Here is a 56,218-nt window from a genome sequence, read left to right as displayed (position 1 = left end):
CGCCTGGACCGGGATCGGCGCGACCGCCGGGGACGCGGTCCGCAGCCGCCGGGCCGTCGTCCAGGCCATGCGGGAACGCGCCGAGCGCGCCGAACGCACCCGCGAGGAGGAGGCCCGCCGCCGGGTCGCCGAGGAGCGGCTGCGCATCGCCCGCGACCTGCACGACGTCGTCGCCCACCACATCGCCCTGGTCAACGTGCAGGCGGGCGTGGCCGCGCACGTCATGGACAAGCGCCCGGACCAGGCCAAGGAGGCCCTCGCCCACGTCCGCGAGGCCAGCCGCTCCGCGCTGAACGAACTGCGCGCCACCGTCGGCCTGCTCCGCCAGTCCGGCGATCCCGAGGCGCCCACCGAACCCGCGCCCGGCCTGGACCGCCTCGACGAGCTGGCCGGCACCTTCCGCAGCGCCGGCCTGCGGGTGGAGGTGGCCCGCGCCGACCAGGGCACGACGCTGCCCGCGGCCGTCGGCCTCGCGGCGTACCGGATCATCCAGGAGGCCCTCACCAACGTGCAGAAGCACGCGGGACCGGAGGCCAGCGCCGAGGTCAGCGTGGTCCGGGTGGGCCCGAACGTGGAGATCACGGTCCTGGACGACGGCCGCGCCGACGACCCGCCGGACCCCGTGGCGGGCGGCGGCCACGGCCTGCTCGGCATGCGGGAGCGCGTCACCGCCCTGCGCGGCACCCTCACCACCGGTCCCCGGTACGGCGGCGGCTTCCGCGTCCATGCGATCCTGCCGGTCAAGACCCGCAGCGCCACGGGACAACCGGGGGAGACCGTATGACCATCCGCGTCCTGCTGGCCGACGACCAGGCCCTGCTGCGCAGCGCCTTCCGGGTGCTGGTCGACTCCGAGCCGGACATGGAGGTGGTCGGCGAGGCGTCGGACGGCGCGGAGGCGGTCCGCCTGGCCAAGGAGGAGCGGGCGGACGTGGTGCTGATGGACATCCGCATGCCCGGCACGGACGGACTGGCCGCGACCCGTCTGATCAGCGCCGATCCGTCGCTGGCCGGCGTGAAGGTGGTCATCCTGACCACGTTCGAGGTCGACGACTACGTGGTGCGGTCGCTGCGCGCCGGCGCCTCCGGCTTCCTCGGCAAGGGCAGCGAACCGGAGGAGCTGCTGACCGCGATCCGGGTCGCCGCCGGCGGTGAGGCGCTGCTCTCCCCGGCCGCCACCAAGGGCCTGATCGCCCGCTTCCTCGCCCAGGGCGACGACGCCGACGGCCACGACCCGCTGCGCTCGGCCCGCCTGGGGGCGCTGACGGTACGCGAGCGCGAGGTCCTGGTCCAGGTCGCCGGCGGCCACTCCAACGACGAGATCGCCGAACGCCTGGAGGTCAGCCCGCTGACCGTCAAGACCCACGTCAACCGGGCCATGGCCAAGCTCGGCGCCCGCGACCGGGCGCAACTGGTGGTCATCGCCTACGAGTCGGGACTGGTCCGCCCGCACACGGACTGAGCCCGCCCCCGGACACCACGACGGGCGCCCGCCCCGGCCCGCCGCGTCACCCGCCCCCTCCCCGCCCGGCACCCGCCTGTCCCTATCCTGTGGACTCGAACTGCTCTGCGGACAAGGGGGAACGGAGCGGTGCCAGCACACAAGGACGACCCGAAGTCGGTCGGCGGGTACCGGATCGTCGGCCGGCTCGGCTCCGGCGGCATGGGGGTCGTCTACCGCGGCCGGGCCCGGTCGGGCCGCGAGGTCGCCGTCAAGGTGGTGCACTCCCAGTACGCCGAGGACGGGGTGTTCCGCACCCGGTTCCGGCAGGAGATCGAGGCCGTCCGCAAGGTCAGCGGCGCCTTCACCGCCCCCGTCGTGGACGCCGACCCGGAGGCCGCCCGGCCCTGGATGGCCACCCAGTACGTGCCCGGCCCCTCGCTCGCCGACCACATCCGCGCCCACGGCCCGCTGCGCGGCACCGCACTGCGCCGGCTCGCCCTGGGGCTGCTGGAGGCCCTGCGGGACATCCACCGCGCCGGGGTCGTCCACCGCGACCTCAAGCCCGCCAACGTGCTGATCGCCGAGGACGGCCCCCGGGTCATCGACTTCGGCATCTCCCGGGCCGCGGGCAACCAGACCCTCACCGAGACGGGCCACATGATCGGCACCCCGCCCTTCATGTCGCCGGAGCAGCTCACCGACGCCCGCTCGGCCGGTCCGGCCTCGGACGTGTTCTCCCTGGGCTCGCTGCTGGTGTACGCCGCCACCGGCCGGGGCCCGTTCGACGCCGACAGCCCGTACCTGACGGCGTACCAGGTGCTCACCGCGGAGCCCGACCTGACCGGGCTGCCCGAACCGCTGCGCACCGTCCTGGCCGACTGCCTGGCCAAGGAGGCGGGCGGCCGGCCCGCCCTGGACGACCTCGCGGGGCGGCTCGCCGAGGCCCTGCCGAGGTCCGCGCCCGACGACGAGCCCACCGTCGCGCTGCGCCGCCCGGACCCCGAGCCCACCGCGCCGGAGCCGACCGCCTCCCGGACCGGTGGTGGTCCGCGCGCGACCGGCCCGGGGACCGGCGGCCCCCGGGAGGGCGGCCCCGGGGCGGGGGAGGCGCACGCGGAGCCGCCGGCGCCCGAGCCGCCCCGGCCCCGTCGCCGCGCCCGGCTGGTGGCACTGTCCGCCGGAGCCGCCGTCCTGGCCGTCGCCCTGACGGCGTACCTGCTGTCCCTGCCGGACGACGGCGGGACGGCCCGGCCGGGCACCGGGCGGAGCCCATCGGCCGACTCCCGCTGGGAGCCCCTGCCCGCGGGCTGGCGGCCGTGGCGGACCACGGTGTTCGCCGACGCCGCGAGCGGTGTGCGGACGTCCACCCGGGAGAGCAGCGGCGGGCTCGCCTGCGTGCCGGCCACCGGGGCGCTGTACTGCGCGGGCGGCACCACGCTGCCGGTCCGGTTCGACACCCTGACCGGCAAGCTGCTGTGGCGGTCCGCCGCCGGGGCGTCCCCCACGGCGGGGGTGCGGTACGAGTACCGGGTCCTCGGCGTGGCCGGGCAGGTGCTGCTGGTCCGGCAGAACGCGCTGGCGGCGTACGACAACGACCGCACGTCGGCCGTCGTGGCCCTCGACACGCGCACCGGCGCGCGGCTGTGGTCGAGAGCCCTAGTCACGGGCTCGGAGACGGGCCCGGCCCTCGCGGCGGGGCTGGCGCTGGTGCCGGACGCCGGCGGCCGCACGGTCACCGCCCGGTCGCCGCGGGACGGCGCCCGGATGTGGTCGGCGACCCTGCCCGCCGGGCACTCGTGCGCGTTCCCGGCCTCCGCCGGGGGCCTGTACGCCGTGTGCTCGTCCTACGTCGGCGCCGGCGCGGACACCCGGCTGCTCCGCGTCGACCCGGCCGACGGCACGGTCCGCACGCTGGCCACCCTGGCACCGCGCAGCACCTACCTGGGCGTCCTGGACGGCCGGCACGTCTTCGCCGAGGAGAGCGGGTCGGGGGCGTCCGACCTGGACGAGACGGCGTACGGGCGCGCCGTGCTGGTCGACGGCACCACCGGGCAGCGCCGGGCGGTCCCGCTCGCCGGCACCCCGCGCGGCCCGGTGACCCTGACCGGGGGCCTGCTCTGCTTCACCCTCTCCAACGGCCTGGTCACCGCGCACGCGCCCACGACCGGCGAGCGCCTGTGGCAGAGCCGGACCACGCTGGAACAGGGGGGCACCCCGGTGGCCGACGGCAGGGGCCGGACCCTGTTCGTGGCCAGCGTCAGCGGCCGGGTGGCCGCCCTGGACAGCCGCAGGGGCACGGTGCTGTGGGAGTCGTACCCGCGCGCCGGCGGCGCCGACAGCGGCTTCGGGTCCCAGATCCACCGTGACGGCGGAGCCCTCACGGTCACCACCCCGGACGGCACGGTCTTCGCGCTCGACCCGGCCCACCCGGACCGCACACCGACCTGACCCCGCCCGGACACGCCGACGGCCCGCCCGGGCACCAGGTGCTCGGGCGGACCGTACGGGTGTGTCCGGCGGTGGGGGCTACGGCAGGGCCAGCATCCGCTCCAGGGCGAGCTTGGCGAACGCCTCCGTCTCCCGGTCGACCTGGATGCGGTTGACCAGCTTGCCCTCGGCCAGGGACTCCAGGGTCCAGACCAGGTGGGGCAGGTCGATGCGGTTCATGGTCGAGCAGAAGCACACCGTGCGGTCGAGGAAGACGATCTCCTTGCCCTCGGGAGCGAAACGGTTCGCCAGGCGGCGGACCAGGTTCAGCTCCGTGCCGATGGCCCACTTGGAGCCGGCCGGGGCGGCCTCCAGGGCCTTGATGATGTACTCCGTGGAGCCGACGTAGTCGGCGGCGGCGACGACCTCGTGCCGGCACTCGGGGTGCACCAGGACGTTGACGCCCGGGATGCGCTCGCGCACGTCGTTCACCGAGTCGAGCGAGAAGCGGCCGTGCACCGAGCAGTGGCCGCGCCACAGGATCATCTTCGCCGCGCGCAGCTCCTCCGCGCTCAGGCCGCCGTTGGGCTTGTGCGGGTTGTAGACCACGCAGTCGTCCAGGGACATCCCCATGTCCCGGACGGCGGTGTTGCGGCCGAGGTGCTGGTCCGGCAGGAACAGGACCTTCTCGCCCTGCTGGAACGCCCACTCCAGCGCCCGCTGCGCGTTGGAGGAGGTGCAGATCGTGCCGCCGTGCTTCCCGGTGAACGCCTTGATGTCCGCGGAGGAGTTCATGTACGACACCGGGACGACCTGTTCGGCGACGCCCGCCTCGGTCAGCACGTCCCAGCACTCCGCGACCTGCTCGGCCGTCGCCATGTCGGCCATGGAGCAGCCGGCGGCGAGGTCCGGGAGCACGACCTTCTGGTCGTCGCCGGTGAGGATGTCCGCCGACTCGGCCATGAAGTGCACACCGCAGAAGACGATGTACTCGGCCTCCGGGCGCGCGGCCGCGTCGCGGGCCAGCTTGAAGGAGTCGCCCGTGACGTCGGCGAACTGGATGACCTCGTCGCGCTGGTAGTGGTGGCCGAGCACGAAGACCTTGTCGCCGAGCTTGGCCTTGGCGGCGCGGGCCCGCTCCACCAGGTCGGGGTCGGACGGCGAGGGCAGGTCACCGGGACACTCGACGCCGCGCTCGCTCTTCGGGTCGGCCTCGCGGCCGAGGAGCAGCAGGGCGAGCGGAGTCGGCTGTACGTCGAGCTCCGTGGTCTGGGCGGTGGTCACGACACGCACCCTTTCTACTTTTCGTCGTTCTGACGCTATCTATCATAACCCGCTTCACGTCACTTTGACGATGGTCATAGCGTCGGTGTGACGTGAATCCCGATGAGGCGTTTTCCGCCCGCTGCGCCGTGTGCGAGCATGAAGGAGGTGCCGAAAGTCCTCGCGCCCGGCCCGGAATGAATCCGCGGCCTTGCCGGTTGCACTCGTCGGCAAGCAGTCTCCGTACAACCCGGGAGAGATGTAGATGTCCGTATCGGACGAGACCACCACCGTCACCGACGGCATCATCCTGACCGACGCCGCCGCGGCCAAGGTCAAGGCGCTGCTCGACCAGGAAGGCCGCGACGACCTCGCGCTGCGGGTCGCCGTCCAGCCCGGCGGCTGCTCCGGCCTGCGCTACCAGCTCTTCTTCGACGAGCGCTCGCTCGACGGCGACGTGGAGAAGGACTTCGGCGGCGTGAAGGTCGTCACCGACCGCATGAGCGCTCCCTACCTGGGCGGCGCCACGGTCGACTTCGTGGACACGATCGAGAAGCAGGGCTTCACGATCGACAACCCGAACGCGACCGGCTCCTGCGCCTGCGGCGACTCGTTCAACTAGGCGGAACGCCGTGCCACCGAGCGCGGCACCCGCACCGAACAGGAAGGCGGCGGCCCCTTCCCGGGGCCGCCGCCTTCCTGTGTGTCCCGCCCCCGCCGCTCAGCGGGGCAGCCGCGCGCCGGTCTTCTCCAGCGGCACCGCCCGGCCGTCCGCGCCGACGACCGCCCGCGCGCCCAGCGGCTGCTCCAGCCGCACCGTCCGGTGGTACAGCTTGGCCAGCATGATGCAGACCTTCTCCGGGTGCCGCTGCTCGGTCACGGTCACCGTCACCTTCCCGGCGCCCTCGGCCGCCGACACCGTGTAGTCCGAGCACACCCCGCCGGTGAACGCCACGGTCAGGTCGGTGCCCTCCGCCGTGTAGCCGTCGACGTGCACCGCGTGCGGGGCCCCCGTCGGGCTCGCGGCGCCGCCGGGCGCGGACGGCCGCGGGCTCGGCGGCGCGGTCGGCTCACCGGGCGGCGGCGTGACCGACGCCGACGGGGTCGGCGCCGTCAGGTACCGCGGGTCCACGGCCGGGTGCGTCACCGTGTACGGCTCCCCGGCCCCCTTCGCCCGCACCTCGAACAGCCACGACGGCACCAGCACCTGCCGCCCGCCCGAACTCTGCGGGGCCAGGCCGAACACCGCGTCCTCGACGGTCAGCGTCTCCTTCTGCGGAGCCGCGGTCGACGCCCCGCACGGGCTCTCCAGCCGGTCCTTCAGCGGCACCGGGCTGGCGCAGCCGCCGATGCCCATCCGGTGGTGGCCCGTCGCCCCCGGGGCCGTGTCCGCCCCCGGCGCGGTGTTCATCAGCTCCAGCGTGTCCTCGGCGCTCAGCACCGGGTACGTCGCGCCCTTCACCGGCGCCGACACCTGCCCGTTGCCCTGCACCACCTCGCCCTGCGCGCCGACGACGATCCCGGTCGTCCAGCCGTGGGTCGGCAGACCGCCCACCACCGGATCGGCGTTCACCACCCGCTGCGCGCCCAGGACCTGCCCGGCGTCCACCTTGGCGGCGTCCTGGCCGACGGCCTTGAGCACCGGCGCGGCCGCCTTCTTGGCCACGGCCTCGCTCACCGGGGTCCCGGACGGGGCGATCGGGGCCTTGCCGCAGACCGCCTGGGCCCGCGTGCAGTCGTCGGTGCCCGGCGCGTACCGGATGAACGTCCACAGGCCCGGCGCCTGCCGGTTCACCCGGAGCACCGGCCCCGAGCCGTCCTGGACGGCGCCGACCCGCCAGACGTCGCCGTCCGCGACGGGCGTGCCGTCCATCCCGAGGGCCCGCGCGAGCCGGGCGGCCTCGTCCTGGCCGACCGCGCCCTTCGGCCAGTACACGGCCGCGGCGGAGGGGCCGTCGGGCAGCGGGCCGCCGGCGCGGTAGACCACGCCGTACGGGTTCGGCTCACCGGGCGCGATTCCGTTGCCGGTGCCCGCGGGGGAGCCGTCGGAACCGGAGGGCGCGGCCGAACCCGCCACGTACCCGTCGAGCGCCAGGGGAGGCGGCGTGCCCCCGCCGGACGGCGACCCGGCCCCGCCGTCCCCCCTGCTCGTGTCGGCCACCAGGTACGCACCGCCCCCGCCGGCCAGCAGCACGGCGGCGGCGACGGAGGCGACGACCACCGGGGTGCGGCGGAGGAAGGGGTGGGTCCCGCGGGTCCCGGGGCCGCCCCCGGCGGTCCCCCCGGTCTCCGTGGTCCCGGCGGTCCCGGTGGGCTCGGCGTCGTCGTGGTCGGGTCGCTCGGTGTTCACGCCATCGCTCCTTCGGCTGCGCTGCAGTCCTGCTGTCTCCCGTGACCGGGGACAGCGATGGGACGCAGCGGGGGAGCGCACGGTTCCCCGCCGGGCGCCCTCCCCTCAGTCGCCGTAGTCGGACATGCCCTCCAGCAGCCGGGCCGAGGTCGCCGGGACCTCCACCCCGTGGATGTGCGACGGCGGCACGGGACGGGACGCGAGCCGGTCCGGCGCCGCCCAGTGCGGGGCCATCCGGGCGCAGTCCCCCCGCAGCGACGCGAGGTCGCCTTCGAGGTCGGCCGGAGCGGGCGCGGACACCTTGAGGTTCGTCATAACGGCACCGTAGGCACGCCGAAGCCGGTGAAGAAAGATCTACTATCGGGTAGTTTCGTGCGCTTCTACGACCCCCGCCGACCGGGTAGCGTGAACTGTCAACCCACCTCCCCCCAGGAGAGTCCACGCCGTGCGCATCGCAGTCACCGGCTCCATCGCCACCGACCACCTCATGACGTTCCCCGGCCGCTTCGCCGACCAGCTCGTCGCGGACCAGCTGCACACGGTCTCGCTCTCCTTCCTGGTCGACAACCTGGACGTACGGCGCGGCGGCGTCGGCGCGAACATCGCGTTCGGCATGGGACAGCTCGGCACCGGACCGGTCCTGGTCGGCGCGGCGGGCTTCGACTTCGACGACTACCGCGCCTGGCTCGACCGGCACGGCGTGGACACCGAGTCGGTCCGCATCTCCGACACGCTGCACACGGCCCGCTTCGTGTGCACGACCGACGCCGACCACAACCAGATCGGCTCCTTCTACACGGGCGCGATGAGCGAGGCCCGTCTGATCGAGCTGAAGACCGTCGCCGACCGCGTCGGCGGGCTCGACCTGGTGCTGATCGGCGCCGACGACCCGGAGGCGATGCTCCGCCACACGGAGGAGTGCCGCACCCGGGGCATCCCCTTCGCCGCCGACTTCTCCCAGCAGATCGCCCGGATGGAGGGCGAGGAGATCCGGATACTGCTGGACGGCGCGACGTACCTGTTCTCCAACGAGTACGAGAAGGGCCTCATCGAGTCCAAGACCGGCTGGAGCGACGCCGAGATCCTCTCCCGCGTCGGCCACCGGGTCACCACGCTCGGCTCGCGCGGCGTGCGCATCGAGCGCACCGGCGAGGACCCGGTCGAGGTCGGCTGCCCCGAGGAGGAGCGCAAGGCCGACCCCACCGGCGTGGGCGACGCGTTCCGCGCCGGCTTCCTGTCCGGGCTGTCCTGGGGCGTCTCCCACGAGCGCGCGGCCCAGGTGGGCTGCATGCTCGCCACCCTCGTCATCGAGACCGTGGGCACCCAGGAGTACCGCCTGCTGCGCGGCCACTTCATGGAGCGCTTCACCAAGGCCTACGGCGACGAGGCGGCCGCCGAGGTGGAGACCCACCTGCGCTAGCCGCACGCCGCCGGCGTCCCGGTCAGCTCACCCGGCGCACCACGTACGCCGCACCCCGTTCGGCCGGTTCCTCCCCGACGTACTCCTGGCCCCGCATGGCGCACCACGCCGGGATGTCCAGGCGGGCCGCCTCGTCGTCGGAGAGGACCCGGACCGTGCCGCCCACCGGGACCTCCCCGAACACCTTGGCCAGTTCGATGACGGGGATCGGGCACCGCTTGCCGAGCGCGTCGACGACCAGCGCGTCCCGCGTCGGGACGGCCGCCGGTGCCGCTGCCGGCGCGCCCAGCGCGTCCCGGACGCCGGCCACCAGGCCCGGCAGGACGTCCAGGAAGCGTTCCACGTCCTCCTCGGGCGTCCCCGGCGGCAGGGACACCCGCACGTTGCCCTCGCTCAGCACCCCCATGGCGCGCAGCACATGGCTGGGCGTCAGCGTGCTGCTGGTGCAGGAGGAGCCCGACGACACGGAGAAGCCCTCCCGGTCCAACGCGTGCAGCAGGGCCTCCCCGTCGACGTAGAGGCAGGAGAAGGTCACGATCCCGGGCAGCCGCCGCCCGGGGTCGCCCACCACCTCGACGTCCGGCACGGTCCGCGCCACCCGCGCCCGGATCCGCTCCGTCAGCTCCCGCAGCCGTACCGCCTCGGCCGCCGCCTCGTCCCGCACGGCGCGCAGGGACGCCACGGCCGCCACGATCGCCGGCAGGTTCCCGAAGCCCGGCGCCCGGCCCGACTCGCGCTCGTCCGCAGGTCCTTGCGGGGCGAACCGCACGCCCTTGCGCACCACGAGCAGCCCGACCCCGGGCGGGCCGCCCCACTTGTGCGCGCTCGCCGCCAGCAGCGACCAGTCGCCCGCCACCGGCCCCCACCCCAGCGACTGCGCCGCGTCCACCAGCAACGGCACCCCGGCCGCCCGGCAGGCCTCGGCCACGGCCGCCACGGGCTGTTCGGTGCCCACCTCGTGGTTGGCCGACTGCAGGCACGCCAGCGCGGTGTCCGGCCGCAGGGCCCCCGCGTACGCCGAAGGGTCCACGGCACCGGCCCGGTTCACCGGCACCCGGGTCACCGTCCCGCCGTCCGCCTCGAACGCCTCCGCCGAATGGAGGACGCTGGAGTGTTCGACGGACGACACGATCAGGTGGCGTCCGGTGCGCCGCCGTCCGGCCGACGCGCCCGCGATCCCGGTGTGCACGGCGTGCGTTCCGGACGGGGTGAACACCACTTCGTCGGCCCGGCAGCCGACGGCCTCGGCGGCCGCCTCGCGCGCGGCGTCCAGCAGCATCCGGGCCCGGCGCCCCTCCCGGTACAGCCGGGCGGGATCGGCCCACCCCTCGTCCAGGGAGGCCAACAGCGCCTGACGGGCGACGGGGTGGAGGGGAGCGGCCGAAGCGGCGTCGAAGTAGGCCATGCGGCCACGCTAGACGGACGGCCGCGGAGTGGGTGTCCGGGGGCGCGGGGAACCGCGCGACACGCCGTCACGAGACCCCCACCCGCCAATCCAGCTAACCGACCGAGCGACTAGGCACCCCTCCCCGCGAACCCCCGGAGGGCGTCGGCTAGGGTTTGGTCCGCATAAACATCCAAACCCCTGCCCGACGCAGGGCGGCGACCGACCAGCGAGAAGGCCGCAGCCGTTAAGCGCGGGCGAGACTCTCGGGAAGGCGCTACGTGAGTCCCAACGGCTCCGACCGCTCGCCGCGGCGCCCGATGCGGCGGAAGCTGCTGCAGGCACTGACCGCGGGCCTGGTCCTGGCGACCGCGACCGGTTGCACATACAAGGACTTCCCCCGCCTTGGCATGCCCACCCCGACCACGGAAGAGGCTCCGCGGATCCTCTCCCTGTGGCAGGGCTCCTGGGCCGCCGCGCTCGCCGTCGGCGTGCTGGTGTGGGGCTTGATCATCTGGAGTGCGATCTTCCACCGGCGCAGCCGGACCAAGGTCGAGGTCCCTCCGCAGACCCGGTACAACATGCCCATCGAGGCCCTGTACACCGTGGTCCCGATCATCATCGTCTCGGTGCTGTTCTACTTCACGGCCCGTGACGAGTCGAAGCTCCTCAGCCTCGACAAGAAGCCCGACGTCACGGTCAACGTGGTCGGCTTCCAGTGGAGCTGGTGCTTCAACTACATCGAGAACGTCGACGGTTCGACCGGTGACGCGAAGACCGACGACAACCTGTCCGCCATTCCGGACCGGTACAAGAAGGACTTCCCGGACAACGCGGGCGGCGTCTACACCTGCGGCACCCCCGGTGAGCGGAACCCGCAGACGAACAACCCCGGTCCGACCCTCTGGCTCCCCGAGGGCAAGACGGTCCGCTTCGTCCTCACCTCGCGTGACGTCATCCACTCCTTCTGGGTCGTGCCGTTCCTGATGAAGCAGGACGTCATCCCCGGCCACACCAACGCCTTCCAGGTGACCCCGAACAAGCAGGGCACCTTCCTGGGCAAGTGCGCCGAGCTGTGCGGTGTCGACCACTCGCGGATGCTGTTCAACGTGAAGGTCGTCTCCCCGGAGCGCTACGAGCAGCACCTGAAGGACCTCGCCAAGAAGGGCCAGACCGGATACGTTCCCGCGGGCATCGAGCAGACGAGCCACGAGAAGGAACGGGAGTCGAACATCCTGTGAGCATCCTCAACGAACCCCAGGGTGCCGCCGCAGCAGGGTCCCACTACGAGGACGAGCTGCCGGTCAGGCGCCAGCGCCGCGGCGAAGTCGTCGTCAAGTGGCTGACCACGACCGACCACAAGACGATCGGTACGCTGTACCTCGTCACGTCGTTCGCGTTCTTCCTCATCGGTGGCGTGATGGCGCTCTTCATGCGCGCCGAGCTGGCCCGCCCGGGCCTGCAGATCATGTCGAACGAGCAGTTCAACCAGGCGTTCACGATGCACGGCACGATCATGCTGCTGATGTTCGCGACGCCGCTGTTCGCCGGCTTCACCAACTGGATCATGCCGCTGCAGATCGGCGCGCCCGACGTGGCGTTCCCGCGGCTGAACATGTTCGCCTACTGGCTGTACCTGTTCGGCTCGCTGATCGCGGTGGCCGGCTTCCTCACGCCGAACGGCGCGGCCGACTTCGGCTGGTTCGCCTACGCCCCGCTGTCGGACGCGGTCCGCTCGCCGGGCATCGGCGCCGACATGTGGATCATGGGTCTGGCCTTCTCCGGCTTCGGCACGATCCTCGGCTCGGTCAACTTCATCACCACGATCATCTGCATGCGCGCGCCCGGCATGACGATGTTCCGCATGCCGATCTTCACCTGGAACGTCCTGCTGACCGGTGTCCTGGTCCTGCTGGCCTTCCCGGTGCTGGCGGCCGCGCTGTTCGCCCTGGAGGCGGACCGCAAGTTCGGGGCCCACGTCTTCGACGCGGCCAACGGCGGCGCACTGCTCTGGCAACACCTCTTCTGGTTCTTCGGCCATCCAGAGGTGTACATCATCGCCTTGCCCTTCTTCGGCATCATCTCCGAGGTCATCCCGGTCTTCTCCCGCAAGCCGATGTTCGGCTACATGGGCCTGATCGCCGCGACGATCTCGATCGCCGGCCTCTCCGTGACGGTGTGGGCCCACCACATGTACGTCACGGGCGGCGTGCTGCTGCCGTTCTTCTCCTTCATGACGTTCCTCATCGCGGTCCCGACCGGCGTGAAGTTCTTCAACTGGATCGGCACGATGTGGAAGGGCTCGCTGTCCTTCGAGACGCCGATGCTCTGGGCTACCGGCTTCCTGATCACCTTCACCTTCGGTGGTCTGACCGGTGTCATCCTGGCCTCGCCGCCGATGGACTTCCACGTGTCCGACTCCTACTTCGTGGTGGCGCACTTCCACTACGTCGTCTTCGGCACCGTGGTGTTCGCGATGTTCTCCGGCTTCCACTTCTGGTGGCCGAAGTTCACCGGCAAGATGCTCGACGAGCGTCTCGGCAAGATCACGTTCTGGACGCTGTTCGTCGGCTTCCACGGCACCTTCCTGGTCCAGCACTGGCTGGGCGCCGAGGGCATGCCCCGCCGGTACGCCGACTACCTGGCGGCCGACGGCTTCACCGCCCTGAACACGGTCTCGACGATCAGCTCGTTCGTCCTCGGCCTGTCGATGCTCCCGTTCCTCTACAACGTGTGGAAGACGGCCAAGTACGGCAAGCCGGTCGGCGTCGACGACCCGTGGGGCTACGGCCGCTCGCTGGAGTGGGCGACCTCCTGCCCGCCGCCGCGGCACAACTTCCTCACCCTGCCGCGCATCCGCAGTGAATCCCCGGCGTTCGACCTGCACCACCCGGAGATCGCCGCGCTGGAGCAGCTGGAGAACGTTGGCCACGGCGCCGAGGCGATCGCGGGCAGCAAGGAGGCCGGCAAGTGAAGATCCAGGGCAAGATGTTCATCTGGCTGAGCGTCTTCATCCTCGTCATGGCGTGCGTCTATGGCGTGTGGTCGAAGGAGCCGGCCGGCACCACCGCCCTCTTCCTGGCCTTCGGCCTGTCCATCATGATCGGCTTCTACCTGGGCTTCACCGCCCGGCGGGTCGACACCGGTGCGCAGGACAACAAGGAGGCCGACGTCGCGGACGACGCCGGCGAGCTGGGCTTCTTCAGCCCGCACAGCTGGCAGCCGCTCGCCCTGGGCTTCGGCGGCGCGCTCGCCTTCGCGGGCGTCGCCATCGGCTGGTGGCTGCTCTACTTCTCCGCCCCGCTGATCCTCATCGGCATCTGGGGCTGGGTCTTCGAGTACTACCGCGGTGAGAACCGCACCCAGTAGCACGCGCTGGACACGATCGGGCCCGGACACTCCGCAGGGAGCGTCCGGGCTCGCTCTTTTGCCGCAGCGGACGTGGCCGTTCGCAGCAATCGGTGTCCCCCGCAGGAGTGACCCGCCGCGCCGCGGTGGACGTTCGTTCCTACGTTGGGGCCATGAGCCACTCACCCAGTCCCCGCACCGTCGTCGGCTGCACCCTGCTGGTGATCGCCCTGGGCGCGGGCGCCGGCGCCTGCGGCTCGGACGGCAACCCCCTCGCCGAACGCCCCTACGACGCGACCGACCAGATCTCCTTCAACGGCCCCACGGGCGACGGCAAGAAGGCCGACCCCGACAAGCCCCTGGAGGTCACCGCCGACGACGACGACCGGATCACCGACGTCACGGCCGTCGACGCCTCCGGCCGCTACGTGGCCGGCCGGCTCTCCGCCGACGGCAGCCGCTGGCGCAGCACCGAGCCGCTGGCCGCGAACGCCCGCTACACGCTCCGGGTGAGCACCGAGGACGAGGACGGGGCACCCGGCCGCCGGGTCCTCACCTTCGACACCGGCAAGCCCACCGCCCAGAAGCGGCTGACGGCCACGTTCGGCCCCAAGTCCGGCACCTACGGCGTCGGGCAGCCGATCACGGCCGAGCTGAGCCAGCCGGTCAGGGACCCCGCCCAGCGGACCGTCGTCGAACGGGCCCTGAAGGTCGACTCCACGCCGTACGCCGCCGGCGCCTGGCACTGGGTCGACGACAAGGAACTCCACTTCCGGCCCAAGGACTACTGGCCCGCCCACGCCACCGTGCGCGTGCACAGCAACCTCGACGGCATCAAGGTCGGCGACCGGCTGTGGGGCGGAGCGTCCAAGGAGCTGAAGCTGACGATCGGGGACCGCGTCATCGCCCTCACGGACGCCGCCGCGCACTCGATGAAGGTCTACAAGAACGACGAGGAGATCAACCAGATCCCCGTCACCACCGGCAAGCCCGGCTTCGACACCCGCAACGGCGTCAAGGTGGTGCTCGGCAAGGAGTACTTCGTACGCATGCGCGGCACCAGCATCGGCATCGCCGAGGGCTCCTCCGACTCGTACGACCTGCCGGTCTACTACGCCACCCGGGTCACCTGGAGCGGCGAGTACGTGCACGCCGCCCCCTGGTCCGTGGGCTCCCAGGGCTCCGCCAACGTCAGCCACGGCTGCACCGGGATGAGCACGGCCAACGCCGAGTGGTTCTTCGAGCACGTCCGCGAGGGCGACGTCGTCCAGGTGGTCAACTCCGAGGGCAAGACGATGGAGCCGTTCGGGAACGGCTTCGGCGACTGGAACCTCACCTGGGAGAAGTGGCGGGAGGGCAGCGCGTTGACGCAGAAGGGCACCAAGGCCGCCCCGGACGAGGAGGCCCGTCTGCGGCCCCAGAGCGTGTGAGGGCGCCCCCAGGCGGCGGCGGGGCGGCCCGGGGCGCCCGGGCCCCGGGCCGCCCCCCGGGCGCCTCCACGGGGCCCGCAGCCGCCTTGACGGCACCCCCGGCGGACGAGGCCGCGGGGGGCGCCGGGTCCTCAGGCGTTCTGCAGGTTCTTCCGGCGCAGCAGGGAGGCCAGGGCCGAGGCGAACTCCACCGGGTCCACGGGGTGCGTCACCGCCGCGTCCGCCCGGCTCCAGGTCGCCAGCCAGGCGTCCTGCGGCCGCCCGATGAGCAGCAGCACCGGCGGGCAGTTGAAGATCTCGTCCTTGATCTGGCGGCACATGCCCATGCCGCCCATCGGCACGGCCTCGCCGTCCAGGACGCACACGTCGATCCCGCCCCGGTCCAGCTCCTTGATGACCGCGGCCGGCGTCGCGCACTCCAGGATCTCGACGACGGGCACGTCCGGTGCCGGCCGCCGTCCCGTGGCCAGCCGTACCTGTTCGCGAGTGGTGGAGTCGTCGCTGTAGACCAGCACCGTGGCGGTCGGCTGCATGCTTCCTCCGTGACGTCGGCGTCCTTGGGGCGAGCTCGTTGCCGCGGATGCTACTCCCTTGAACACCACGTCAACACCGGTCCGGCGGGCCGAGACACTCCGAACGGCACCCCCCGGAGTGAGGGCGGGATAAGCGACCGACATAATGTCGGTCGTGGCGACAGCAACGACAGTAGATACCGGGCACGCGCACCCGTCGGTCAACCGGCCGAACCTCACCAGCGTCGGAACCATCATCTGGCTGAGTTCCGAGCTGATGTTCTTCGCGGCCCTCTTCGCGATGTACTTCACCCTGCGATCGGTGACGGGGCCGGAGCACTGGAAGGAAATGGCCTCGAGCCTGAACTTCCCGTTCTCGGCGACGAACACCACGATCCTGGTGCTCTCCTCACTGACCTGCCAGCTCGGCGTGTTCGCGGCCGAGCGGGGCGACGTGAAGAAGCTCCGGGGCTGGTTCAGCCTCACCTTCATCATGGGTGCGATCTTCATCGGTGGTCAGATCTTCGAGTACACGGAGCTGGTGAAGAAGGACGGGCTCTCGCTCTCCTCCGACCCGTACGGCTCGGTGTTCTACCTGACCACCGGCTTCCACGGCCTGCACGTGACGGGCGGTCTCATCGCCTTCCTGCTGGTCCTGGGCCGCACCTACGCGGCCAGGAGGTTCACCCACGAACAGGCGACCGCCGCGATCGTCGTGTCCTACTACTGGCACTTCGTCGACGTCGTCTGGATCGGCCTCTTCGCCACGATCTACATGATCAAGTAGCCGGGCCCGCACCCGCACCATTCCAGAAGCACCGACGCAGAAGATCCTGACACCGGGGTAATCCGTGAAAAAGCTCTCCGCACGACGACGCCATCCGCTGGCGGCGCTCGTCGTCCTACTCCTCGCGCTGGCATGCACTGGGGGGCTGTACGCCGCGTTCGCGCCCGCTGAGAAGGCGCAGGCCGACGACACCGCCCAGTCCCTCGCCATCGACGAGGGCAAGAAGCTCTACACCGTGGGCTGCGCCAGCTGCCACGGAACCGGCGGTCAGGGCGGCTCCGACGGCCCCAGCCTGGTGGGCGTGGGCGCCGCGGCCGTCGACTTCCAGGTCAGCACGGGCCGGATGCCCGCGGCGACCTCCCAGGGCGCCCAGGTGCCGAAGAAGAAGAACATCTACACGCAGGCGCAGATCGACCAGCTCGCCGCGTACATCGCCTCCCTCGGTGCCGGCCCGGCCGTCCCGACGAAGGAGCAGTACGGCCCGGAGGGTGCCGACATCGCCAAGGGCGGTGAGCTCTTCCGGACCAACTGCGCGCAGTGCCACAACTTCACCGGCAAGGGCGGTGCGCTCACCAAGGGCAAGTTCGCCCCGTCGCTGACGGACGTGGAGCCGAAGCACATCTACGAGGCCATGCAGACGGGCCCGCAGAACATGCCTTCGTTCCCCGACACCACCTTGTCGGAGCAGAACAAGAAGGACATCATCGCTTACCTGAACGCGGTCAACGGCGACGAGACCGAGAACCCGGGCGGTCTGGAGCTGGGCGGCCTCGGGCCGGTCAGCGAGGGCCTGTTCGGCTGGATCTTCGGGCTCGGCACGCTGATCGCGGTCGCCGTCTGGGTCGCCGCTCGGACCGCAAAGGCCAAGAAGTCATGAGTAGCCAAGACATTCCAGAAGAGAACCTGCCCGCACAGCAGGGCCACGCGCACGGCGCGGTGGACGTGGCGGACGAGAAGAACCCGTTCGCCGACCCCGGGCTGCCGCCCCACGAGCACCGGATCCAGGACATCGACGAGGAGGCCGCCCGGCGGTCCGAGCGTGCGGTCGCCCTGCTGTTCACGGTGTCGATGCTGGCCACCGTCGGCTTCATCGTCTCGTACGTGACGGTCCCGCACGACCGGTCGATCTACGTCTTCCCGATCGGTCACGTCAGCGCGCTGAACTTCGCGCTGGGCATGACCCTCGGTGTGGCGCTGTTCTGCATCGGCGCGGGCGCGGTCCACTGGGCCCGCACCCTGATGTCCGACGTGGAGATCGCCGACGAGCGCCACCCGATCGAGGCGTCCCCGGAGCTGCGCGCGAAGGTCCACGAGGACTTCCGCCAGGGCGCCAAGGAGTCCGCGATCGGCCGCCGCAAGCTGATCCGCAACACGATGCTGGGCGCGCTGACCCTGGTCCCGCTCTCCGGCCTCATGCTGCTGCGCGACCTCGGCCCGCTGCCCGGCACCTCGCTGCGCCACACCATGTGGTCCAAGGGCAAGCTCCTCGTCAACATGAACACCAACGAGCCGCTGCGTCCCGAGGACGTGGCCGTCGGCTCGCTGACGTTCGCCAAGCCCGAGGGCCTGGAGGAGCACGACGAGGACTTCCAGAAGGAGATCGCCAAGGCGGCCCTGATGATCGTCCGGCTCCAGCCGGAGAACATCAAGGACAAGCGCGAGCTCGAGTGGTCGCACGAGGGCATCGTGGCGTACTCCAAGATCTGCACCCACGTGGGTTGCCCCATCTCGCTGTACGAGCAGCAGACGCACCACGTGCTGTGCCCCTGCCACCAGTCCACCTTCGACCTCTCCGACGGTGCCCGGGTGATCTTCGGCCCCGCCGGTCACGCCCTGCCGCAGCTGCGCATCGGCGTGAACGACGAGGGCTACCTCGAGGCGCTCGGCGACTTCGAAGAGCCCGTCGGTCCTGCCTTCTGGGAGCGCGGATGAGTACTACAGCGAGCAACACCTCCCGCTCGCGCGGGAAGGCACCCGGCGGCGAGCGCGTCGCCGACTGGGCCGACGGACGGCTGGGGATCTACACCCTCGCCAAGTCCAACATGCGCAAGATCTTCCCCGACCACTGGTCGTTCATGCTGGGTGAGGTCTGCCTCTACAGCTTCATCATCATCATCCTGACGGGTGTCTACCTGACGCTGTTCTTCCACCCGTCGATGAACGAGGTGCAGTACCACGGCAGCTACGTCCCGCTCCAGGGGCAGATGATGTCGGAGGCGTTCAACTCCACGCTGCACATCTCCTTCGACGTCCGCGGCGGTCTGCTCATCCGGCAGATCCACCACTGGGCGGCCGTCGTCTTCATCGCCGGCATGTTCGTGCACATGATGCGCGTGTTCTTCACCGGCGCGTTCCGCAAGCCGCGTGAGGTCAACTGGCTGTTCGGCTTCCTGCTGTTCGTCCTGGGCATGTTCACCGGTTTCACCGGCTACTCGCTCCCGGACGACCTGCTCTCCGGCACCGGTGTCCGCTTCATGGAGGGCGCGATCCTGTCCGTGCCGATCGTCGGCACGTACATCTCGTTCTTCCTCTTCGGCGGCGAGTTCCCGGGCGGCGACTTCGTGGCCCGCTTCTACTCGATCCACATCCTGCTGCTGCCGGGCATCATGCTCGGTCTGGTGGTCGGCCACCTGATCCTGGTCTTCTACCACAAGCACACGCAGTTCGCGGGCCCCGGCAAGACCAACAACAACGTGGTCGGCATGCCGCTGCTGCCGGTGTACATGGCGAAGGCGGGCGGCTTCTTCTTCCTGGTCTTCGGCGTCATCGCGTTCGTCGCGGCGATCGCCCAGATCAACCCGATCTGGGCCATCGGCCCCTACCGGCCGGACCAGGTGTCCACCGGCGCCCAGCCCGACTGGTACATGGGCATGGCCGAGGGCCTGATCCGCGCGATGCCGGGCTGGGAGATCAACCTGTGGGGCCACACGCTCGTCCTGGGCGTGTTCATCCCGCTGGTGCTGTTCGGCGTCATCCTGGTCGCGATCGCCGCCTACCCGTTCATCGAGGCCTGGGTCACCGGCGACAAGCGCGAGCACCACATCCTGGACCGCCCGCGCAACGCCCCGACCCGTACGGCGTTCGGTGTCGCCTGGCTGACCGTGTACTTCGTGATGCTGATCGGTGGCGGCAACGACATCTTCGCCACGCACTTCCACCTGTCGATCAACGCGGTCACCTGGTTCGTCCGGATCTCGTACTTCGTCGGCCCGGTCATCGCGTTCATCGTCACCAAGCGGATCTGCCTCGGCCTCCAGCGCCGGGACAAGGACAAGGTGCTGCACGGCCGCGAGACCGGCACCATCAAGCGCCTGCCGCACGGTGAGTTCATCGAGGTGCACGAGCCGCTCAGCCAGGAGCAGCTGCACACGCTGACCGCGCACGACCAGTACAAGCCGCTCCAGCTCGGCCCCGCGGTCGACGAGAACGGTGTCGAGCGCAAGGTCAGGGCCACGCAGAAGGTGCGCGCCAAGCTCAGCGAGGCCTACTTCGGCGAGGAGTCGCAGATCGTCAAGCCCTCCGTCGAGGAGTACAAGGAGATCACGAGCGGCCACGGCCACCACTGATCGCTGCGGCGTCGCCACGCCACGGTCGAAGGGCCCCGTCCGGTGTTCGGACGGGGCCCTTCGCGCTGTCGGGGGCTGGATAGGCTGGCACCGCACTCTTTACCTCGTCCCACAGACACCCAGGAGCGGCTGATGAGCGCTGTGACCCCCGCTGGAGGCGACACCGCGGCGGGCCGCTCCTGGCCCGCCGTGCTGAACGGCCTGCTGGACGGCCGGGACCTGTCCGCGGACGAGACCGCGTGGGCGATGGACCGGATCATGAGCGGCGAGGCGACCGACGCGCAGATCGCCGGCTTCGCGGTGGCGCTGCGCGCCAAGGGCGAGACGGTCGAGGAGATCTCCGGCTGCGTGCGTGCCCTCTACGAGCACGCCAACGTCATCGAGGTGCCGGGGGCGACCGTCGACATCGTCGGCACCGGCGGCGACGGCGCCAAGACGGTGAACATCTCCACCATGTCCTCGATCGTCGTGGCCGGCACCGGCGCGAAGGTCGTCAAGCACGGCAACCGGGCGGCGTCGTCCGCCTCGGGCGCCTCCGACGTGCTGGAGAAGCTCGGCGTCAACCTGGAGCTCAGCCCGAAGCGGGTGGTGGAGGTCGCCGAGGAGGCCGGGATCACCTTCTGCTTCGCGGTGAAGTTCCACCCCGCGCTGCGCCACGTGGCCGCCGCGCGCGGCCAGCTGGGCGTGCGGACCGTGTTCAACTTCCTCGGTCCGCTGGCCAACCCGGCGAAGGTGCGGGCCCAGGCGATCGGGGTGGCGGACCGGCGGATGGCGCCCATCATGGCGGGCGTGTTCGCCGAGCGCGGCAACTCCTCGCTGGTCTTCCGGGGCGACGACGGCCTCGACGAGCTGACCACCACCGCCACCTCCCGGGTGTGGACCGTGCGCGACGGCAAGGTCACCGAGGAGGCCTTCGACCCGCGGGACGTCGGCCTCGACCTGGTCCCGGTGGAGGCGCTGCGCGGCGCGGACGCGGCCTACAACGCCGGGGTCGCCCGCCGCCTCCTGGACGGCGAGCACGGCCCGGTGCGCGACGCCGTGCTGCTGAACTCGGCGGCCGCGCTGGTCGCCCTGCACCCCACGGACGCCCCGCTGACCGAGCAGATCCGCGCCGCGATGGCGAGGGCGGCCGAGTCCGTCGACTCGGGCGCGGCTCGACGCACGCTGGAGCGGTGGGTGCAGGTCAGCAACGCCTGACGCCCGTTTTCCGGCCGCACCCGGCGGTTCACGTGCGCGGTCCCGCGATCCGGACAGGAGTTGCGGGACCGCGATCACGTCGCGTACTTTCCTTCCCAGGTCATGAGTGACAGTCATGAGGCCCCGGCCGACTGTCCGGCAACCCTCCGTCCGTGGCGGGGTGCCCCGGGTGAAGACCAGGCCGCAGGCAGCGAGGTCTGCGGCAAGCGCGGACCCCTCGCGAATTCCAGGGGTCCTGGTCGTCGAGGAGTCTTCCGTGAGCAAGCGAATGCGCTAGGGCCGCAGAGCCCCGTCTCCGCACGCCTTTCCCTCGGCAGTCCTGCTGCCGTCCCTTCCTCTCCTCGTCCCGCGCTGGAGTCCCGTTCGCGTACGCGCGTCCCGGCGGCTCGTGCGGTGACGGGTCACGCCTGCCTGTCCGGGAGTCCGCCATGTCCGTCACCACCACCGCTGCCGCCGACCGCTCCGTCTGTGCCCCGCTGCCCGTCCTGGGCCGGGACGTCGCCGTCCCGCTCGTCACCGGCGGTGAGGTCACCTACGCCGCCCTCGACTACGCGGCCAGCGCCCCCGCCCTCCAGCGGGTCTGGGACGACGTCGCCGCCTACGCGCCGTACTACGGCAGCGTCCACCGCGGCGCCGGCTACCTCTCCCAGCTGTCCACGGACCTCTTCGAGAACGCCCGCCGCACGGTCGCCGCGTTCCTCGACTGCCGCCCCGAGGACCAGCTGGTCTTCACCCGCTCCACCACCGACTCGCTCAACCTGCTCGCCCGCGCCCTGCCCGCCGACTGCCAGGTCTTCGTCTTCGAGACCGAGCACCACGCCTCCCTGCTGCCCTGGCAGGACCACCGGGTCACCTACCTGGACGCCCCGCGCACCCCCCGGCAGGCCGTGGAGACCCTGGAGCGCGCCCTCGCCGACCGCGACCCCCACGGTCCGGCCCTGGTCTGCGTCACCGGCGCCTCCAACGTCACCGGCGAGCTGTGGCCGGTCCGCGAGCTCGCCGCCGCCGCCCACGCCCACGGCGCCCGGATCGTGCTGGACGCCGCCCAGCTCGCCCCGCACCACCCGGTGAGCCTGCGGGACCTCGACGTCGACTGGGTGGCCTTCTCCGGCCACAAGCTGTACGCCCCGTTCGGCTCCGGTGTGCTGGCCGGCCGTGCCGACTGGCTGCGCGCGGCCGAGCCCTACCTCGCGGGCGGCGGCGCCAGCCGCAAGGTCACCCGGCGCGAGGACGGGGGAGTGGACGTGGAGTGGCACGAGAGCGCGGCCCGGCACGAGGCCGGCTCGCCGAACGTGATCGGCGCCTACGCCATCGCCTCCGCCTGCAAGGCCCTCACCGAGGCCGGCTGGGACACGCTGGTCGCCCGCGAGCAGCACCTGGTCGAGACGGTGCGCGCCGGGCTCGCCCGGATCCCCGAGGTCCGCGTGCTGTCCCTGTTCGGCGACGACGCCCCCCGGGTCGGGGTGATCTCGTTCGTGGTCGACGGCTGGAACAGCTCGCACTTCGCCGCCGCCCTCTCCGCCGAGTACGGCATCGGCGTCCGCGACGGCCTGTTCTGCGCCCACCCCCTGGTGCGCACCCTGCTGGGCACCGACCCCCAGACCCAGGGCGAGTGCGGCGCCCCCGAGGCGGCCCCGGGCGAGAAGTCGCTGAACGCGATCCGGGTCAGCTTCGGCGCCGGCACGCCCGACGAGCACGTGGAGCGCTTCATCGGTGCGGTGCGCGAGCTGGTCAGCGACGGCGCGAAGTGGCGCTACCGGACCGAGGACGGCCGCTGCGTGCCGGCCGTGGGCTGACCGGCGGCCGCCAGGAGTCCGGCGTCGGCGGTCCGGCGTCAGGAGTCCGGCGTCGGCGATCCGGCCTCAGGAGTCCGCGTCAGGAGTCCAGGCCGATCGCGAAGGCCGCCTCCAGGTCGTGCTGGGAGTAGGTGCGGAACGCCACGTGCGTGTCCGTGCCCTCCACCCCGGGGATCTTGCTGATGCGGCCCGGGATCACCTCGGCCAGGTCTTCGTGCCGGCGCACCCGCACCATGGCGATCAGGTCGTAGGTCCCGGTGACGGAGAAGACCTCGCTCACGCTCTCGAGCGCGGCGATCTGCTCGGCGATCTCCGGGATCCGGTCCACGCTGGTCTTGATCAGAACGATCGCGGTGATCACGGCTGGTTCTCTCCCTCGGGGGCCGGAGGCGGGGCGGCCTTCACTTTAGTCGCAGGGCCGTACCGGGCCCACGCGTAGGCGAAGCCCAGCCCGAAGCCCACCACGTGCGCCAGGTAGGCCACCCCCGGCCCCTGCGGGGAGCGGCTCGCGGCGAGCCACTGCAGCGCCGCCCAGAAGGGCAGGACGACCCAGGCCGGGAACCGCAGGGGCAGGAAGAACAGGAACGGCAGGAGACTGGTCACCCGTGCCCGGGGGAAGAGGAACAGGAAGGCCCCCAGCACCGCCGAGATCGCCCCGGACGCTCCCACGAGCGGCTGTGCGGAGGAGGCGTTGGCGGCCGCGTAGCCCAGCAGCGCGAGGCAGCCGCAGCCGACGTAGAAGAGGGTGAACTGCACCCGGCCCATGCGGTCCTCGGTCAGCGCTCCGAAGACGTAGAGGAAGAGCATGTTGCCCAGCAGGTGCACCCAGCTCCCGTGCACGAACAGGGCCGTGGCGGGGGTCAGCACCGCCCGCGGGACCCCCGCGAACAGCTCGGCCGGGACCACGCCCCAGCGAAGGAAGTAGGCCCGCTGCGCGGCGAGCAGCTCCCCGCCGGTGCCGTACGCCGGGTTCAGCCCGCCGGCCGGTCCCAGCACGAACAGCACACAGCACAGCGCGATCAGTCCGTACGTCACCGGCGCCGACGGCCGGAGCACCGCCCGGCCCGCCGCGCCCACCAGGGCTCTGAAGTCGCCGACCATGAACACAGAGCATGACGTAACCGGACCGATCGGGACGGACCGCCTCGCCGCCGTGGACGGACGGGCGGCGAGTACCCGCCAGGCCGTAGGGTTACGAGCCACACGGCCGGGGCGTGCGAGCACCACCCCGGGCGGTGCGCCGGAAGAACGCCATGAACGCCACGAGCACCACACGAGAAGGAAGCGGACGGTCACGATGACGGTTCCCCTGCCGACCACCACGACGCGGTGGCGCTGCACCCTCTGCGGCAACCTCACGCGCTTCGACGTGACCCGTTCGTCGAAGGTCGTGGAGTACGTCCACCTCGACCTGGCCGGCGAGCCGAGCGTCGAGGAGCGCGAGGTGCTCAGTGAGACCATCGAGTCGGTGCGCTGCCGCTGGTGCAACGCGGTGGACCAGGTGGAACTCGTGGACAGGCCGGGCGCCGACTCCTGACCGGGAGCGGCCCCGCACAGGCGATCCCGGCAGCGGGATCCCGAGGACAGGCAGTGGGGTGTGACGGATGGTGGAGACCGCAGGCGGGGGGCCGGGCGACGGCGCCGCCGAGGTGCTCGACCGTCCGCTGCCCGACGGTGTGCGCCGCCGGGTCGTCCAGATCGTCTCGGACGGCTTCGGCGGCCTGACGCTCGGCGAACTGCCCGCGCAGTTGCGCCAGTACGCGCGGTTCGCGCCCAACCGGCGGGCCAAGTTCGCCGGCAACGCGATGGCGGCCGCGCTGGAGACCGACCCGCTGTTCCGCCAGCGGATCGGGGAGAAGCTCAGGGAGGCGCAGCCGGAGCTGTGCGGCGCCCTCGACTCGGGCTCGCCGCCCCCGGCCGCGGACCCGCTCGACGTGGCGGCCGCGGCCTACGTGCTGCGCCCCGCGGGCTGGGTGAAGCTGGTGACCGCGGCCGGCGAGGAGGCCCTGCGCGCCGACGCCGAGCGCGCCGACGAGGAGAGCCGGGCCGAGCTGGAGCGGCTGCGCACCGAGCTGGACCGGTCCCGCGAGCAGACCCGCACGGAGACCGAGCGGCTGCGCACCGAGCTGGAGACGGCCCGCAAGGAGGCCGAGGCGCTCCACCGCAAGCTGCGGGCCGCCCTCAGCGACGTCAAGCGGGGCGAGGCCGCGCTGCGCAAGGCGCAGGCCGAGATGGAGACGGTGCGCTCCGAGGGGCAGGCGCAGGTGTCCGCCGCCGAGAGCGAGACCCGGCGCCTGAAGGCGCGGCTCGCCGAGACCGAGGCCGCCCTGGAGGCCGGCCGCAAGGCGGCCCGCGAGGGGCGCAGCGTCGAGGACATGCGGGTGCGGCTGCTGCTGGACACCGTGCTGGACGCCGCCCAGGGGCTGCGCCGTGAACTGGCCCTGCCGCCGGTGTCGGTGCGCCCGGCGGAGACCGTGGACGCGGTCGAGCCGGGCCGGATGAGCCCCAAGGACATCGCCGCACGGGCGTTGTCCGAGCACGATCCGGCCATTCTCGACCAGCTGCTGGCGCTGCCGCAGGCGCACCTGGTCGTCGACGGCTACAACGTCACCAAGACCGGCTATCCGCAGATGCCGCTGGAGAAGCAGCGGCTGCGGCTGCTCGGGCAGCTCTCGCAGCTCGCCGCGCAGACCGGCGCCGAGGTGACGTGCGTCTTCGACGGCGCCGAACTCGCCGCGCCCGTGCTGCTGGCCCCGCCGCGGGGGGTGCGGGTGCTGTTCTCCAAGCCCGGGGTCACCGCCGACGAGCTGATCCGGCAGCTGGTGCGGGCCGAACCGCCGGGCCGGCCGGTCATCGTCGCGTCCACCGACCGGGAGGTCGCCGACGGCGTCGCCCGGGTCGGTGCCCGACCGGTCGCTTCTGCGGTACTCCTGAAGCGGTTGTCCTGAAGGGCAAGTTCCGCGTTCAATGCCCGAATTGACGGCCGCCTTGTGCAACGTAGCGTCAACCGACTCTCACGGGTCGTGAGTTGCTCGCAAATACTGTGTTGCGTGAGAGGTTTTTTTCTCTCCAGGATTTGAACTGATCACGATGAGGTCACTAGGGTCTGGGCTCGAACCTCCGAACAGGTGATCCCTCACAGCAAGGAGTTCGCCTCCCGTGGCGTCCCATCGTCGACCCAAGCAGACCAGTCGCGCACGCGTGACCGTGCTGACCACCGCTGCTGCCGCCGCCGTCGTCCTGAGCTCCCAGGCCGCCAATGCCGCGCCGAGCGAGAAGCCCTCCAAGGACGAGGTCAAGACCAAGGTCGACAAGCTGTACGAGGAGGCCGAGCAGGCCACCGAGAAGTACAACGGCGCCAAGGAGAAGCAGGAGAAGCTCCAGAAGGAGATCTCCACCATCCAGGACAACGTCGCCCGCGGCCAGGAGGAGCTCAACGAGCTGCGCGACTCCATAGGCATGGCGGCGGCCGCCCAGTACCGCACCGGCAGCATCGACTCCTCGCTCCAGCTGTTCCTGTCGTCCGACCCGGACGACTACCTGGACAAGGCGTCCACCGCCGACCAGCTCAGCGCCCAGCAGGTCGAGGCGCTGAAGAAGATCCAGGAGAAGCAGCGCGAGCTGGCGCAGGAGCGCTCCGAGGCGTCCGGCAAGCTCACGGACCTCGCCTCCACCCGCACCGAACTGGGCAAGAAGAAGAAGGAAGTCCAGGGCAAGCTCGCCGAGGCGCAGAAGCTGCTCAACAGCCTGACCGCCGCGGAGAAGGCCCAACTGGCCGCCGCCGACGCCCGCGCCAGCCGCTCCTCGACCGCGCGCGTCGACCTCAGCGGTGCCACCGCCGGCTCCAGCCGCGCCATGGCCGCCTTCCAGGCCGCCCAGAGCAAGATCGGCTCGCCGTACGTCTACGGCGCCACCGGCCCGTCCTCCTTCGACTGCTCGGGCCTGACCTCCTGGGCCTACGCCCAGGCCGGTGTCGGCATCCCGCGCACCTCGCAGGCCCAGGCCAACGCCGGCACGCGCATCTACAGCCAGAGCGACCTCCAGGTCGGTGACCTGGTCATCTTCTACGGCGACATGCACCACGTCGGCTTCTACGCGGGCAACGGCCAGGTGCTGCACGCCCCGCGCACCGGCACCGTGGTGCGCTACGAGTCGATCAACAACATGCCGTTCCAGTTCGGCGTGCGGATCTGATCCCTGCCCCGGCACGGGTCCCCGGCCGCGTCCAAGATCAGGACACGGCACCGCCCGAACGGGCGAATCGCGTCCGCCCGAAGTGACCCCCCGCCCCGCCACTGACCTGCGTCGGTGGCGGGGCGTCACGTTCTGCGCCGAACCGGGTCGTTGGTCCACCCCTGGTCGCGGGGCTACTGTCTGCCGCGTTTCCCCGTCCGCCAGTGGAAGGAGCGCGGCTTCCCGTGGGGTCCCACCGTCGCCCAGCACCGTCCGGGTTCGACCGCGGAGCCGCTACCGCGCTCTGCGCCATGTCGGCCGCCGCCGCGGCCCTCGGAGTCGTACCGGCCACGGCCGCGCCGCACGACACCCGAGCCGAGGTCGACCGCCTCTACACGGAGGCCGAGAAGGCCACCGAGGCCTACAACAAGGCCGACGAACGCGCCGGCACCCTGCGCCGGCAGGTGACCGACGCGCAGGACCGCATCGCGCGGCAGCAGCTGCGCATCAACACGATGCGCGACCGGCTCGGTTCGCTCGCCGGCGCCCAGTACCGGGCCGGCGGCCTCGACCCGTCCCTCGCCCTGCTGTTCTCCGACGACCCGGACGACTACCTGGACAAGGCGGCCGCCCTGGACCGGATCACCGCCCACCAGGCGGGCGAGCTGCGGGAGCTGCAGGACGCGATGCGCGACCTCGCCCAGGAACGCGCCGAGGCCACGCGGCGCCTCGGCGAGCTGGAGCGCAGCCGCCGGGCGGTCGCCACCCACAAGCGGACCGTGGAGCGCAAGCTCGCCCGGGCCCGCCGGCTCCTGGACAGCCTGCCGTCGGCCGAGCGCGCGGCCTACGACCGGGCCTCCCGCTCGGCGCGCGACGGGATGGCCTTCCCCGGCGGCGAGGTGCCCGTCTCCGGCCGCGCGGCCGCCGCGGTGGCCGCCGCCCGCTCCGCCCTCGGCCGGCCCTACGTCTGGGGCGCCAACGGGCCCTCCGGCTTCGACTGCTCGGGCCTGATGCAGTGGTCGTACGCGCAGGCCGGCGTGGCCCTGCCGCGCACCTCCCAGGCCCAGGCGCACGCCGGGCGCCGCGTCCCGCTGTCCCAGGCCCGCCCGGGCGACCTCGTCACCTACCGCTCCGACGCCAGCCACGTCGGCATGTACGTCGGCAACGGACGCGTCATCCACGCGCCCTACCCCGGCGCCCCGGTGCGCTACGACCCGGTCGGCATGATGCCGATCTCGTCGGTGACCCGCCCCTAGGGGACTCCCCAGCCGTGAGCGGCCGGTCCCCGTCCGGGGTCCGCCGCGGGCGCCGCGCCGTACGATCGTGTGGATGGCTGGTCGACGGCGGGTGCGCGGGTCCCACGTGGTCGTGCTGTGCCTGCTCCTCGTCGCCCTCGTGGGCTGCGGCGGCCGGCCGGCCACCGACACCGTGCGGGCCGACGTGCAGCGGCTGCTGGACCGGCGGGCGGCCGCCCTCCTCGCCCACGACGCGACCGCCTACGCCGGCACCGGCGCGGCGGGAGACTACGCGCGGGTGCGCGCCGTGCCGCTGCAGGATCTCTCGTACCGGGTGGCCGCCGTGCGCGGCGACGGTGCCGCCCGCACCGCCGACGTCCGGCTCAGCTACCGCGTCCGGGGCTACGACCGGGCGCCCGTCACCGCGGGGCGCACGGTGCACCTGGCCCGGGGCGCCGACGGCGGCTGGGCGGTGACGGCGGAGACGCCCGCGCCCGGGGCCGGCGCCCAGCTGTGGGACCAGGGGACCGTGGACGTCGTGCGCGGGGAGCGCAGCCTGGTCATGGGTGTCGGGCAGTCCGGGGAGCGGCTGCGCACCTTCGCGGACCTGGCCGACCGGGCCGTGCCCGCCGTGGCGGCGGCCTGGGGCACCGGGTGGACGCTGCACGTGGTGGTGCTGGTGCCCAAGTCCCTGGCGGGCATGGCCGCGCTGCTCGGCTCGCCCGCCTCCTCCTACCGGGGCATCGCCGCGGTCACCACCGGGGAGACCGGCGGCCCGCCCCGGGCGCCCGCGGACCGGATCGTGGTCAACCCCGACGCCTACGGGATGCTCGGCGCGGTCGGCCGGCAGGTCGTCCTCACGCACGAGACCACCCACGTCGCCACCCGCACCCACACCAACGCAGCCACCCCGTTGTGGCTGTCCGAGGGGTACGCGGACTACGTCGGTTACCGCGACACCGGCCGCACCCCGACCGAGGTCGCGCCGGAGCTGGTGGGCGCCGTGGCCGGCGGTGACGCCCCGGCGGCGCTGCCCACCGACGCCGACTTCGGCTTCTCCGGGGACGCCGTGCGGCTGGCCGAGGCGTACGAGGGCGGCTGGCTGGCCTGCCGGATGATCGCCGGGCGCTGGGGCGAGGAGCGGCTCGACGCCTTCTACCGGGCCGTCGGGGCGCACGGGAAGCGGGCGGGCGCGGTCGAGGGCGCGCTGCGGAGCGTGCTGGGGACGAGCCTCGCCGACTTCACCGCCGACTGGCGCCAGTACGTGCACGACCAGCTGGCCGCCCCGGCCGGCTGACCGGGCCCTCGCGCGGTCAGCGTTCCAGCTCGGCGACCGCCTCCGGGGGAGCGCCGGCCCGGCTGCGGGTCACCCTGCTCGGCACCGCCCTGCAACTGGCGCCGGCCCCCCTCCTGGCGGGCCTCGGACTGCCGGGGATCTGCCTGGCGCTGGCGCTCGCGATGGCCGCGCAGTGCGCGGCGGTGGCCTGGCTGCTGCGCCGCGAGCGGTGTCAGGAGGACGCGGACGTCTCCCTGGTCCGGGCGGCCTGACCGGGCAGGGGCGCCGACGCCCCCTCCGGCACGGTCGAACGCCACAGCCGTACGGCGGCGACGACCGCGGCCGCCACCAGCAGGCCGTTGCGGGCGAACAGCAGGGCCATGCCGAGCGGGTCGCTCGCCACGACGTGCGCGAACCACACCGGGAACTCCAGCACCGTCACCGCGGACGCGGCCGCCACCAGCAGCGCCGCCGGGAGCATCCGGCTCGCCCGGAAGCACAGGCACACCGCCGCGAGCCCGACCAGCCACACCAGGTACTGGGGGCTGATCACCCGGCTGGTGACGGTGAACAGCAGCACCGCGGTGAAGGCCGCGTCGGCGAGCGTGGCCGGCCCCCACCGGCGGGCCCGCAGCCGCCACAGCAGCAGCCAGCCGAAGGCCAGCGCCGTCAGCACCTGGGCCGCGGTGCTCACCTCGTGCACGTACGGCCCGAGGAATTCCATCGAGCCGTAGTGCAGCAGCACCTGCCCGTCCCAGCCGGTGTGCCGGGCCACGTGCAGGACCAGCCCGCCCAGCGACTCCACCTCGGTGCCCCGGTCGCGCTGGGACGTCAGGAAGGCGAACGAGCCGGGCGCCGCCAGCGCGAACACCCCCGTGAGGACCGCCGCGCAGACCGCCGCGGCACCCCACGTCCGCCGTCGCACGGCCCCGGCCAGCAGCAGCGCCGGCCACACCTTCAGCAGCGCCCCGAAGCCGATGAGGACGCCGGCCACGCGCGGGTGCCGCACCCCGGCCACCAGCGCGGCCACCGCCACGGCGGTCACCATCACGTCGTAGCGCGCGTACACGGTCGGGCCGAGCAGCGGCAGGCCCGCCGCCCACAGCCAGGCGCCGCGCGGGCCCCGGTCCGGTCCGGTGCCCGCGCGCAGCAGCAGGACCAGCACCACGAGGTCGGCGAGGAACGCCAGCACGAAGAACGCCGACGCGTAGTCCAGGAAGGGCAGCAGGCCCGGGGCGAGGATCGCCACGGCCGCGCCCGGCGGGTACTGCCAGGTGACGTCGGTCCCCGGGAAGGTCCCGGTGCGCAGGACGTCGTACCAGCCCTGGTAGATCACGGACACGTCGCCCGTGACGTCCGGGCCGGGGAAGGCCCACACCTTGAACACGCACAGCAGCAGGAGCAGCCGGGTCACGCCCCACACGGCGAGGAGCCCGGCCGGTGCGTGCGGTCCGGCCGGTCCGGCGGGCGGGTGCCCGGCCCGCCGCGCGTCCGTGATGTCCACCTGTGCCCCTGTTCATCCGCTTGCGTGGTGAGGGCCCATGGTCTCCCGGCGGACTGTGCGGGAGCCATGAAGCGCGGCCGTGGCGGACCGCGCACCGCCGCCCGGGGACCCGCGGCGGCCGGACGGCGTTGGATACAGTCGGCGGCGATGCACAAGACGCTGATCGTGACCAACGACTTCCCGCCCCGGCCGGGCGGTATCCAGGCCTTCCTGCACAACATGGCGCTGCGCCTGGACCCCGAGCGCCTCGTCGTCTACGCCTCCACCTGGAAGCGGGGCCGGGAGGGCGCGGAGGCGACGGCCGCGTTCGACGCGGAGCAGCCCTTCACCGTCGTACGCGATCGTACGACGATGCTCCTGCCCACGCCCGGCGCGACCAGGACGGCCGCCGGGCTGCTGCGCGAGCACGGCTGCACGTCCGTGTGGTTCGGGGCCGCAGCACCGCTCGGCCTGATGGCCCCGGCCCTGCGCCGAGCGGGCGCCGAGCGGCTGGTGGCCACCACGCACGGCCACGAGGCCGGCTGGGCCCAGCTGCCCGCCGCCCGTCAGCTGCTGCGCCGGATCGGCGAGGGCACGGACACGATCACCTACCTCGGCGAGTACACCCGCTCCCGGATCGCCACCGCGCTCACGCCCGCGGCGGCGGCGCGGATGGTGCAGCTGCCGCCCGGCGTCGACGAGAAGACCTTCCACCCCGGCTCCGGCGGCGAGGAGGTGCGCGCCCGCCTCGGCCTGACCGACCGTCCGGTGGTCGTGTGCGTGTCCCGGCTGGTGCGGCGCAAGGGCCAGGACACGCTGATCCGAGCGATGCCCCGCGTCCTGGCGGCCGAGCCGGACGCGGTGCTGCTGATCGTCGGCGGCGGCCCGTACGAGAAGGACCTGCGGCGCCTCGCGGCCGACACGGGCGTGGCCGCCTCCGTCCGCTTCACCGGGGCGGTCCCCTGGGCGGAGCTGCCCGCCCACTACGGCGCCGGTGACGTCTTCGCCATGCCCTGCCGCACCCGGCGCGGCGGCCTCGACGTGGAGGGCCTCGGCATCGTCTACCTGGAGGCGTCCGCGACGGGCCTGCCGGTCGTCGCCGGCGACTCGGGGGGCGCCCCGGACGCGGTGCTCGACGGCGAGACGGGCTGGGTGGTGCGGGGCGGCTCGGCCGAGGAGACCGCCGAGCGCGTCGTCACCCTGCTGGGCGACGCCGAGCTGCGCCGCCGGATGGGCGAGCGGGGCCGCCGCTGGGTGGAGGAGAAGTGGCGCTGGGACCTCCTGGCCGAGAGGCTGAGAGAGCTCCTCTGAGCCGGTCCGGCCACAACGGGCCCCGGCGCGCCCCTACTTGGCGTAGATCGCCTCGATCTCGTCCGCGTAGTCCTTGGCCACCACGTTCCGCTTGAGCTTCAGCGACGGGGTGAGGTGGCCCGAGTCCTCGGTGAACTGGGCGGACAGGATGCGGAACTTGCGCACCGACTCCGCCTTCGACACGGCCGCGTTGCCGTCGTCGACCGCCGCCTGGACCGCGGCCTGCAGGTCCGGGTCGTCCTTCAGAGACGCCGCGGTGGCACCCGCCGGCTTGCCGTGCTCGGCGGCCCAACGGCCCAGGAACTCCTCGTCGATGGTGACCAGCGCGCCCACGAACGGCCGCCCGTCGCCCACCACCATGCACTCCGCGACCAGCGCGTGCGCGCGGATGCGGTCCTCGATGACGGCCGGGGCGACGTTCTTGCCGCCCGCCGTGACGATGATCTCCTTCTTGCGGCCGGTGATCCGCAGGTAGCCGTCCTCGTCCAGGGTGCCGATGTCCCCGGTGTGGAACCAGCCGTCGGCCAGCGCGTCCGCGGTGGCGGCCGGGTTGTTCCAGTACTCCTTGAACAGGTGCTCGCCGTGCAGCAGCACCTCCCCGTCGTCCGCGATCCGCACGACCGAGCCCGGCAGCGGCTGGCCGACCGTGCCGATCTTCTGGCGGTCCCAGGGGTTGAACGCGGTGGCCGCGCAGGACTCGGTCAGGCCGTAGCCCTCCAGCACCGTGAAGCCGATGCCGCGGAAGAAGTGGCCGAGGCGCTCGCCCAGCGGGGCCCCGCCCGAGATGGCGTACTCGCCCCGCCCGCCGAGCACCGCGCGCAGCTTGCCGTAGACCAGCTTGTCGAAGACCTTGTGCTTGATCCGCAGGCCCATCGACGGGCCCGACGGGGTGTCCAGCGCCTTGCTGTACGCGATCGCGGTGTCGGCGGCCCTGTCGAAGATCGCGCCCTTGCCGTCGGCCTGCGCCTTGGCGCGCGCCGAGTTGTAGACCTTCTCGAAGACCCGCGGCACGCCCAGGATCAGCGTCGGCCGGAAGGCCGCCAGCTCGTCGGTGAGGTTCTTGATGTCGGGGACGCAGCCCAGCTTGATCGGCGCCATCATCGGCGCGACCTGCACCAGGCGCCCGAAGACGTGCGCGAGCGGCAGGAAGAGCAGCACCGAGCACTCGCCGGTGCGGAACAGCGGGCGCAGCCGCTCCACGACGTTGCCGCACTCGGCGAAGAAGGCGCGGTGGGTGAGCACACAGCCCTTCGGGCGGCCGGTGGTGCCCGAGGTGTAGACGATGGTCGCCGGGTCGTCGGCGCGCGCGACCGAACCGCGCTCCTCGACCGTGGCGTCGCTGATGTCCTTGCCGGCCCGGCCCAGCTCCTCGATGCCGCCGGCCTCGATCTGCCAGACGTGCTTGAGGGTGGGCAGGGTGTCGCGCACCGACTCCACGGCGGCCGCGTGGCCGGCGCTCTCCACGACGCACGCGGTGGCGCCCGAGTCGGAGAGGATCCACTGCACCTGCTCCGGTGAGCTGGTCTCGTACACCGGCACGGTGACCGCGCCCGCGCTCCAGATGGCGAAGTCCAGCAGCGTCCACTCGTACCGGGTCCGGGACATCAGGGCCACCCGGTCGCCGGGCTGCACGCCGGACGCGATGAGGCCCTTGGCGGCGTCCTGCACCTCGGTGAGGAACGCCGACGCCGTCACGTCCTGCCAGGCACCGCCGGCCTTGCGGGCGATCACGGCGACGTCAGGGTGCTGCGCGGCGTTTCTGCGGACGATGTCGGTCAGATTGCCGTCCGCAGGGACCTCGTACAAAGCCGGAAGGCTGAACTCGCGCAAGACTGCTGCTCCTCATAGGGCGCCGGCGCCACGACGTTGTGTGATGCGACGGTGCGGTCCACGGCTCGGGCGGTGCTCGCGCATTCAGATGTTGAAATGCTGAGCACGACTGGACTGCCCGGACGTTACCCGCCGGTATGGCTTCTTCGACAGGGGGTCCCGGCGAGATGTTCGCTGCGTCACACGGATGGGGGTTGCTCCGCGTACGGTAGTCCACCCACCAACTGACCCACCAGTAACCGCAGGTCCGGCCCACTCTGTTCACCCGTGCCGCACACGCCCTACGCTTGATCGCCATGGCATCCACACCGGCCCGCACCCGCACGCGCGTCCACGTGGTCAGCGACGTGCACGGCAACGCCAGCGACCTCGCCCGGGCGGGCGACGGCGCGGACGCACTCGTCTGCCTCGGGGACCTCGTCCTCTTCCTCGACTACGCCGACCACTCCCGCGGCATCTTCCCCGACCTCTTCGGCGTGGAGAACACCGACCGGATCGTCGCCCTGCGCACCGCCCGGCGCTTCGAGGAGGCACGCGCCTTCGGGGCCCGGCTCTGGGCGGGCGTCGGCGACGACCGCGCCGCGGTCATCGAGCAGGCGGTGCGCAAGCAGTACGCCGAACTCTTCGCGGCCTTCCCCACCCCGACCTACGCCACCTACGGCAACGTCGACATGCCCCCGCTGTGGCGGGAGTACGCCGGACCCGGCACCACCGTGCTGGACGGCGAGCGGGTCGAGATCGGCGGCCGCGTCTTCGGCTTCGTCGGCGGCGGCCTGCGCACCCCGATGCGCACCCCCTACGAGATCAGCGACGAGGAGTACGCCGCGAAGATCGAGGCGGTCGGCGAGGTGGACGTGCTGTGCACGCACATCCCGCCGGAGGTGCCCGAGCTGGTCTACGACACCGTCGCGCGCCGCTTCGAACGGGGCAGCCGCGCCCTGCTGGAGGCGATCCGCCGCACCCGCCCGCGCTACGCCCTGTTCGGCCATGTCCACCAGCCGCTGGCCCGGCGGATGCGGATCGGGGCGACCGAGTGCGTGAACGTCGGCCACTTCGCCGGGACCGGCACGCCGTGGGTGCTGGAATGGTGAGCGGCCGCCGCGCAGGCGGTGGAGGCGGCAGGTCGAACGCGCGGTAGCCTTCACGCTGCACACACGTGCGCACGCCCGGCGCACGGACACCTTTCAGCGGTCTTCAGCGGCGCGCATCCCAAGGAGCCACGGCGATGGCGGAACACACCAGCTCGAGCATCACGATCGAGGCGGCACCGGCCGACGTGATGGCGGTCATCTCCGACTTCGCGCGCTACCCCGACTGGACCGGCGAGGTGAAGGAGGCGCAGGTCCTCGCGACCGACGCGGCCGGACGCGCCGAGCAGGTGCGGCTCGTCATGGACGCCGGGGCCATCAAGGACGACCAGACCCTGGCCTACACCTGGACCGGGCAGGACGCGGTCTCCTGGACGCTGGTGAAGTCGCAGATGCTGCGCTCCCTGGACGGCTCCTACGTGCTGCGGCCGGCCGGCGCCGGGGCGACCGAGGTCACCTACTCCCTGACCGTCGACGTCAAGATCCCCATGCTCGGCATGATCAAGCGCAAGGCCGAGAAGGTCATCATCGACCGCGCCCTCGCGGGCCTGAAGAAGCGGGTCGAGTCGGGCAAGTAGCGGCTCCCCGGGGCGGCCCCGCCCGTCCACTACCGTTCACCCCTATGCGCACCCTCTTGATCACCGGCCCCGGCGGCAGCGGCCGTACGACGCTCGCCGCCGCCACCGCACGCGCCGCCGCCCAAGAGGGCATCCGCACCCTCGTGCTCGGCGCCGACCGCGGCGACACCCTCGGCGCCGCGCTCGGCGTGCCGACCGGACCCGAGCCCGTGGCGGCCGGACCGGGGATCACCGCCTGGCGGCCCGACCCGGCCGCCGCGTTCCGCTCCGACCTCACCGCCTTCCAGGAGCGGGCCACCACCGTCCTCGACCTGCTCGGGGCGCAGCGGCTCGACCCCGAGGAGGTCACCCCGCTGCCCGGCGCCGAGGAGCTGTCCCTGCTGCGCGCCCTGCGCGACGCCGCCCTCGCCGACCGCCACGACCTGCTCGTCGTCGACCTGCCCCCCACCCACCAGGCCCTCGCCCTGCTCGCCCTGCCCGAGGAACTGCGCCGCTACCTGCGCCGCCTGCTGCCTCCCGAACGGCAGGCCGCCCGCGCCCTGCGCCCGGTCCTCGGCCGCCTGGCCGGCGTGCCCATGCCCGCCGAGTGGCTCTACGACACCGCCGCCCGCTGGGACCTGGAGCTCGCCGCCGTCGAGGCCGTCGTGAACGACCCCGGCACCGTCGTCCGGCTCGTCGCCGAACCCGGGCCCGCCGGTGCCGACGCCGTCCGTGAGGCCGGCCTCGGCCTCGCCCTGCGCGGCCTGCGCACCGAGTCCCTGGTCGCCAACCGCGTCCTGCCCGAGGACGGGGCGTCCGGTCCGTTCGCCGAGCTCGCCGCCCAGCAGCGCAAGACGCTCGCCGAGTGGCACGCGGCCGGCACCGCCGTGCACACCGTCGCCCACCTCGGCCGCGACCCGCGCGGCCCCGACGACCTCGCCGCGCTCGCCGCCCCGGCCGTCAACCCCGTCCGTCACCCGGTCGAGTGGCCGGTGCACGACCGGCTCGCCGACGACGGCGTGCTCGTCTGGGACATCCCGCTGCCCGGCGCCATACGCGACACCCTCGACCTGGTCCGGCGCGGTGACGAACTCCTCGTGACGGCCGGGCCCTTCCGCCGGATCGTCCCGCTGCCCTCGGCGCTGCGCCGCTGCACCGTCGCCGGCGCCGCCCTGCGCGAGGGCGTCCTGCGCATCCGGTTCGCCCCCGATCCCGCCCTGTGGCCGCGGACCCCATGAAGGTGCTACCGCCGTTCGGGTAACGTCGGAGGGACGAGCCGTAGTCAGGAGTCCGTCATGAGCAGCGAAGACCGACCCGCCCCCGACGGCGCCGCGGACGAGCCCGTCGAGCGGACCGAACAGGCCGAACGGACCGAGCAGGCGGAGCGGGCCGAGCGGACCGACCGAGCCACCGATGCCGACGCCTGGGCCACCGCCTGCGCCGAGGACCTGGCCGCCGAGAAGGCCCGCCGCCGCACGCAGCACGGCCCGCCCCCCGGCTCCGCCGCCGAGGAACTGCGCAGGCTGGTCGACACCGTCGCCGACAAACTCGCCGGCCTGCAGTCCCCGCTGCTGGGCGCCGTCGCCGGGCCCGCCGCCCAGCAGGTGGTGCGCCAGGTCGTCCAGCAGGCCAAGTCCGCCGTCGAACCGGTCATCGAACGCAATCCGGACGTCTTCGACCACCTCGCGGCCGCGGGCGGCGAACTCCTGGCCGCCTACCGCTCCGCCGTGCAGGCCCAGGAGAAGCGCTGGACCGCGGGCGAACGGGACCTCGGCGACCTCGACGACCTGCGCGACCCCGGCGACGACGGCCCCTCCGGCACCGGCCCCGGCCAGCGCATCGACTTGGACTGAGTCCCCTCGGGTACGGTTGGCCGTAGCGGGGCACGACCGGAACTGAGGGATTCATGGGACTCACCATCGGCGTCGACATCGGCGGCACGAAGATCGCGGCCGGCGTGGTCGACGAGGAAGGCAACATCCTCTCGACCTTCAAGGTGCCGACCCCCACCACGCCCGAGGCCATCGTGGACGCCATCGCCTCGGCGGTGGAGGGCGCGCGTGCGGGGCACGAGATCGTCGGCGTGGGCATCGGTGCCGCCGGATACGTCAACCGGCAGCGCTCCACCGTGTACTTCGCCCCGAACATCGACTGGCGCAACGAGCCGCTGAAGGACGAGGTCCAGGAGCGCACCGGCCTGCCGGTCGTCGTGGAGAACGACGCCAACGCGGCCGCCTGGGGCGAGTACCGGTTCGGCGCGGGCAAGGGCCACCGCAACGTCATCTGCATCACCCTCGGCACGGGCCTCGGCGGCGGCATCATCATCGGCAACAAGCTGCGCCGCGGTCACTTCGGCGTCGCCGCCGAGTTCGGCCACATCCGCATGGTGCCCGACGGCCTGCTGTGCGGCTGCGGTTCCCAGGGCTGCTGGGAGCAGTACGCCTCCGGCCGCGCCCTGGTGCGCTACGCCAAGCAGCGCGCCAACGCCACCCCCGAGCGGGCCGAGATCCTGCTGCGCCTGGGCGACGGCACGCCCGCGGGCATCGAGGGCAAGCACATCTCCGTGGCCGCCCGTCAGGGCTGCCCGGTCGCCGTCGACTCCTACCGTGAGCTGGCCCGCTGGGTCGGCGCGGGCCTCGCCGACCTCGCCTCGCTGTTCGACCCGTCCGCGTTCATCGTCGGCGGCGGCCTCTCGGACGAGGGCGAGCTGGTCCTCGACCCGATCCGCAAGTCGTACAAGCGCTGGCTGGTGGGCGGCAACTGGCGCCCGGTCGCCGACGTCCTCGCCGCCCGGCTCGGCAACAAGGCCGGTATGGTCGGCGCGGCCGACCTGGCCCGGGAGCCCGACCCGATCATGTGACGGCCCCTCGCTCCGCGGGACACCGCGCGGCCGGCCAGCCCTACGGCGGCCGCGCGGACCCGCGCCCGAGTCCGTGGGGCGTGCGCGGCCGCGCGGACCCGTGGCCCCGCGACGCGGGGCGTACATTGATCCACATGGAGCCGCTCCCCAACTCCCGCACCGCACCCGACGGTTCCGCCGTCGTCCGGGTCCTGAGCTACAACATCCGTTCGATGCAGGACGACACCGACGCCCTCGCCCGGGTCGTCACGGCCTGCGCCCCCGACCTGGTCCTCCTCCAGGAGGCCCCGCGGTTCTTCCGCTGGCGCAAGAAGCTGGCCCGGCTGGCGAGCGCCGCGGGCCTGGTGGTCCTCTCCGGCGGCGGCACCGCGGCCGGCCCGGCGCTGCTGTGCTCGCTGCGGGCCACGGTCGAGCGCACCGAGGACGTCCTGCTCCCGCTGACCCCCGGTCAGGTCCGCCGCGGCCTGGCCACGGCCGTCGTCCGGATCGGCGGCGCCCGGCTCGGCGTGATCAGCTGCCACCTCGGCCTCACCGCGGGCGAACGGTACGAGCACGGCGGGCTGCTCCTGGACCACCTCGCCGCGCTGGGCGTGCAGCACGCGGTCGCCGGCGGCGACCTCAACGAGGAGCCGGGCGGACGCACCTTCACCCGCCTCTCCGCCGCCCTCCGGGACTGCCGGGCCGTCGCCCCCTGGGGGGCCGAGGCCACCTTCACCCCGGCCGAGCCGCGCAAGCGCATCGACGCGGTCTTCGCGACCGCGGGCATCGAGGTGCTCGGCTGCGGCGTGCCCACCGAGGACGTGCTGCCCGGCCTGTCCCGGGCGGACCTGAGGGCGGCCACGGACCACCTCCCGGTCCTGGCCGCCCTCAGGGTGCCTGCGCTCTAGCCCACGTCTGCGCGTCCGCCGCGTCTGCCGCGTCCGTCCGTGTGGCCGGCGTCTCAGACGACCGCGCCGCGGCCCGGGTCGCCGTCGTCCTCGTCGTCCGTCTTCATGCGGACCACCAGCGTCGCGAAACCGCCGAGGAAGCCGCCGATGCCGGTGGTCGCCAGCCACCACGTCATGTCCCAGCGCAGCAGCACCGCCAGCAGGAGCAGCAGCGGCCCGCCGATCACCGCGAGCCAGGCGAACTTGGCCGTGGTGTCGGCCGCGGGCAGCGGCGGCGGCTCCGGCGGCACGAAGTGGCCCTCGTCGTCCTCCCCGAGGTCGTCCTCGGCGGGCTCGGGCGTCGCGTAGTCGCGCGGGCCGACGCCGGGCGCGAAGGCCACCGAGCCGCCCAGCGAGGCCGGCCGGGCGGGCTGCTCGGGCGCGGGCTCGTCGTCGTTGGTCTCCGGCTCCAGCAGGGCCAGGTCCTCCACCGACTTGAAGGGCTTGGCGCCCGGCGGGTCCGGGGGCTCGTCGCCGAACCCCGCGACGATCGCCGCCCAGGCGGCCGCCTCGTCGAAGGGCACGCTCTGTTCCTCGGGCTCGAGACCGTCCTCACGGTCGGAGTCGTGCTCAGCCACCTGCGGTCGTCCCTTCCTCACCGACACGGGGAGCGAGCCGGTCGATGAACGCGAGGCTCTCCGCGAAGATCCGGTCCGCGTCGTGGTCCAACGTCGCGACGTGGTAGCTCTGTTCCAGCAGGATCTCGGTCACGTCCGTCGACGACACCCGGCCCAGGACCCGCGCCGAGTCGACGGCCGGCACCACGTGGTCCTGGGGGCTGCGCAACAGCAGCAGCGGCTGGGTGACCTGGGGCAGCTCGCCGTCCACCAGCCGGAAGAAGGACCGCAGGGAGTGCGCGGCGTGCAACGGCACCCGGTCGTACCCCAGTTCCGCCGCGGACTCCAGGGCGATGTCGCTCGCGATGCCCCGGGTGGTGCGCACCAGGTGCCGGGCCACCGGCAGGGCGTACGCCGACAGGCCGTGCACCTTGATCGCGGGGTTGACGACGACCACGCCGCTCACCGCGTCCCCGTGCCGCGCGGCCAGCCGCAGGGCCAGCGCGCCGCCCATCGACAGGCCCGCCACGAACACCCGGGAGCAGCGCTCGCGCAGCAGGCGCAGCTCGCGGTCCACCTCGGCGTACCAGTCGGGCCAGGCGGTGACCGCCATGTCCTCCCAGCGCGTGCCGTGCCCGGGCAGCAGCGGCAGGGAGACGGTCAGGTCCCGCTCGGCCAGGTACCGGGCCCAGGGGCGCAGCGACTGCGGGGAACCGGTGAAGCCGTGACACAGGAGGACCCCGGTCTCCCCGCCCTCGTGGCGGTACGGCTCGGCTCCAGGAAGGACCGGCACCTTCGGTCTCCTGTTCTTCATGAAGGGACGTGTGGTTCACCGTACGCGACCGCACTGACACCGACCAGGCCCGTCGGGCTCCGGGGCGCCACTTGGGGTTAAGGTCTGTTCGACACACACAGGAGGCACTCGGTTGTTGTACGGCGCGATGAAGCTTTCCATCGGGGGGCCGCTGAAGATGATCTTCAGGCCCTGGGTGGAGGGCCTGGAGAACGTCCCCGCCGAGGGTGCCGCGATCCTGGCGAGCAATCACCTGTCCTTCTCGGACTCGTTCTTCCTGCCCTCGGTCCTCGACCGCAAGGTGACGTTCATCGCCAAGGCCGAGTACTTCACCACGCCCGGAGTCAAGGGACGGCTGACGGCCGCCTTCTTCAAGGGCGTCGGCCAGCTCCCCGTCGACCGCTCCGGCGCGCGCGGCGCGGGTGAGGCGGCGGTGCGCAGCGGGATGGAGGTGCTGGAGCGCGGCGAGCTGTTCGGCATCTACCCGGAGGGCACCCGCTCGCCCGACGGCCGCCTCTACCGCGGCAAGCCCGGCGGCCTCGCGCGCGTGGCGCTCGCCACCGGGGCGCCCGTCATCCCGGTCGCCATGATCGACACCGAGAAGATCCAGCCGCCCGGCCAGGTCATGCCGAAGATCATGCGCCCCGGCATCCGCATCGGCAAGCCGCTGGACTTCAGCCGCTACCAGGGCATGGAACACGACCGGTTCGTGCTGCGCGCGGTGACCGACGAGGTCATGTACGAGATCATGAAGCTCTCCGGCCAGGAGTACGTCGACATGTACGCGACCGCCGCCAAGCGGCAGATCGCGGACGCCGCCAAGGCCGAGAAGGAAGCGGAGAAGGCCGCGCGGGCGGCCCTCGCGCAGGCCGAGAAGGACCAGGCCGAGAAGGAAAAGGCCGAGGGGCAGTAGCCGGGGGCCGAAGAGGCCGGGGGAGCAGGGGGTCGGGGGAGATGGCCGCACGGGAGCGCGTCCTGCGGATGTCGGTCGAGCTGCCGCTGTGGCGCGCGCTGACCGCGTACCGCGTGCTGAGCCTGCTGTACGCGGTCGGCCTGTTCGTCTCCGCCTACGACGACTACGACCGGCCCGGTGTCGCGATCGGCTACTACGCCGTCCTCGCCGTCTGGACCCTCGCCACCCTGCCCCGCGTGCACAACGCGGCCGCCTGCACCAAGCCCTTCCTCGCCGCCGACCTGGCCGTCGCCCTGACCGGCATCGTGCTGACCCCGCTGGTCGTCACCGACCAGCACATCCTGGACGGCGGCCCCACCCTGCCGTCGATATGGACCGCAGGATCGGTCCTCGCCTTCGCGCTGCGGGGCGGCTGGCGCTGGGCCGTGCTCGCCTCCACGCCCGTCGCGGCCGCCAACCTGATCGAACGCGGCCACCCGGCCCGCGACACCGTGCACAACGTGATCCTGGTCTGGGTCGCCTCCATCGCCATCGGCTACGTCGTGGAGGTCGCCCGCGCCTCCGAGCGCACCCTCGCCCGCGCCCTGGAGATCGAGGCCGCCACCCGCGAGCGCGAGCGCCTCGCCCGGGACATCCACGACAGCGTCCTTCAGGTGCTGGCGATGGTGAAGCGCCGCGGCACCGCCCTCGGCGGGGAGGCCGCCGAGCTGGGCCGGATGGCCGGCGAGCAGGAGGTCGCGCTGCGCACCCTGGTCTCCGGCGGGCTCGTGCCCGTCTCCCGGGTCTCCCACGACGCCGCCGAGGGCGCCCTGGTGCGCGAGGTCGAGCTGCCCGACGACCCCGGCGCCGACGGCCCCGCCGACCTGCGCGCGCTGCTCGCGCCGTACGCGGCCGAGCGGGTCAGCCTCGCCGGCCCGGGGGCGCCGGTGCTGCTGCCCCCGGCCGCCGCCCGCGAGCTGGCCGCCGCCGTCGGGGCCGCGCTGGACAACGTACGGCAGCACGCCGGCGACGACGCCCGGGCCTGGATCCTGGTCGAGGACGAACCCGGCGCGGTGATCGTCACCGTGCGGGACGACGGCCCCGGCATCCCCGACGGCCGTCTCGCTCAGGCCGAGGGCGAGGGGCGGCTCGGGGTGGCCCTGTCCATCCGGGGCCGGCTGCGCGACCTCGGCGGCAGCGCCGAGCTGGTCTCCACACCGGGGCAGGGCACGGAAGTGGAACTGACGGTGCCGAAGGACACGGCGCCGACGACACCGCGGGGGAAGGCGGGACAGCGATGAGCGAGACCGGGACGGGGACGGACACCGGGTCCGTGGGCGGGGACGGGGCACCGATCCGCGTCATGGTGGTCGACGACCACCCCATGTGGCGCGACGCGGTCGCCCGGGACCTCGGCGAGGCGGGCTTCGACGTGGTCGCCACCGCCGGCGACGGCGACCAGGCGGTGCGCCGCGCCCGGGCCGCCGCCCCCGACGTCCTCGTGCTCGACCTCAACCTGCCCGCCAAGCCGGGCGTCCAGGTCTGCAAGGAGGTCGTCGCCGCCGACCCGGCGCTGCGGGTGCTGGTGCTGTCCGCGAGCGGGGAGCACGCCGACGTCCTGGAGGCCGTCAAGTCCGGCGCCACCGGCTACCTGCTGAAGTCGGCGTCCACCGAGGAACTGCTGGACGCGGTGCGCCGCACGGCCGTCGGCGACCCGGTGTTCACCCCCGGCCTCGCCGGTCTGGTGCTCGGCGAGTACCGCCGCCTGGCCGCCGAGCCGGCGCCCGCCGCGGACCCCGACCGGCCCGGTGCGCCCCGGCTGACGGACCGCGAGACCGAGGTGCTGCGCCTGGTCGCCAAGGGCCTGAGCTACAAGCAGATCGCCGAGCGGCTCGTCATCTCCCACCGCACGGTGCAGAACCACGTCCAGAACACCCTGGGCAAGCTCCAGTTGCACAACCGCGTCGAGCTGGTGCGGTACGCGATCGAACGGGGCCTGGACGACGAGTGAACGCGCGGCGTCCGGCGCCCCGCGGCCGCGCCGGGCTGCCGGAAGGGGGCGTCGGCGGCCCCTCGCCCCGCTAGCGTGGACCATGAAACGTCGTCGGCCGGGCGGAGGCACCCCCATGCGCGTCGGAGTACTGACCGGAGGGCGCGACTGCCCGGGCCTCAACGCCGTGGTGCGGGCCGTGGTCCGCAAGGGCGTCCAGGTGTACGGGCACGAGTTCGTCGGCTTCCGCGACGGCTGGCGCGGCCCGCTGGAGGGGGAGACGGTCCCCCTCGACATCCCCGCGGTGCGCGGCACCCTGCCCCGGGGCGGCACCATCCTCGGCTCCTCGCGCACCGACCCGCTGGCCCGGGAGGACGGTGCCCGCCGCATCCACGACACCCTCGCCGAGTACGGGGTGGAGGGCCTGATCGCGATCGGCGGCCGGGACACCCTGGGCACGGCGGCCCGCCTCGCGGACGAGCACGGGGTGCCCTGCGTGGGCGTGCCCAAGACCATCGACAACGACCTGCCCGGCACCGACCGCACCATCGGTTTCGACACCGCCGTCGGCGTCGCCGTCGAGGCGATCGACCGGCTGCACACTACCGCCGAGTCCCACAAGCGGGTGCTCGTCGTGGAGGTGATGGGCGGTGAGGCCGGCTGGATCGCCGTCCACTCGGGGCTGGCCGGCGGGGCGAACGTGATCCTCGTCCCCGAGCAGCCCTTCGACGTCGACCAGGTGTGCGGCTGGGTGACCTCCCGCTTCCAGGCGACGTACTCGCCGATCGTGGTCGTCGCCGACGGGGCCGTGCCCAAGGAGGGCGAGGCGGCGCTCGGCCGGACGCCGGCCGGCGCACCGGGCCGGGTGCGGCCGTCCGGGGTGGGGGAGTGGCTGGCCCGCGAGATCGAGCACCGCACCGGCAAGGAGGCCCGCACGACCGTGCTCGGCCACCTCCAGCGCGGCGGCTCGCCCAGCCCCGCCGACCGCTGGCTCGCCACCCGCTTCGGACTGCACGCCATCGACGCCGTCCACGAACGGGACTTCGGCACGATGGTCGCCCTGCACGGCACGGACGTCGTGCGCGTCCCGCTGCGCGAGGCGACGGGCCGGCCCCGGACGGTGGACCCGGCGCTGTACGAGGAGATCGGGGTGTTCTTCGGCTGACCCGGCGGGGCCCGCCGATCCGGCCGGACCTGCGAGGGGCACCCCGTCCGACCGGCGGGCCCGGGCGCCCCGCCGTATATTCGGCACCGCCGGTCCGTCCGGCACCGCCGGCCCGAGCGATCACGAGGGAGCGCGCGCGTGGAGATCCTTGCCTTCGGTGTGCAGGCCGACGAGCGGCCCCTGATCGAGCGGGCCTTCGCCGGGCACCACGAGGTGCGCTGCCTGGACGTGTTCCTCACCGAGGACACCGCGCCCATCGCCGGGGGCCACGAGATCGTCTCCACCAGCGTCAACTGCGGCCTCGGCAACGGGGTGCTGCAGAGCCTGGCCGCGGGCGGCACGCAGATGATCGCCCAGCGCTCGACCGGCTTCAACAACGTCGACCTGCCGGTGGCCGAGCGGCTCGGCATGACGGTCGCCCGGGTGTCGTCCTACTCGCCGTACTCGGTCGCCGAGTTCGCCTGGACCCTCGCCATGGCGGTGAACCGCCGGGTTGTGCGCGCCTCCACCCGCACCCGCGACTTCGACTTCCGCCTCGACGGGCTGATGGGCCGCGACCTGCACGGCCGCACCGTCGGTGTGCTCGGCACCGGCAAGATCGGCGAGGCGTTCACCCGCATCGCGCACGGCTTCGGCATGCGGCTGCTCGGCTGGGACGTCGCCGAGAACCCGGCCTGCCGGGAACTGGGCATGCGCTACGTCCCCAAGGAGGAGCTGCTCGCCGAGGCCGACCTGGTCAGCCTGCACGTCCCGCTGATGCCCCAGACCCAGCACCTGCTCGACGCGGCCGCGCTGAAGGCCATGAAGGACGACGCGATCCTGGTCAACTCCAGCCGCGGCGGCCTGATCGACACCGCGGCCCTCGTCGCCGAGCTGCGCGAGGGCCGCTTCACGGGCGTCGGCCTCGACGTGTACGAGGCCGAGGCGGGCCTGTTCTTCCTCGACAAGTCCCTGGAGGCCATCGCGGACGACACCCTGGCCCGCCTGGTCACCTTCCCCAACGTCCTGGTCACCTCGCACCAGGCGTACTACACCGAGGACGCCGTCGGCCAGATCGTCGACACCACCGTGCGCAACGTCCTCGACTACCTCGCGGGTCGCTGCTCCGAGAACGTGCTGGTGCCCCGCAGCTGACCCAGCAGCTCCCGCACGACGCCCGCGCCGTCCAGCGAGAGCACCGACTCCGGGTGGAACTGCACCCCGGCGAACCCCGGCCCGCGCAGCGCGTGCACCTCGCCGGCCGGGCTGCGGCTGACCTCGACGCCGCGCGCGGCCAGTCCGGCGGCCGCCCCGTCGTCGCAGCGGGCCACGAAGCTGTTGTAGAAGCCGACCGTCTCCGCCCGCCCGAACAGGTCGATCGTGGTCTGCGCCCCCTGGTACGGCACCTCCTTGCGCACGATGTCCAGGCCCAGCTCGGCCGCGATCAGCTCGTGGCCCAGGCACACGCCCAGCACCCCATGCCGGTGCGCGCCGAGCACGGCGGCCGTCAGCTCCCGCAGGAACCGCATCTTGGGGTCGGCGAGGTCGGCGGGGTCGCCCGGACCGGGGCCGAGCACCACCGGCCCCTCGTGCGCGAGCACGGCCTCCCGCAGCCCGGGTGCGTCGTAGCGCCGCACGGTCACCTCCAGCCCGGCCGAGCCCAGCACGTGGGCGAGCATCGCGGTGAACGTGTCCTCGCCGTCGACGACCAGCGCGTGGCCCTCCAGCGCGTCCGACCGCTCCTGCATCCGCAGCCAGAACGGCGCCAGCGACGCGCGGCGCCCGTCCAGCGCGGCCCGCACGCGCGGGTCGTCGGCGAGCCGCCCGCGCGTGTGCTCCTGCCGCGGCCGGGACGGTCGGACGCCGAGGGCGGCGAGCACCCCGGCCGCCTTCGCGTGGGTCTCGGCGACCTCGCCCGCCGGGTCCGAGCCGCGGACCAGGGTCGCGCCCACCGGCACGCGCAGCCGGCCGTCGGCGGAGATGTCGGCCGTGCGGATCAGGATGGGCGAGTCCAGGGTCTGGGCGCCGCCCGCGTCCCGGCCGAGCAGGGCCAGCGCCCCCGCGTAGTAGCCGCGCCCGCCGCTCTCGTGGCGCTCGATCACCCGGCAGGCGTTCTGCACGGGCGAGCCGGTGACGGTCGCCGCGAACATCGTCTCCTTCAGCACCTCGCGCACGTCCAGCGACGACCTGCCGCGCAGCTCGTACTCGGTGTGCGCGAGGTGGGCCATCTCCTTCAGCCGCGGCCCGACCACCACCCCGCCCCGGTCGCCGACGGTGCACATCATCTTCAGCTCCTCGTCGACGACCATCGACAGCTCCTCGATCTCCTTGCCGTCGGCGAGGAAGCGCAGCAGGTGCTCGGGCGTCGGGCCCCCGTCCGGGTACCGGTACGTGCCGCTGATCGGGTTCATCACGACGGTCCCGCCGGACATCCGCACGTGCACCTCTGGGCTCGCCCCGACGAGGGTCCGCCCACCCGTCTCCCACCGCCGCCCTTCTGCGGAAGGCCCTTCGGGCCCCTTCTGATCCCCGGTGTGCACGACGAACGTCCAGTACGCCCCCCGCTCGCCCTCCAGCAGCCGCCGGAACAGCGCCAGCGCGTCGGCCCTGCCGAACCCGGGGACGTCACCCTCGTAGGTCCGCCGGATCACGAAGTTGGCGCCCTCGCCCCGGCCGATCTCCTCGCGCAGCACGCGCGCGACGATCTCGCCGTACTCCTCGTCACCGACGTCGAAGCCGCCGGCGCGGACGGTCACGTCGTGCTGCGGGAGACGGGCGAGCACCTCGTCGAGGGGCAGCGTGTGCGTCTCCTCGGGCGTGAGCACCGCCAGCGGGGTGCCGTCGTCGCGGACGTCGAAGCCGCGCTCGCGGATCTGCCGGAACGGCACGAGGGCCAGGCCCTCGTCGGGGAGGTCGGCGAGGCGCTCCACCGTGGTGACCGGGCCGACGAGCAGCTCGACCGCCGCCTCGTCGTGGCCCGGGGTGCGGCGGCGCAGCAGGGCGAACGGACGGGTGTCGTCGAGCAGGTCGTCGAGCAAGCCGGGCAGATGCATGGTCCGTGCTCCTTCTCCGTGGATGCGGTGGGAGGCGGGAGAGGAACGGACCCCGGGAAACGCCGAAGGCCGCCCCTCGGGCGGCCTTCGCGAAGTCGTGCGTACGCGCAGTCAGTGGGCCGCCGGATGAGCGGTCCACCACCAGTTCTGGGTCGAATGCGCGAACATGCGACGCACCCTACCGCATGTCCGGGGAGCGTCTGACGTGTCTCATTTGCTGGGCACCGGCCGGAGGCCCCGACGGCACCCCGTAGTGTTGGGACCGTGACCGTGAACGCTAAGACCAGCGCGAGCGCTGGCAACACCTGGCGAAACCTGCCCGCGGCGCAGCAGCCCGAGTACCCCGACGCCGAGGCTCTGCGCGCAGTGATCGCGGACCTCGAGTCGTATCCGCCGCTCGTCTTCGCGGGCGAGTGCGACCAGCTGCGCGCCCGGATGGCGGCCGTCGCCAAGGGAGAGGCGTTCCTCCTCCAGGGCGGCGACTGCGCCGAGGCGTTCGACGGGGTGTCCGCCGACCACATCCGCAACAAGCTGAAGACGCTGCTCCAGATGGGCGCCGTGCTGACGTACGCCGCGTCCGTCCCCGTGGTGAAGGTCGGCCGCATCGCCGGCCAGTACTCCAAGCCGCGCTCCAAGCCGAACGAGACCCGCGACGGGGTGACCCTGCCGGTCTACCGGGGCGACTCGGTCAACGGCTTCGACTTCACGCCCGAGTCCCGCATCCCGGACCCCGAGCGGCTCAAGCGCATGTACAACGCGTCGGCGTCCACGCTGAACCTGGTGCGCGCCTTCACCACCGGCGGCTACGCGGACCTGCGCCAGGTGCACGCCTGGAACCAGGACTTCGTGCGGTCCTCGCCGTCCGGTCAGCGCTACGAGCAGCTGGCGCGTGAGATCGACAACGCGCTGCACTTCATGCACGCCTGCGGGGTGGACCCGGAGGAGTTCAAGACGGTCGAGTTCTTCTCCTCGCACGAGGCGCTGCTGCTCGACTACGAGTCGGCGCTGACCCGCGTCGACTCGCGCACCGGGCGGCTGTACGACGTCTCCGCGCACATGGTGTGGATCGGTGAGCGCACCCGGCAGCTGGACCACGCGCACGTCGAGTTCGCGTCGCGGATCAGCAACCCGATCGGCATCAAGCTCGGCCCGACGACCACGGCCGAGGAGGCGCTGCAGTACATCGAGCGCCTGGACCCCGAGCGCGAGCCCGGCCGGCTGACGTTCATCGTCCGGATGGGCGCCGACAAGGTGCGCGACAAGCTGCCCGAGCTGGTCGAGAAGGTCACCGCGTCCGGTGCCACCGTGGCCTGGGTGACCGACCCGATGCACGGCAACACCTTCGAGGCGGCCTCGGGCCACAAGACCCGCCGCTTCGACGACGTGCTGGACGAGGTCAAGGGCTTCTTCGAGGTCCACAAGGCGCTCGGCACCCACCCGGGCGGCATCCACGTCGAGCTGACCGGCGACGACGTCACCGAGTGCGTGGGCGGCGGCGACGAGATCTTCGTCGACGACCTGCACCAGCGCTACGAGACGGCCTGCGACCCGCGGCTCAACCGCAGCCAGTCGCTGGACCTGGCGTTCCTGGTCGCGGAGATGTACCGGGACCAGTGAGCACGTAGCACACGAGCACGTGCGTGGGGCGCGGATCACACCGGATCCGCGCCCTTCCGCACTGTTGCGGCCCTGGACGGCCGGGTAAGGTTAGGTTTGCCTCACCGAGACCTCGGGAGGGTACGACCGACCAGTCCCGGCGGGAGGTGGACCGCGTGTTCGTGTGCAGCTGCTTCGGCATCACCGAACAGCAGGTCAAGCAGCACGCGGAGAGCGGCGCCTGCACCCCGCGCCAGATCGCCTCCGCCTGCAAGGCGGGCACGGACTGCGGCTCCTGCGTGCGGCGCATCCAGGCGCTCCTGGGCCGGGGCGCACCCCCGCGCGGCGAACTCGTCACGCGGCCGGCGGCCGCCGTGGCGCGACTGGACGAGGCGGCCTAGTCCGAACTGTCCGGCTGCTCGATCAGCTGGGCGATGTACAGCGCCTCACCGAGCTTCTCCACCAGCTCCAGCTGGGTGTCGAGGTAGTCGATGTGGTGCTCCTCGTCCTCGAGGATCGCCTCGAAGATGTTCGCGGACGTGATGTCGCCCTTCTCGCGCATCACCCTGATGCCCCGCCGGAGGCGGTCGATCGCCTCCACCTCGACCTCCCGGTCCGCCTGGAACATCTCCGTGACGGTCTGGCCCACCCGCACGTGGAACAGCCGCTGGTAGTTGGGCAGCCCCTCCAGGAACAGGATCCGGTCGGTGAGCACCTCGGCGTGCTTCATCTCGTCGAACGACTCGCGCCGGGTGTACTTCGCGAGCTTCGTCCAGCCGAAGTTCTCCTGCATCTTCGCGTGCAGGAAGTACTGATTGATCGCGGTGAGCTCGCCGGTGAGCTGCTCGTTGAGGAACTCGATGACCTCGGGATCGCCCTGCATCGCAGCGGCTCCTTCCACATGGGGGGACGGGGGAGGTTGCCGCCGCATGATTGCACCGGCCCCGAAGATCGTCCAGTAAGTGCTGGCTTAGTAGGGCTCGTCCTGGTTAGGGGGTAGGCGACGCTTGATCTGCGATGCCCCTTTCGAGCCTTGGGTGGTCCTGTGCACCGGCGCCCGTCTGTCAGGATGGAGACATGGGTCATCCGGTGGAGCGCACGTCAGGAGAAGCAGCAGCGTCCGACCTTCCGCCGGGGCAGCGAGTGCAGCGTGGCTGGCCGGTCACGCACTACGGGCCGGTGCCGAAGTTCCGCCCCGAGCGCTGGGAGTTCCGGGTCTTCGGCGCCACCGCCGACGGCGGGAAGCGCGTCTGGACCCACGAGGAGTTCACGGCCCTGCCGTACGCCACCGTCCTCGCCGACCTGCACTGCGTGACGAAGTTCAGCATGCTCGGCGCCGAGTGGGGCGGTGTCCCGGCGCGCACCGTCCTGGAGCTCGCACCGCCGGCGCCCGAGGTCACCCACGTGATGGTGTGGGCGGAGTACGGCTTCAGCTCCAACCTCCGCCTGGCCGACTTCACCGCCGAGCGCACCCTCTTCGCCACGCACAAGGACGGCGAGCTGCTCACCGCGGAGCACGGCTTCCCGCTGCGCCTGGTGGTGCCCCACCTGTACGCCTGGAAGGGCCCGAAGTGGGTGCGGGGCGTGGAGTACATGACCACCGACCGGCGCGGCTTCTGGGAGGAGCGCGGCTACCACAACATCGGCGACCCCTGGAAGGAACAGCGCTACTCCTACCAGGAGGAGCCCGGGGACGGCCCCGAGCTCTGACTCCCGTCAGTGGTGGTACCGGTGCACCACCGCGTGGCCCTTGCCCCGGCCGATCATCCACTTGTTCACCGGCGTGGTGACCAGGAAGGCGAGCACCAGGGAGAGGGCCAGCGACACCCAGAACAGGGCGTCGGACAGGCCGGAGTCCATGGCCCGCGGCCACAGGGCGATCACGCCGTTGTCGATCAGCTCCATCACGGCGATCGACAAGGTGTCCGCGGCCAGCGCCACCCGCACGGCGGCCCGCAGGCCGACGCCCGCCCGCAGCACGCCCCGCAGGGTGAGCGAGTAGCCGAAGAAGAAGGCCAGCACGATCGCGAGCACGGTGGTGGCCAGGTTCCCCCACCCGAGCGCGGTGCCGACCACCATCCCGAGCACCTCGCCGATGGCACACCCGGTGAGGCAGTGCAGCGTGGCCTGGACGGCCATGGCCCAAGGGGCCGGTGCGGAGTGATGTGCGTGCGCCTCGTGCTGCATGAGAGCCCCCAAAGCCCGGATACGGTTCCTGCGGTTCCTGCACCGTCCGGAACGATATACCCCCTGGGGGTATTCCCTACCGTGGCTCGCCGACGGCCGTCTCCCGCAGCTTCTTCAGCCGTTCGACGTCCGCCGCGTGGCCCTCCTTGCCGCCGGGGGTCTCGATGACCAGGGGGACGCCCGCCGTCGCCGGGTGGGTCATCAGGGCGCGGAACGGGTCCTCGCCGATGTGACCGGCGCCGATGTTGGCGTGGCGGTCCTTGTGGGCGCCGACGACGTCCTGGGAGTCGTTGGCGTGGATCAGCTTCAGGCGGCCCTCGCCGACCGTGTCCACCAGCAGGTCGAGCGTCTGGTGCGCCCCCGAGGGGCCGGTCAGGTCGTGGCCGGCCGCGAAGACGTGGCAGGTGTCCAGGCAGACGCCCAGCCGGGGGTGCGCGTCCAGCGCCTCGAAGTACGGCCCGAGGTCCCAGGTGCGCGAGCACAGCGACGCGCCCTGTCCGGCCGTGGGCTCCAGCAGCAGGAACGGGTCGTCGTCGTGGGTCAGTTCGTCCAGCAGCGGCAGCAGGTGCTCGCGGACCTGCGCGAGGGCCACCGACCGGTCCCGGCCGCCCGTCGCGCTGCCGGTGTGCACGACCACACCGAGCGCGCCGATCGCCCGGCCCCGGCGCAGCGAGTGCCGCAGCGACATCACCGACCGCTCCACCGTCGCCCCGGTGTGCGAGCCGAAGTTGATCAGGTACGGCGCGTGCACGTACGCCGGGATCGACTCCGCCGCGCAGGCCGCGCGGAACGCCTCGTCCTGGGCCGGGTTGCCGGTGGGCGTGGCCCAGCCGCGCGGGTTGGCGACGAAGACCTGAACGGCCTCGGCGCCCAGGTCACGGGCGTAGGACAGGCCGACGGAGTGCAGGCCGCCGGCCACGGGCACGTGGCTGCCGACGGGGTTGCGGGGGAGGGGCGGCCGACGGGGCCCCGCCCCTGCGAGGGGCGACTGATCGGGACTCACCCGTTCAGGGTGTCATGTCCGCCCGGGGCGCCCGTCCCCGGTGGGTGGTGGCCTGCGTCACCGGATGGTGATCGTGATCGTCGATCCCTTGGGCGCCGTGTCCCCGCCGTCCACGGACTGGTCCTTCACCGTGTCCCCGAACAGTCCCAGCAGGCCGCGGTCCTCCTTGACCTTGAAGCCCGACTGCTCCAGCAGCGACGTGGCGTCGTCCACGCTCGCGCCCACCACGTCCGGCACCTCGACCATCTCCGGGCCCTTGGACAGGGTCAGCGTCACCGTGTCGCCGTCGGCGGCCCGGCTGTCGGCACCCGGGCTCTGCGCGGCGACCTGGCCCTTGTCGAACTCCGAGGTGACCTGCTGGTCGGCGACCTCCACCTTCAGGCCGGCCTTCTCCAGCTCGGCCCGGGCGTCGTCCAGGTCGTCCCCGGTGACGTCCGGGACGTCGATCGCCTCGCCCTTGCTGACGACCAGCGCGACGGCGGAGCCCGCGCGGCGCTCGGTGCCCGCGCCCGGGGTGCTGCCGACGACGAAGCCCTTGGGGACGTCGTCGCTGAACGCGCGGGTGACCAGGCCCGGCTCCAGGCCGTCCGACTTCAGCGACTCCCTCGCCTTGTCCAGCCGCAGCCCCTTGAGGTCCGGCACCTCCACGGTCTCCGGGCCGTCGGAGACGGTGACCGTCACCGTGTCGTTGCCCCGGATCCGGGCGCCCGGCTCGGGGTCGGTGCTGATGACCCGGCCCCGCTTGACGGTGTCGCTGTACGCGTGCTTGACCTTCGTCTCCAGCCCGGCCGCCCCGAGCCGCTCCTCGGCCTGCGCCTGGGTCTGCGTGAGCACCGCGGGGACCTTGGTGAACTGGCCCGAGTTGATGTACCAGAAGCCCGCGCCGACCCCGAACACCAGCAGCACCGCGGTGACCACGGCGAGCAGCCGGGGCCGCACCCCGCGCCGCGCCGGCGGCAGCGGGGCCGGCGACGCCAGCCGCGACGTCCGGTGCAGCCCGGCGTCCGGGTCCGGCGCCGAGCCGTGGGGGAGGCGGAGCTCGTCGTCGTTCACGGGCAGCCGGCGGGGCACGGTCAGCGCGCGCGGGATGACGCTCGTGCGGTCCTCGGCGTTGTCGTGCTCCGCGGAGCGTGCCTGCGGCGGCAGCGCGTCCAGCTGCTCCTCGGTGAGGGCGGCCCGCGCCTCCAGGACCCGCGCCAGCAGCGCCACCGCGTCGTGCGGGCGCACCTCCGGCGAGCGGGCGGTGGCCGTGGCGACCAGCTCGTCCAGCTCGTACGCCATCCCCGCCACCGATGCCGACGGCGGGGGCACGTCCTCGTGGAGGTGCTTGTAGAGCACGATCGCCGGGGTGTCGCCGTGGTGCGGCTTGGCGCCGGTGAGCGTCTCGTAGAGCATCACCCCGCACGCGTACACGTCGGCGCGCGCGTCGGTGACGCCCTGCTCGATCTGCTCCGGCGCCAGGTAGGAGACGGTGCCGAGGACGGCGCCGGTGGTGCTGGTGACCGTGTCCACGGACCGTACGAGGCCGAAGTCGGCGACCTTGACCCGGCCGTCGTCCCCTATCAGCACGTTCTCCGGCTTCATGTCCCGGTGCACGAACCCGGCCCGGTGCGCGGCGCCGAGCGCGGCCAGCACCGGCTCCAGGATGTCCAGCGCGGCCCGCGGCTGGAGCGCCCCGCGCTCGCGCAGCACGTCGCGCAGCGTGCAGCCGGCGACGTACTCCATGGCGAGGTACACGTACGCCCCGTCGGCGCCCTGGTCGAAGACCTGCACCACGTTCGGGTGGGCGAGCCGGGCGACCGACTTCGCCTCCCGGATGAACCGCTCGACGAACGACACGTCGGCCGCCAGCGTCGGGTGCATCACCTTCAGCGCGACGACGCGGTCCAGGCGGGTGTCCACGGCCCGGTAGACCGTGGCCATCCCGCCGACCGCGATCCGCGCCTCGACGCGGTAACGGCCGTCGAGCACCTGCCCGACGAGAGGGTCCTGGAGGGTCGTGTCCACGCAGGTGAGTGTACGAGCCGCCACTGTCACCCCCGGCCGCAGCACAAGCCCGGGACGCGACTGAAGCCGAGCTGTGACGCCCGGCCCGCCGGGCGGGGGCCGGGCGGGCCGGGCGTCGGGGCGCGTGCTGTCCGCGGTGGCGTCGTCGAGCCGGCCGCAGGGGTGGCGGGGGCGCGTCGGCGGCTGCGGCTCGTCCGTGGCCGGTCGCGCAGTTCCCCGCGCCCCTTGGAGGCACGGACACGGGAGCCACCTCGACGGGGCCCCGCGCCACCTGGAGCCGGCTCAGAACGCCGGGCGTTCCGGGTCCAGCGCCGCCAGGCCCTCCGCGGGGGAGGAGGCCAGGGCGAAGTGGCGGCGGGGGATCCGGCCGGCCCGGTACGCGAGGCGGCCGGCCTCCACCCCGGCCCGCATGGCGTGCGCCATCCGCTCGGGGTCGTGCGCCCGCGTCACCGCCGAGGCCAGCATCACGGCCGCGCACCCCAGCTCCATCGCGAAGGCCACGTCCGAGGCCGTGCCGGCCCCCGCGTCGAGGATCACCGGCACCCCCGCCCGCTCCACGATCAGCTGGAAGTTGTGCGGGTTGCGGATGCCGAGCCCCGAGCCGATCGGGGAGCCCAGCGGCATGATCGCCGCGCAGCCCACGTCCTCCAGCTTCCGCGCGAGCACCGGGTCGTCGTTGGTGTACGGCAGGACCGTGAACCCCTCGTCGACCAGGATCTCCGCCGCGTCCAGCAGCTCCACGGGGTCGGGCAGCAGCGTCCGCTCGTCCGCCACCACCTCCAGTTTCACCAGGTCCGTGCCCAGCGCCTCGCGCGCCAGGCGTGCGGTCAGCACCGCCTCCCCGGCGGTGAAGCAGCCCGCCGTGTTGGGCAGCACCCGGATGCCCAGCTTCTCCAGCACGGACAGCACCGAGCCGTGCACGTCGGGGGTCACCCGCCGCATCGCGACGGTGGTCAGCTCGGTCCCGGACGCCACCAGCGCCCGCTCCAGCACCTCCGGGCTCGGGGCGCCCCCCGTTCCCATGATCAGCCGGGACGAGTAGGTCGTCCCCCCGAGGACGAACGGATCGTCGGCCATGGTCAGCCTCCTTGGACGGCGGTCAGCACCTCGACCCGGTCCCCCTCGGACAGGGACGTGGCCGGCCACTGCGCGCGCGGGACGACGGTTTCGTTGAGGGCGGCGGCCACCCCGGAGGGCGCCGCGGTCAGGGACCGTACGACGGCGTCCAGCGCCGTGCCGGGGGCCACCTCGTGCGGCTCCCCGTTCACCGAGATCCTCATGCGGGCAGCTCCGAGAGTGCGGCCCGGGCGGGCAGCGCGGCGGGCGCGGCGGAG

55 protein-coding genes and 1 riboswitch (2 of these 56 running past the window's edge) are annotated in these 56,218 nt (G+C 72.9%); of the genes, 35 read left to right on the top strand and 20 right to left on the bottom strand.

The window, feature by feature from the left end:
- The 3 genes from E4U91_RS09905 to E4U91_RS09895 form a co-directional block, all read left to right on the top strand.
- Positions 1–784, top strand: partial view of a sensor histidine kinase gene (locus tag E4U91_RS09905; RefSeq protein WP_137306507.1) — the 3' portion only. 446 nt of this gene lie to the left of the window's left edge; only the last 784 of its 1,230 coding nucleotides appear in the window; its start codon lies off the left edge, out of view; its stop codon occupies positions 782–784.
- Positions 781–1,461: a response regulator transcription factor gene (locus tag E4U91_RS09900; RefSeq protein WP_137306506.1), complete on the top strand. Its 681-nt coding sequence runs from the start codon at positions 781–783 to the stop codon at positions 1,459–1,461. Before E4U91_RS09905 ends, E4U91_RS09900 begins: the two co-directional genes overlap by 4 nt.
- A gap of 129 nt (positions 1,462–1,590) precedes the next feature.
- A complete protein-coding gene (locus tag E4U91_RS09895; RefSeq protein WP_137306505.1) occupies positions 1,591–3,891 on the top strand; it encodes a protein kinase domain-containing protein in 2,301 nt (766 codons plus the stop codon).
- Between the two features lie 78 nt (positions 3,892–3,969).
- Here E4U91_RS09895 and nadA read toward each other — a convergent pair whose 3' ends face one another.
- Complete coding sequence (nadA, locus tag E4U91_RS09890) at positions 3,970–5,154, bottom strand: quinolinate synthase NadA (RefSeq protein ID WP_137306504.1); 1,185 nt, start codon at positions 5,152–5,154, stop codon at positions 3,970–3,972.
- 244 nt (positions 5,155–5,398) lie between these two features.
- On the opposite strand from nadA, the gene E4U91_RS09880 reads away from it, so the two are divergent.
- Entirely contained in the window at positions 5,399–5,755 is a 357-nt protein-coding gene (locus E4U91_RS09880) for an iron-sulfur cluster assembly accessory protein (protein WP_131568145.1), read from the top strand.
- Positions 5,756–5,854: 99 nt separating this feature from the next.
- Here E4U91_RS09880 and E4U91_RS09875 read toward each other — a convergent pair whose 3' ends face one another.
- Both E4U91_RS09875 and E4U91_RS09870 read right to left on the bottom strand, forming a co-directional pair.
- The gene (locus E4U91_RS09875) at positions 5,855–7,483 is read right to left on the bottom strand and encodes a hypothetical protein (RefSeq protein ID WP_137306502.1); all 1,629 of its coding nucleotides are present in this window, start codon (positions 7,481–7,483) and stop codon (positions 5,855–5,857) included.
- A 105-nt stretch (positions 7,484–7,588) separates the two neighbouring features.
- The gene (locus E4U91_RS09870) at positions 7,589–7,798 is read right to left on the bottom strand and encodes a hypothetical protein (protein WP_137306501.1); all 210 of its coding nucleotides are present in this window, start codon (positions 7,796–7,798) and stop codon (positions 7,589–7,591) included.
- A 130-nt stretch (positions 7,799–7,928) separates the two neighbouring features.
- Between E4U91_RS09870 and E4U91_RS09865 the strand changes: the two genes are divergently transcribed.
- Positions 7,929–8,903 carry a carbohydrate kinase family protein gene (locus E4U91_RS09865; protein WP_137306500.1) on the top strand — a complete coding sequence of 325 codons (975 nt, stop codon included), beginning with the start codon at positions 7,929–7,931 and terminating at the stop codon, positions 8,901–8,903.
- A 22-nt stretch (positions 8,904–8,925) separates the two neighbouring features.
- On the opposite strand, the gene E4U91_RS09860 is transcribed toward E4U91_RS09865, so the two are convergent.
- Entirely contained in the window at positions 8,926–10,308 is a 1,383-nt protein-coding gene (locus E4U91_RS09860; RefSeq protein WP_137306499.1) for a cysteine desulfurase/sulfurtransferase TusA family protein, read from the bottom strand.
- Between the two features lie 260 nt (positions 10,309–10,568).
- Here E4U91_RS09860 and ctaC point away from each other — a divergent pair, with 260 nt between their 5' ends.
- From ctaC to E4U91_RS09840, 4 genes are all read left to right on the top strand, one after another.
- Entirely contained in the window at positions 10,569–11,528 is a 960-nt protein-coding gene (gene ctaC, locus E4U91_RS09855; protein ID WP_067231671.1) for an aa3-type cytochrome oxidase subunit II, read from the top strand.
- Positions 11,525–13,261, top strand: a complete 1,737-nt coding sequence (gene ctaD, locus E4U91_RS09850; protein WP_137306498.1) for an aa3-type cytochrome oxidase subunit I — start codon at positions 11,525–11,527, stop codon at positions 13,259–13,261. The genes ctaC and ctaD overlap by 4 nt, the downstream gene beginning before the upstream one ends.
- A complete protein-coding gene (locus E4U91_RS09845; RefSeq protein WP_067231676.1) occupies positions 13,258–13,656 on the top strand; it encodes a cytochrome c oxidase subunit 4 in 399 nt (132 codons plus the stop codon). Before ctaD ends, E4U91_RS09845 begins: the two co-directional genes overlap by 4 nt.
- Before the next feature lie 152 nt (positions 13,657–13,808).
- Positions 13,809–15,065, top strand: coding sequence for a L,D-transpeptidase (locus E4U91_RS09840; RefSeq protein WP_137306497.1), 1,257 nt, complete (start codon positions 13,809–13,811; stop codon positions 15,063–15,065).
- A 131-nt stretch (positions 15,066–15,196) separates the two neighbouring features.
- Here the strand turns inward: E4U91_RS09840 and E4U91_RS09835 are convergent, their stop codons facing one another.
- Entirely contained in the window at positions 15,197–15,598 is a 402-nt protein-coding gene (locus tag E4U91_RS09835) for a response regulator (RefSeq protein WP_137306496.1), read from the bottom strand.
- Positions 15,599–15,743: 145 nt separating this feature from the next.
- Between E4U91_RS09835 and ctaE the strand changes: the two genes are divergently transcribed.
- From ctaE to E4U91_RS09805, 6 genes are all read left to right on the top strand, one after another.
- On the top strand, positions 15,744–16,364 hold the full coding sequence (gene ctaE / locus E4U91_RS09830; RefSeq protein WP_137306495.1) for an aa3-type cytochrome oxidase subunit III: 621 nt from the start codon (positions 15,744–15,746) through the stop codon (positions 16,362–16,364).
- 64 nt (positions 16,365–16,428) lie between these two features.
- Positions 16,429–17,241, top strand: a complete 813-nt coding sequence (qcrC, locus tag E4U91_RS09825) for a cytochrome bc1 complex diheme cytochrome c subunit (RefSeq protein WP_067231684.1) — start codon at positions 16,429–16,431, stop codon at positions 17,239–17,241.
- A complete protein-coding gene (gene qcrA / locus E4U91_RS09820; RefSeq protein ID WP_137306494.1) occupies positions 17,238–18,296 on the top strand; it encodes a cytochrome bc1 complex Rieske iron-sulfur subunit in 1,059 nt (352 codons plus the stop codon). The genes qcrC and qcrA overlap by 4 nt, the downstream gene beginning before the upstream one ends.
- Positions 18,293–19,930, top strand: coding sequence for a cytochrome bc1 complex cytochrome b subunit (gene qcrB / locus E4U91_RS09815; protein ID WP_137306493.1), 1,638 nt, complete (start codon positions 18,293–18,295; stop codon positions 19,928–19,930). Before qcrA ends, qcrB begins: the two co-directional genes overlap by 4 nt.
- Before the next feature lie 132 nt (positions 19,931–20,062).
- Positions 20,063–21,127 carry an anthranilate phosphoribosyltransferase gene (trpD, locus tag E4U91_RS09810; protein WP_137306492.1) on the top strand — a complete coding sequence of 355 codons (1,065 nt, stop codon included), beginning with the start codon at positions 20,063–20,065 and terminating at the stop codon, positions 21,125–21,127.
- A gap of 98 nt (positions 21,128–21,225) precedes the next feature.
- A riboswitch (SAM riboswitch) is annotated at positions 21,226–21,342 on the top strand.
- A 213-nt stretch (positions 21,343–21,555) separates the two neighbouring features.
- Positions 21,556–22,923: an aminotransferase class V-fold PLP-dependent enzyme gene (locus E4U91_RS09805; RefSeq protein ID WP_137306491.1), complete on the top strand. Its 1,368-nt coding sequence runs from the start codon at positions 21,556–21,558 to the stop codon at positions 22,921–22,923.
- A gap of 79 nt (positions 22,924–23,002) precedes the next feature.
- Here the strand turns inward: E4U91_RS09805 and E4U91_RS09800 are convergent, their stop codons facing one another.
- Positions 23,003–23,284 (bottom strand): Lrp/AsnC family transcriptional regulator, encoded by a 282-nt coding sequence (locus tag E4U91_RS09800; RefSeq protein WP_067231697.1) that lies wholly within the window; start codon positions 23,282–23,284, stop codon positions 23,003–23,005.
- The gene (locus tag E4U91_RS09795; protein ID WP_137306490.1) at positions 23,281–24,024 is read right to left on the bottom strand and encodes a rhomboid family intramembrane serine protease; all 744 of its coding nucleotides are present in this window, start codon (positions 24,022–24,024) and stop codon (positions 23,281–23,283) included. The genes E4U91_RS09800 and E4U91_RS09795 overlap by 4 nt, the downstream gene beginning before the upstream one ends.
- Before the next feature lie 196 nt (positions 24,025–24,220).
- On the opposite strand from E4U91_RS09795, the gene E4U91_RS09790 reads away from it, so the two are divergent.
- From E4U91_RS09790 to E4U91_RS09770, 5 genes are all read left to right on the top strand, one after another.
- Positions 24,221–24,460 (top strand): hypothetical protein, encoded by a 240-nt coding sequence (locus tag E4U91_RS09790; protein ID WP_067231702.1) that lies wholly within the window; start codon positions 24,221–24,223, stop codon positions 24,458–24,460.
- Between the two features lie 67 nt (positions 24,461–24,527).
- Entirely contained in the window at positions 24,528–25,871 is a 1,344-nt protein-coding gene (locus E4U91_RS09785; protein WP_137306489.1) for an NYN domain-containing protein, read from the top strand.
- 211 nt (positions 25,872–26,082) lie between these two features.
- Positions 26,083–27,117, top strand: a complete 1,035-nt coding sequence (locus E4U91_RS09780) for a C40 family peptidase (protein WP_137306488.1) — start codon at positions 26,083–26,085, stop codon at positions 27,115–27,117.
- Between the two features lie 224 nt (positions 27,118–27,341).
- Positions 27,342–28,352 carry a C40 family peptidase gene (locus tag E4U91_RS09775; protein ID WP_137306487.1) on the top strand — a complete coding sequence of 337 codons (1,011 nt, stop codon included), beginning with the start codon at positions 27,342–27,344 and terminating at the stop codon, positions 28,350–28,352.
- A gap of 73 nt (positions 28,353–28,425) precedes the next feature.
- Positions 28,426–29,628: a hypothetical protein gene (locus E4U91_RS09770; RefSeq protein WP_137306486.1), complete on the top strand. Its 1,203-nt coding sequence runs from the start codon at positions 28,426–28,428 to the stop codon at positions 29,626–29,628.
- Positions 29,629–29,839: 211 nt separating this feature from the next.
- On the opposite strand, the gene E4U91_RS09760 is transcribed toward E4U91_RS09770, so the two are convergent.
- Positions 29,840–31,105 carry a glycosyltransferase family 87 protein gene (locus E4U91_RS09760; protein ID WP_137310747.1) on the bottom strand — a complete coding sequence of 422 codons (1,266 nt, stop codon included), beginning with the start codon at positions 31,103–31,105 and terminating at the stop codon, positions 29,840–29,842.
- 153 nt (positions 31,106–31,258) lie between these two features.
- Between E4U91_RS09760 and E4U91_RS09755 the strand changes: the two genes are divergently transcribed.
- Entirely contained in the window at positions 31,259–32,401 is a 1,143-nt protein-coding gene (locus tag E4U91_RS09755; protein ID WP_137306485.1) for a glycosyltransferase family 4 protein, read from the top strand.
- A gap of 33 nt (positions 32,402–32,434) precedes the next feature.
- Here E4U91_RS09755 and E4U91_RS09750 read toward each other — a convergent pair whose 3' ends face one another.
- Entirely contained in the window at positions 32,435–34,231 is a 1,797-nt protein-coding gene (locus tag E4U91_RS09750) for an AMP-dependent synthetase/ligase (protein ID WP_137306484.1), read from the bottom strand.
- 296 nt (positions 34,232–34,527) lie between these two features.
- Between E4U91_RS09750 and E4U91_RS09745 the strand changes: the two genes are divergently transcribed.
- The 6 genes from E4U91_RS09745 (at position 34,528) to E4U91_RS09720 (ending at position 39,623) form a co-directional block, all read left to right on the top strand.
- Positions 34,528–35,322, top strand: coding sequence for a metallophosphoesterase family protein (locus tag E4U91_RS09745; protein WP_137306483.1), 795 nt, complete (start codon positions 34,528–34,530; stop codon positions 35,320–35,322).
- 134 nt (positions 35,323–35,456) lie between these two features.
- Positions 35,457–35,897, top strand: a complete 441-nt coding sequence (locus E4U91_RS09740) for an SRPBCC family protein (protein WP_137306482.1) — start codon at positions 35,457–35,459, stop codon at positions 35,895–35,897.
- A gap of 44 nt (positions 35,898–35,941) precedes the next feature.
- Complete coding sequence (locus E4U91_RS09735; protein ID WP_137306481.1) at positions 35,942–37,114, top strand: ArsA family ATPase; 1,173 nt, start codon at positions 35,942–35,944, stop codon at positions 37,112–37,114.
- Positions 37,115–37,171: 57 nt separating this feature from the next.
- Positions 37,172–37,729: a DUF5304 domain-containing protein gene (locus tag E4U91_RS09730; RefSeq protein WP_137306480.1), complete on the top strand. Its 558-nt coding sequence runs from the start codon at positions 37,172–37,174 to the stop codon at positions 37,727–37,729.
- Between the two features lie 53 nt (positions 37,730–37,782).
- Entirely contained in the window at positions 37,783–38,736 is a 954-nt protein-coding gene (locus E4U91_RS09725) for an ROK family glucokinase (RefSeq protein ID WP_137306479.1), read from the top strand.
- A 134-nt stretch (positions 38,737–38,870) separates the two neighbouring features.
- On the top strand, positions 38,871–39,623 hold the full coding sequence (locus tag E4U91_RS09720; protein ID WP_137306478.1) for an endonuclease/exonuclease/phosphatase family protein: 753 nt from the start codon (positions 38,871–38,873) through the stop codon (positions 39,621–39,623).
- Between the two features lie 53 nt (positions 39,624–39,676).
- Here the strand turns inward: E4U91_RS09720 and E4U91_RS09715 are convergent, their stop codons facing one another.
- Entirely contained in the window at positions 39,677–40,240 is a 564-nt protein-coding gene (locus tag E4U91_RS09715; protein ID WP_137306477.1) for a hypothetical protein, read from the bottom strand.
- Positions 40,233–41,012 (bottom strand): alpha/beta hydrolase, encoded by a 780-nt coding sequence (locus E4U91_RS09710; RefSeq protein WP_137306476.1) that lies wholly within the window; start codon positions 41,010–41,012, stop codon positions 40,233–40,235. Before E4U91_RS09710 ends, E4U91_RS09715 begins: the two co-directional genes overlap by 8 nt.
- 148 nt (positions 41,013–41,160) lie before the next feature.
- On the opposite strand from E4U91_RS09710, the gene E4U91_RS09705 reads away from it, so the two are divergent.
- The 5 genes from E4U91_RS09705 to E4U91_RS09685 all read left to right on the top strand — a co-directional run bounded on the left by E4U91_RS09705 (position 41,161) and on the right by E4U91_RS09685 (position 46,193).
- The gene (locus E4U91_RS09705; RefSeq protein WP_137306475.1) at positions 41,161–41,925 is read left to right on the top strand and encodes a lysophospholipid acyltransferase family protein; all 765 of its coding nucleotides are present in this window, start codon (positions 41,161–41,163) and stop codon (positions 41,923–41,925) included.
- A 41-nt stretch (positions 41,926–41,966) separates the two neighbouring features.
- Positions 41,967–43,205: a MacS family sensor histidine kinase gene (macS, locus tag E4U91_RS09700; protein WP_137306474.1), complete on the top strand. Its 1,239-nt coding sequence runs from the start codon at positions 41,967–41,969 to the stop codon at positions 43,203–43,205.
- The gene (locus E4U91_RS09695) at positions 43,202–43,915 is read left to right on the top strand and encodes a response regulator (protein WP_137306473.1); all 714 of its coding nucleotides are present in this window, start codon (positions 43,202–43,204) and stop codon (positions 43,913–43,915) included. The genes macS and E4U91_RS09695 overlap by 4 nt, the downstream gene beginning before the upstream one ends.
- A 115-nt stretch (positions 43,916–44,030) precedes the next feature.
- Entirely contained in the window at positions 44,031–45,059 is a 1,029-nt protein-coding gene (locus E4U91_RS09690; protein WP_137306472.1) for an ATP-dependent 6-phosphofructokinase, read from the top strand.
- A 138-nt stretch (positions 45,060–45,197) separates the two neighbouring features.
- Positions 45,198–46,193 (top strand): 2-hydroxyacid dehydrogenase, encoded by a 996-nt coding sequence (locus E4U91_RS09685; protein WP_137306471.1) that lies wholly within the window; start codon positions 45,198–45,200, stop codon positions 46,191–46,193.
- On the opposite strand, the gene E4U91_RS09680 is transcribed toward E4U91_RS09685, so the two are convergent.
- Both E4U91_RS09680 and E4U91_RS39910 read right to left on the bottom strand, forming a co-directional pair.
- On the bottom strand, positions 46,145–48,091 hold the full coding sequence (locus tag E4U91_RS09680) for an anthranilate synthase family protein (protein WP_137306470.1): 1,947 nt from the start codon (positions 48,089–48,091) through the stop codon (positions 46,145–46,147). The genes E4U91_RS09685 and E4U91_RS09680 overlap by 49 nt on opposite strands.
- A 111-nt stretch (positions 48,092–48,202) precedes the next feature.
- A complete protein-coding gene (locus tag E4U91_RS39910) occupies positions 48,203–48,259 on the bottom strand; it encodes a trp operon leader peptide (RefSeq protein ID WP_071528813.1) in 57 nt (18 codons plus the stop codon).
- A gap of 96 nt (positions 48,260–48,355) precedes the next feature.
- Here E4U91_RS39910 and E4U91_RS09670 point away from each other — a divergent pair, with 96 nt between their 5' ends.
- Both E4U91_RS09670 and E4U91_RS09665 read left to right on the top strand, forming a co-directional pair.
- Positions 48,356–49,708: a class II 3-deoxy-7-phosphoheptulonate synthase gene (locus E4U91_RS09670; protein ID WP_137306469.1), complete on the top strand. Its 1,353-nt coding sequence runs from the start codon at positions 48,356–48,358 to the stop codon at positions 49,706–49,708.
- Positions 49,709–49,854: 146 nt separating this feature from the next.
- Positions 49,855–50,088 carry a (2Fe-2S)-binding protein gene (locus E4U91_RS09665; RefSeq protein WP_137306468.1) on the top strand — a complete coding sequence of 78 codons (234 nt, stop codon included), beginning with the start codon at positions 49,855–49,857 and terminating at the stop codon, positions 50,086–50,088.
- On the opposite strand, the gene bfr is transcribed toward E4U91_RS09665, so the two are convergent.
- Positions 50,085–50,570 carry a bacterioferritin gene (gene bfr / locus E4U91_RS09660; RefSeq protein ID WP_137306467.1) on the bottom strand — a complete coding sequence of 162 codons (486 nt, stop codon included), beginning with the start codon at positions 50,568–50,570 and terminating at the stop codon, positions 50,085–50,087. The two genes, E4U91_RS09665 and bfr, sit on opposite strands and share 4 nt — an antisense overlap.
- A 194-nt stretch (positions 50,571–50,764) precedes the next feature.
- On the opposite strand from bfr, the gene E4U91_RS09655 reads away from it, so the two are divergent.
- Positions 50,765–51,397 carry a sulfite oxidase-like oxidoreductase gene (locus E4U91_RS09655; RefSeq protein ID WP_137306466.1) on the top strand — a complete coding sequence of 211 codons (633 nt, stop codon included), beginning with the start codon at positions 50,765–50,767 and terminating at the stop codon, positions 51,395–51,397.
- Between the two features lie 6 nt (positions 51,398–51,403).
- On the opposite strand, the gene E4U91_RS09650 is transcribed toward E4U91_RS09655, so the two are convergent.
- From E4U91_RS09650 to thiO, 6 genes are all read right to left on the bottom strand, one after another.
- Positions 51,404–51,874: a DUF4396 domain-containing protein gene (locus E4U91_RS09650; RefSeq protein ID WP_137306465.1), complete on the bottom strand. Its 471-nt coding sequence runs from the start codon at positions 51,872–51,874 to the stop codon at positions 51,404–51,406.
- Between the two features lie 76 nt (positions 51,875–51,950).
- Positions 51,951–52,877 carry a deoxyribonuclease IV gene (locus tag E4U91_RS09645; RefSeq protein WP_137306464.1) on the bottom strand — a complete coding sequence of 309 codons (927 nt, stop codon included), beginning with the start codon at positions 52,875–52,877 and terminating at the stop codon, positions 51,951–51,953.
- Between the two features lie 57 nt (positions 52,878–52,934).
- The gene (gene pknB, locus E4U91_RS09640; RefSeq protein WP_168218091.1) at positions 52,935–54,884 is read right to left on the bottom strand and encodes a Stk1 family PASTA domain-containing Ser/Thr kinase; all 1,950 of its coding nucleotides are present in this window, start codon (positions 54,882–54,884) and stop codon (positions 52,935–52,937) included.
- 282 nt (positions 54,885–55,166) lie between these two features.
- Positions 55,167–55,961, bottom strand: a complete 795-nt coding sequence (locus E4U91_RS09635) for a thiazole synthase (RefSeq protein WP_137306462.1) — start codon at positions 55,959–55,961, stop codon at positions 55,167–55,169.
- A 2-nt stretch (positions 55,962–55,963) separates the two neighbouring features.
- Positions 55,964–56,164, bottom strand: coding sequence for a sulfur carrier protein ThiS (gene thiS / locus E4U91_RS09630; RefSeq protein ID WP_137306461.1), 201 nt, complete (start codon positions 56,162–56,164; stop codon positions 55,964–55,966).
- Positions 56,161–56,218: the 3' end of a glycine oxidase ThiO gene (thiO, locus tag E4U91_RS09625; protein WP_137306460.1), read on the bottom strand. 1,130 nt of this gene lie beyond the right edge of the window; only the last 58 of its 1,188 coding nucleotides appear in the window; its start codon lies off the right edge, out of view — the gene reads right to left on this strand; its stop codon occupies positions 56,161–56,163. Before thiO ends, thiS begins: the two co-directional genes overlap by 4 nt.

Origin of the sequence: Streptomyces lasalocidi (assembly GCF_005280215.1) — a bacterium.
GTDB lineage: Bacteria > Actinomycetota > Actinomycetes > Streptomycetales > Streptomycetaceae > Streptomyces > Streptomyces longwoodensis.
This window is presented reverse-complemented; position numbering and strand designations above follow the sequence as displayed.

Bases quoted from the DNA above. Each gene is read 5' to 3' on its own strand.
- E4U91_RS09900 (WP_137306506.1), top strand. From the start codon at position 781: ATGACCATCCGCGTCCTGCTGGCCGACGACCAGGCCCTGCTGCGCAGC.
- E4U91_RS09880 (WP_131568145.1), top strand. From the start codon at position 5,399: ATGTCCGTATCGGACGAGACCACCACCGTCACCGACGGCATCATCCTG.
- E4U91_RS09870 (WP_137306501.1), bottom strand. From the start codon at position 7,798: ATGACGAACCTCAAGGTGTCCGCGCCCGCTCCGGCCGACCTCGAAGGC.
- E4U91_RS09860 (WP_137306499.1), bottom strand. From the start codon at position 10,308: ATGGCCTACTTCGACGCCGCTTCGGCCGCTCCCCTCCACCCCGTCGCC.
- E4U91_RS09840 (WP_137306497.1), top strand. From the start codon at position 13,809: ATGAGCCACTCACCCAGTCCCCGCACCGTCGTCGGCTGCACCCTGCTG.
- E4U91_RS09835 (WP_137306496.1), bottom strand. From the start codon at position 15,598: ATGCAGCCGACCGCCACGGTGCTGGTCTACAGCGACGACTCCACCACT.
- ctaE (WP_137306495.1), top strand. From the start codon at position 15,744: ATGTCGGTCGTGGCGACAGCAACGACAGTAGATACCGGGCACGCGCAC.
- qcrA (WP_137306494.1), top strand. From the start codon at position 17,238: ATGAGTAGCCAAGACATTCCAGAAGAGAACCTGCCCGCACAGCAGGGC.
- qcrB (WP_137306493.1), top strand. From the start codon at position 18,293: ATGAGTACTACAGCGAGCAACACCTCCCGCTCGCGCGGGAAGGCACCC.
- trpD (WP_137306492.1), top strand. From the start codon at position 20,063: ATGAGCGCTGTGACCCCCGCTGGAGGCGACACCGCGGCGGGCCGCTCC.
- E4U91_RS09805 (WP_137306491.1), top strand. From the start codon at position 21,556: ATGTCCGTCACCACCACCGCTGCCGCCGACCGCTCCGTCTGTGCCCCG.
- E4U91_RS09795 (WP_137306490.1), bottom strand. From the start codon at position 24,024: ATGGTCGGCGACTTCAGAGCCCTGGTGGGCGCGGCGGGCCGGGCGGTG.
- E4U91_RS09790 (WP_067231702.1), top strand. From the start codon at position 24,221: ATGACGGTTCCCCTGCCGACCACCACGACGCGGTGGCGCTGCACCCTC.
- E4U91_RS09785 (WP_137306489.1), top strand. From the start codon at position 24,528: ATGGTGGAGACCGCAGGCGGGGGGCCGGGCGACGGCGCCGCCGAGGTG.
- E4U91_RS09770 (WP_137306486.1), top strand. From the start codon at position 28,426: ATGGCTGGTCGACGGCGGGTGCGCGGGTCCCACGTGGTCGTGCTGTGC.
- E4U91_RS09755 (WP_137306485.1), top strand. From the start codon at position 31,259: ATGCACAAGACGCTGATCGTGACCAACGACTTCCCGCCCCGGCCGGGC.
- E4U91_RS09745 (WP_137306483.1), top strand. From the start codon at position 34,528: ATGGCATCCACACCGGCCCGCACCCGCACGCGCGTCCACGTGGTCAGC.
- E4U91_RS09740 (WP_137306482.1), top strand. From the start codon at position 35,457: ATGGCGGAACACACCAGCTCGAGCATCACGATCGAGGCGGCACCGGCC.
- E4U91_RS09735 (WP_137306481.1), top strand. From the start codon at position 35,942: ATGCGCACCCTCTTGATCACCGGCCCCGGCGGCAGCGGCCGTACGACG.
- E4U91_RS09730 (WP_137306480.1), top strand. From the start codon at position 37,172: ATGAGCAGCGAAGACCGACCCGCCCCCGACGGCGCCGCGGACGAGCCC.
- E4U91_RS09725 (WP_137306479.1), top strand. From the start codon at position 37,783: ATGGGACTCACCATCGGCGTCGACATCGGCGGCACGAAGATCGCGGCC.
- E4U91_RS09720 (WP_137306478.1), top strand. From the start codon at position 38,871: ATGGAGCCGCTCCCCAACTCCCGCACCGCACCCGACGGTTCCGCCGTC.
- E4U91_RS09705 (WP_137306475.1), top strand. From the start codon at position 41,161: ATGAAGCTTTCCATCGGGGGGCCGCTGAAGATGATCTTCAGGCCCTGG.
- macS (WP_137306474.1), top strand. From the start codon at position 41,967: ATGGCCGCACGGGAGCGCGTCCTGCGGATGTCGGTCGAGCTGCCGCTG.
- E4U91_RS09695 (WP_137306473.1), top strand. From the start codon at position 43,202: ATGAGCGAGACCGGGACGGGGACGGACACCGGGTCCGTGGGCGGGGAC.
- E4U91_RS09690 (WP_137306472.1), top strand. From the start codon at position 44,031: ATGCGCGTCGGAGTACTGACCGGAGGGCGCGACTGCCCGGGCCTCAAC.
- E4U91_RS09680 (WP_137306470.1), bottom strand. From the start codon at position 48,091: ATGCATCTGCCCGGCTTGCTCGACGACCTGCTCGACGACACCCGTCCG.
- bfr (WP_137306467.1), bottom strand. From the start codon at position 50,570: ATGCAGGGCGATCCCGAGGTCATCGAGTTCCTCAACGAGCAGCTCACC.
- E4U91_RS09655 (WP_137306466.1), top strand. From the start codon at position 50,765: ATGGGTCATCCGGTGGAGCGCACGTCAGGAGAAGCAGCAGCGTCCGAC.
- E4U91_RS09650 (WP_137306465.1), bottom strand. From the start codon at position 51,874: ATGCAGCACGAGGCGCACGCACATCACTCCGCACCGGCCCCTTGGGCC.
- E4U91_RS09635 (WP_137306462.1), bottom strand. From the start codon at position 55,961: ATGGCCGACGATCCGTTCGTCCTCGGGGGGACGACCTACTCGTCCCGG.
- thiS (WP_137306461.1), bottom strand. From the start codon at position 56,164: ATGAGGATCTCGGTGAACGGGGAGCCGCACGAGGTGGCCCCCGGCACG.